The sequence below is a fragment of the Tolypothrix campylonemoides VB511288_2 genome, assembly GCF_045999855.1.
Classification (GTDB): Bacteria; Cyanobacteriota; Cyanobacteriia; order Cyanobacteriales; family Nostocaceae; genus Scytonema; species Scytonema bouteillei_A.
Genome location: NZ_JBFPMW010000004.1, coordinates 767,162 through 824,832, shown reverse-complemented (window position 1 = coordinate 824,832; position 57,671 = coordinate 767,162). Strand labels below are relative to the sequence as shown.

Sequence of the window (57,671 nt, the reverse complement as noted above, 5' to 3'; positions counted from 1 at the left end):
TAAGATAGGGTCTTTTTGGGGATGAAGCCGACCGGCAAATAACACAAAACGCGTCTGCTCAGCCAAACCAAGTTGAGAAGCTAGTTCCCGCCTTTTAGCTTCACGCTGCTCTCCAGTCAAAGAATAAAAAATTTCGTTGTCAAAAGAATTTTTTATATATTTAACACGGTCTTGGAGGGTGGGGTATTGCTGTTTGTACAGCTTGGTTGCATCAGTATTGCAAGAGAGAATTTGATCGAATTGACGAACTAATAAGCTCTCTAGGGTATAGTACGCTGCAGGAAATCGTCGCCAGAGAATGGCTTTTTTGTCACCACTTGCCTGCATTTGTGTCCTAATATCGTTGTGGATAAAAAGTGTTTTTTCTCCCTTCCAAGAAAAACTAGCTAGTGTTGGCTCAATCCTGTGAAAGTGCATAAAGTCTGACTCAAAACACTTTCCTAAAAGATTCGCCGTATATTTTAGTGTTGTTGGTATCAAGTTCCTAACATTATCATTTTGCAATGTGAATAACGGTAGAAAACTAATTTCTTTGCCAGCAAATTCTGCTTGCTGCCATACACCAACAGGTTTTTCCGGACAATCCCCTGTTCCTACAAGTCTTACTTCAAACTCGATTGGAGCATACTTAATAAAGGTCTTTATAAGTGTCTGAATTCCTCCGATTGTTGTGTTCCAAGGATTGAACTGGTAAAAAATCGTGAGAACAGGCTTACGCATTATGACCACCCTGCACAGTTAGGTGCAATCGCTCTAATGTTTTTTATTTTTAAAAAAAACTTTAAAAAACTTTAACGATTTCCTCCTACAAACTAAATAAATTTATGAGTTTTTGCATTCCCCCAATAGTAGTATTCTCGATAATTGAATTGTAAAAATCCTTCGTGCCTCCCTGTATACTTCACTGATGCTCAAACTTTTCTTTACGTAAAATACGTAGAGAAATCTTTTACTTAACTAAGGGACGCGATCGCAGACTGCGATTGATTCAATAAATTTGATGACGGTCTTCAAATAATCTAGTATTTTCTACCATTAAATTTAGTGACAAGGTTAAATCTTCACAAAATCTTCACAACTCTTGTCTTAATTTTTACATCGCCTTTCTGAAAAATAAGCTATATTAATATATTTTATATAAATAATCCGACACAGAATTTAATGTTTAATAGGAAAAAATTATCATAAGACTGAGGGCAGGGATCGGGAGATCCGTTGCCTTCATCTGCAGTTGCCAATACTGCCATACAGAATTGGGGCATATAGAAAGACGCGCCGTGGCGCGTCTGTACAAAAAAGATATAGCTGGGCAGATTGCCTTACTTAGATTTCGCTTCTAAGTTCTCTAAACGACTTCTCAGTTCCTGATTTTGTTGCCTGAGTTGATCGACTTCAGAACGCAGCTGACGCAACGCATTATCGGAACCAACACTCTTTTGAACCCGAGAAATTTCTTCTTCAGCATAGCGACGCACTCGCCCATCTGGTGTTTGATCTGCTATGGCTTGCAGTGGCGCGATCGCTTTTGGTGTTTCCATTTGCCCCAAGGCTGTCACCACTGCTAGTTCAGTCAAAAAGAACGTTTCCCGTGATATCTCTGTCAATCGTTCCAAAATCTTTTCTAAATGTGTCGTTTTTTGACCTACAGAAATCTTTCCTAAAGCACGGATTGCAGCTAAACGAAGCGGTTGCGGGACACCCTGCTTTGTATACTCCATCACCAACTCTAATGCATCTTCCGAGGTTTTGAGTTGTGATAAACCTGCGATCGCGCCACTTCGCACGACTTCATTCCAACCACCCTTGTCTTCCAGAACAGATTTCAGCAACTTAATAACCTTGTCTTCCTTTATTTTCAAAGACGCGGATGCTGTTGCAATTGTACCGACAGCACGAGCCGTTGCTGACTCCACATAATAACTAGGATCGCCTTTCTCAAGCAAATCCTTCAACGCCTTGTAACTGTTAGAAGTTTTAATTTCACTCAGTGAGTCTACAACAGCACGACGCACTTGAGCATTCTTGTCTTGCAACCCAACAACTAAAGCATCAAAAGCTTGATCTAATTTAATTTCTGCAATCTGTTTTGCCACCTCAGTACGGACGCCCCAGAAAGGTTCCTTAACGAGTGCTGCAGACAGTCCCTTCAATGCTTCCAAACCACCTTTCTTTGCCAAAGCCTCAGCCGCATAAATACGAGAAATGGGGTCGGGGTCAAATTCCAACTGTGCTTTCAACTCTGGGATCGGGTACTCCAAAGACACCGTTTTCAACCAATGATTCCCTACATCAAAGGTAACAAATTGGGGTTTTTCTTCTAACGGGAAATAAAAACTTTGTTCCCGTTCATAGACGCGCACGGTGAAAGTCTTTAAGTAAGGAGATAAGAAAGAAATGTCTCCCTTGTCTCCCTTGTCTCCCTTATCCTCTTCCTTAACGTATCCAAAAGCGATAGGAATTCTCAGGTCAAACAAACTGTTATTGCTACCATTGTTATCCAATTCTGCCTGAGTTTGAGTGACTGTCACCTTAGCTAATTTGGAATCTCCATCCCAGGAGTAAACCACTTTAAAATCTGGATGACCGCCACGATAAACGTACTGGTCAAATAGGAACAGGAGATTGCGCCCGGTTGCTTTCTCAATCGCCCGCAGCAAATCCACTGTTTCTACGGTATTGTGAGCGTTATCCCGCACAAATGTTTGGATTGCTTTCCAGAACAACTCTTCTCCCAATTCCGCCCGAATCATGTGATAAACACACGATCCTTTCTCGTAGATATGGCGATCGTAAAGTTCAATTGCTTCTCGATAAACGTGAGTTACCATCGGGCGGCGGTAACGCCCGCGATCTTCCGCCAGATAACTCCGAGCTTCTAACAATCGATAATATGCTGCTTCTTCTGCACCATATTCTCGTTCCGTCCACATAACCTCTGAATAAGAAGCCATACCTTCCTTAATCCAAGCATGAGACCAATGCTTGATCACCACCAAATCGCCAAACCACTGGTGCGCCAATTCATGGACTACCAAGCTTTCCGTATTGCGGTTATCGAGTGCGGCGCGTGCATCCAGCAAACACCTATCTGTCAACAGTGTCGTTGATGTGTTTTCCATTCCGCCAAAAATGAAATCATCAACACACACTTGAGCATACTTGGGATAGGGGTAGGGATAACCGTACTTCTCACTCAAAAACTCTATCATTTGCGGAGTTTTGCCCATACTCCGCTTGGCGTCTTCCTCGCGCCCTTTTTCTACATAGTATGTTACGGGAATGCCATTCCATTCATCGCGAATTTCCGTAAAATCACCAACAGCAAGAGTCATCAAGTAAGTTGGATGAACCTGCTTTTGCAACCAATGATAAATTTTGTCATCGCCGTCTTCATCTGTAGCGATAAGTTCGCCATTGGAAATTGCAATTAGAGGTTTGGGAACGCGAAGGCGAATTTCTGAAGTTGATAGCTGTCCGGGATAGTCAAAACACGGGAACCAAAAACGAGAATCTTCGTCTTCCCCTTGAGTCCAAACTTGAGTGGGTTTGTTGGGGTAGTGTTTGTCTGCTTCTATAAAGTAAAGACCCCGTTGTGGTTTTTCTGCTGAGTAGGCAATCGCGATCGCAAGCTGCTTGTTAATCTCAGTTGGTACATTGAGGTAGATCGACAACTGCTTTCCGTCGTATTCAAACTGTTGTGAGTTGCCATCCACTTGAACCGACTTAATATTGAGATTAACGGCATCCAGAACCAAGCGCTCCAGACCATTACGGATAGGTGTTAAAGTAATGCTACAAGTACCGTGGTAACTTTTGTTAGGAATATCTAAGCTGAGGTCAAGAAAAATATGCTCTACCTGTCCGGGTTTATCTGGATTGTAGTGCGGTTTCGCCCCCGGTAACTCAAAAGACTTGTATCGGTTACTTTCTGTATCAAAATAAGACTGCGACATCGATGTTTACTGACCTTAGAAACCCTGAAAACTCTTAAATTCAAACATTGAGGCGACAACACGATCGTTTCGTGCTGTTCCCCAATTCATCCCATACACCCTAATACTTTGCACCCTGTTATCTCTGTACGGGCATTTTGTACCAAGAAAGTTTAACATTCTGTAAAAATATCCTAAATCTATATAGCTTAGAATAGCTTGCCACTATCTTAAGGAATATATTTTTCAGATAAAGAACTTTCTTTTGCGGATTGGCATTTCAAACTGGTGTAGTCACTCTAGAATCACTAGAAGACCTGCCCTGTATAGAAGTATTCATTTTATCAGTAATTACCGAAAAGTTAACAGCAAATGAATTAACGATTCCGAAAACTCCACAATGACGTTTTTACTAACCTCTAAGACAATTTGAAGAAAATAGGACACTTTAACAATGCCTGAAAGTAAATCTAAGAATAATTTTTTAATTCCTGCTATAGGGACTGCCACAGTTATAGTAGGAGGTATAGCTGCCTACATGTACTTTAAAGGTGGTCCTCAAGGAAATGTCTCCGATGCTCTCAATGCTGCCAAAATCGTTCCAGATGAAGCATTAATGGCAACTTATATTTCTACCGATCCAGCAGTTTGGGCAAAGTTAGAACAGTTTGGGACACCAGAAGCACAGAAGATAGTTGCCAAAGGGCTAGAAGACTTAAACAAAAGCCTCTCAACTGACAACAGTATTTCTTATGAAAAAGATTTAAAACCTTGGGTAGGTGGCGTAATGATTGCCGTACTCCCGCCTAAGACAGTCAAGCCCGCGCAGAATAGCCCGCAAGCTTCCCAACAATCCAACGTCCTCATGGTGGTAGGGATCAAAGACAAAATTGAAGCTTTGAACTTTGCTACGAAATTAAAAGGACAAAAAGACTTAAAAATCAAAGAAACTGACTATAAAGGCGAAAAAATTATAGAAACTTCTGGGAAAAGCTCACCTACGTACACCGCTATTTTAAATAATACATATGTAATATCGGCAACAGAAAAGCCAGCAATAGAAAGTGCGATCGATACATTTAAAGGACAGCCTTCCTTTGCTAATAAGGAAGGTGCAAGTAGCTTGCTAACTCAAGGTGTCAACGTTGAAAATACTGTTGCCCAAATCTACGTACCAGATTACGCTAGCATGGTACAGCAACTGATCGCTACCAACCCACAAACAACACAATTACCTCCACAGACATTGTCACAATTGAAACAAGTGAAATCTATGGTGGCAGGTATCGGTATTGACAATGCAGGTGTACGGATGAAAGCAACTGCTAAATTAGATCCCCAACTTGTAAAATTCCAATACCAAAATACTGACTCTAAAGTTGTATCGGTATTTCCCTCAGAGACAATGGCAATTGTGAGCGGACAGGGAATCAGTAGTTGGTGGACAACAGTTGTCGAACAATCAAAAGAGGTTCCTGAGTTAAAACAAACCCTTGAAACAGCCCGTCAACAACTGAAGTTTGTTAATATTGACCTCGATAAAGACGTTTTTAGCTGGATGGATAGGGAATTTGGAATTGCTGCTATCCCATCTAATCAAGGCGTGTTGGCACAAATTGGCTTTGGCGGAGCATTTGTCTTTCAAACAGGCGATCGCAAAACGGCAGAAGGTACCCTTAGCAAATTAGACACACTTGTCAAAGGACAATCATTAAATGTTGGCAAAAGAAATGTCGGCGGTAAAGAAATCACGGAATGGCAAATTCCCAAACAAGGAGCATTATTATCACACGGTTGGCTCGATAGCAATACCTTATTTGTAGCGATCGGCGGTCCAATCGCAGAAATGATAGCAGATCGTAAAGGTCCAAGCTTAGATAATAGTGCAAACTTCCAAGCAGTCACCAACACCTTGCAAAAACCCAACGGCGGCTACTTTTATATAGATATGGATAAAACTGCATCCTTAGTCAATCGCTTTGCCACCGCACAAAAACAACCCATTTCCCCAGAAGCCAGTGCGATCGTGAGTTCCATTCGTGGTTTGGGCGTAACGGCTACTAGCCCAGACAAATCAACCTCTCAAGTCGAGATGTTATTAGCATTAAAACCCAAATCTGGCAATTAAAATTTGTAGATGCCCCCCAGGTCTTTCCCAGGCGGAGCTTGGGAATGCCTTCTTAATCTTGTATTCACGCCAATAAGATTTTTCACATACTCTCGTTTCCAAGCTACAGCTAGGGAACGAGAGAATCACCAATCGTCGCTGACCAGTCACTAGTCTCTGTTAAGAAGTTGATTCGAGAGTGAAGATTGCATCGCGTTGAGCTTTATCATATTTGATAGACAAGCGCATTCCTCATTCCAAAGGTAGATCGAGATTAGTGATGAACACGGCTGTCAAAAATACTTCAGGATTAGCTTCACGCTTCATAAATGGAGTCCTTGCCATCAAGCCTCTCGCCAACCTAGCCAAACATCAAGCTAGGCAAATGATGATCGAACGTGCTGAGAAAATTGGTGTCAATTGGACACAAGAAGTACGCACGCTACAAACACGAGATTGGACAAAGGATTTTGCCAAAGTACAAAACACACAAATAACTTACCCAGATTACTATTTGCAGTCTTTCCACGCTTACGACAAAGGAGACCTCTGTTGGGAAGCAGCGTTAGAGGTAGAGGTTGCTGCTCAAACCGTTCATGCAACTTTGTGGGGCAATGCTACAGCAAAAGGAGATGCTCTACTACGCCAAAGTTATCATAATATCGTGGCAAGGCAACTCCCCAAGGCACCACAAGCTATTTTAGATATTGGGTGTAGTGTAGGTATGAGTACATTTGCACTGCAAAAAAATTATCCTCATGCCAAAATTACTGGCTTAGACTTGTCTCCTTACTTTCTCGCTGTTGCCCACTACCGCAGTCAACAACGCAATGCCAATATCGACTGGGTTCACGCCGCAGCTGAATCAACAGGGCTGCCAAGTGCTTCTTTTGATTTTATATCCATGTTCTTGATTTGTCACGAGTTACCTCAACTAGCAACCAGACAAATTTTTGCGGAAGCCAAGCGTCTGCTGCGTCCGGGGGGACACATAGGAATCATGGATATGAATCCCAAATCGGAAGTGTATCAGAAAATGCCTCCCTACGTTATGACTTTGCTCAAAAGTACGGAACCTCTGATGGATGAGTATTTCTCATTCAACATCGAGCAAGCGTTAGTGGATGCTGGCTTCGAGACTCCCACCATCACTCCCAACAGTCCGCGTCATCGCACAGTCATAGCTCAAGTGCGTGGTTGATGTACTGCTAGTCTTGTTGGCAGTGCTACCACCACTGCTTCTTTTGGTGTACTACTACAGCCGCATTCCCACAACTATCTCTTTAATGCGGCTGCTGTTATTCTTTGCTCTTGGGGCAATATCTGGGTTTATTGCCCTTTACTTGGAACTGGTTTTTGAAACAGTAGTCCAGTGGGTTGTGAATTGGCGTATCATTCAGCGATCGCTATTTGGTGTTGTCCTGCGACAATTGATTGAAGTGGGTCCAATTGAAGAAGGTTGTAAGTTAGTTACGGTCATTGCTTTAACTAAATATTTTCAACATCGGTATCGCTTACGCAGCAGCACGGTTTTCCTTTTTTGTCTGGCTGTGTCATTGGGTTTCACGGCTGAAGAAAACTGGGTTTATCTTTTTCACGGCTTTCAAGGTATACCATCAGTTGTAGAACGCTTGATAAGTACACCCGTACACGCCATGTTTTCTGCACCTTGGGGATACGCTTTGGCGATGCTTGTAAACGCCAGTATTTACTCAAGCCGACATAACGGTCGAGTTTCTCAAGCATGGTTAAACTCTGTTATTTGCCATGCTTTAGTCAACGTTTTATCAATCGGCGGTCGCTACTCTTTTCCCTGGAGCTTGCTCAGTTACGGATTATTTCCGTTCTTGCTATGGATGTTTTTGCGACTAGAAAAGTACTTACAAAAGCTGCAAGGTCAAGATCCAAGGACTCTTATCTCTGGTTTGACATCCAAACAACACCTGTGGAGAGAATTTTTGATGCTATTAACCTTGATGCTTGGTGGAAATGCCATCTTTGTGCTATTCACCTTAACCAGAAATTTGAGCGTCCTGAATAGATTGCAACTTTTTGACATTGACGTAGCACTGTTTGTTCTGAGTCGCTTATCACTCAGCTTGATTCTCGGGCTTTCAGCGTGGGCTATCTACCGCTACTTGCGTCGCTTAGCTAGCCGCCGCCGATATTTTTAATTTTATCTATATAGCTAGAAATTTACGTGCTAAAGGACGAGGAACGAGCGACAGGGCGAATGCTGCGACTGTTCTGAGGTTAAACTTTTGCCACCGTAGCGCGTGCAAAAGATAAGGTCTTGCTTCTTGAGTTTGTTCGGCTTTCAGTAAACCTATAGCCAAGGTTGTGTGTGCTTGCAACCATTTTTCTTGGAAGTAATCCTTGAACTCTTGCAAGCGTTCATCCTCCATAAATTGTCGGTAGCAGTAAATCCCTGCTTTTCCTGCACGAATTTTTGACTGAATACTTGAAGCGCCGCTAACAAAGGTTTCTGATTGAGTGTGTACGCGGTACCTGCTGAGCCTTTCAGGAGAGTAATATGCTCCTCGTCCAGTACGACATGCAAGGTAAGTTAAATATAAATCCCAATAAGAGCCCATTTGGGGTGGAAAATCATCCCAGTCAATGGCATCTTTGCGAATTATAGTAGCCACCGCACTCGGAACAGCTTGATGAACGAGTCCAATTTCATAAAAAGGTTGGTAGACTCCTTCTTGTAACTGGTCTCGCTTCCAACGTAGGGTATTTTCCTCTGTAGCCGCAGTATCAATCTTACCTTTTGAATCTATTATGTAGTGGTCGCTGAATGCGATCGCTAAATTCGCATCTGCTTCTAAATGTGGAACTAGCTTTGCCAAAAAGTCTTGATTCCAAACATCGTCATCATTCAAGCTGGCAACATATTTTCCTCGTGCTTCCTTGAAGGCACCAATCACGTTTAAGGCTATGCCTAAATTCTTGGTATTGCGTTGGAACCGAATACGCGAGTCTTGAAAAGAATCCACAATATCTTGTGGGTTCTCTACACTACCATCATCAGACACAACAATCTCTAAATTTTTATAGGTCTGGTTGACAGCACTTTCTATGGCTTCTCTAAGATATTGAGGGCGATTGTAAGTAGGAATAACGACAGTAACTAGTGGTTCTCGTAATTGGTTCTGTGCTTGTAGCATTTTTACTCCTTTCGATTAACTTACCTTTTGCCAGCAGACGCAACTTTTTTTTCTTTTCTTAGATCTGCATTTCAGAAAAATCAAAAATCAACAAACCTTGCTTTAAATGATAGCATTCACTCGTTTAATATAGACGTTTTATTGAATTTTTGTGGTCTCTATATCCTTTAATTGTCATTTTGCTACAAGAAAATAAATTATATTTGCAGATGAAATGATAAATATTTCACGACCTAAAAGCCTTTATTTTCAAGCCTTTATAAATTTTTTCAATCTCCTATTGTGTTAGCGTCTAAAGAACTCGTTTATTTTTTTGTTATTTTTATTTCAACTCTATTTGTAATTCAAATTACAAAAATTAGAATATGTTTTTTCTACAACAGTACTGGTGCTAGCAAAGTATAAATCTAAACTTATTATATTTGACTCAATCCTTACAATATCCGTCTTAGGGAAGAATTCTCTCAAGATTTTATTAACTGAAGGTTAATAGATTCATGACGAACTTCACTTAAAAAAAGTTGCACAATTTAGATTTTTTAAAGAAAAAAGTATCTTCCCTTTAGCTAAATATTGTTTTAACAAATAAATTTACAGGCATAACATTTTAAAAATAAAGGGAGATATAATCAATAAAAATTCCTGCTATATTAATTAGAAAACAAGGCAACAGAGTCAGCTAATGTCAGCAGGCTTGCTCAAGCAAAATTGTTAGCTAATATTCTATGTAAGTGCAGAATTTAGATGATTGCCAAAAGCTTATAAAATTACAAAAGCCTATCGCAATGAAAAATCTTTGGATAGGCTTGATAATTCTTTTGTTGTTCTTTGTATGAACGCTAAACTCGTACTAAAACAGACTCGTTCTGTAAGGTGTTGGCATTCGAGTCAGAGTCATTGCAGTAGATTTCACAAGAATTGTTAGGGCTTTCGATTAATTTAACTTTATAGAGCTTTGCACCTAATTCTTGAATAGGCGATCGCAATAATTGACTGATGTGAAGTGCAATATTCTCAGCAGTGGGAACCACTTCAGCAAAATAAGGTATGTCTTTATTGAGGAAGGTATGGTCAAACGGCTCAACCACGTAATCTTCAATGATTTGATTGAGTTCTCCCAAATCCACAATCATGCCAGTGCGGGGATTAATTTCCCCTTTCACAGTCACTTCAAGATGGTAGTTATGCCCGTGTCCGTTGGGACGAGCGCATTTGCCATAAATCTCGAAGTTAGCTTCATTGCTGATATCGGGATGAGCAAGCCGATGAGCGGCGCTAAAGTGAGTGCTAAGAGTGAGGTAAGCTTCCATTGCGTTTCCTAAATAATCAGCCCAAAGTTCAGGATGTTCGTAAAGCTGCACGCGAGCAACAGGCAGATAAGGTGCCAATTTGTGCCAAATGACCCGTGCAATATTTTCTGTAGTAGGCAGAGTTTGTTGAAATTCTGACCACACATCGTTAAGATAGGAAAAATCCAACTGACTGGTGACTTCGCGCTTGATAACTTGTTTCACATCAGACAGGTTTAGTACCATGCCATATTTGTCTAGTTCCCCAAAGAGAGAGACATATAAAACATAGTTATGCCCGTGTCCGGGAAATTTAGAGCAAGCACCAAATTGCTTGATATTTTCTGCATCGCTCAGTTCTGGTAACCAATAGCGATGGCTTGCCGAAAATTGAGCGCGGCGATTTACAATGCATTGCATGAGTATGTGGAAGCAAAACTTAATATTTCTTAAATTTTTCTGCTTCCAGCATAAACTAATTTTGACTTAAATTACACCACTTTAGGGGGCAAGGAAGAATAATCGATTGACAAATAAAAACAATACCTTAATGTCCCGTTCTAAGCGTATGCACGCATAGATTCCTGGGCTTCACGATACAAACGATTTGCAATGCGGAACATTTCTTGTCCCGTATGGAGATAATTCTCGTCATAATTTAGAGGGTAGTATTTTAACTCATCAAGTCCATCGCCAATTTGATTGAGGCAATAGTAGAGATGGGCAGCGGTTCTTGCTAAGCTTGGAGGATTGGGTAAAGAACGAAATTTAGTTTGCGCTTGCTTGAGATCGTCACGACAAGCGTCCAAGTAATCTTGAAATTCATCTAGAAGAACGTCATCAAAGGGATCGGCAGAAAGTTTCTCTATTTGCTCTTTTAAAGAATAAAGAATACGGTAAACCAAACGGTTCACAGGCTGATAAACAAAGTGCAACCACTCTTCGATTTGCTCATCTGCTTCTTTTCCTGTTTGCCGAGTTGTTTGGTATTGCTTTTGCGCTGAGGCTGTACGCTGTTGGCGACTTCGACTTGCTTTGTCGGAACGCTGGCGCAGTTTTTGGTCGTAATTTTGGCGATTTTGAACATCTCCCAAAACCTCATAAGCTGCATTAATGCGTATGATAGCGTCTGAGTCCGAGGTTTCCTGGTTGCTGTCTGGATGAAACACTTTTACCAAGCGACGGTAAGCTTGTTTAATTTCGGCTTGGCTAGCGTCAGGACGAACTTTAAGTGTTTCGTAGTGATTGTTGTAATTGTTAGTCTCTGCCATTACTCAAATTTAACTGGTCACTGTTTACCAGTCACCAATCACTAGTCACTGGTCACTGGTTACTGGTTACTCATGAGACCAGTGTGCTCCCTTGTGCGTGACATGCTCATTGCCATAGGAGGGTTATCCTCTACAGGACTTCTCCTGTTGGGGGTTCCCACACCGTAGTGACTGGCGTATAGCCCTTGCGGGCAAACAAACACAGCACGCAGCATCACCTGCATCCGCACATTGCGTCTCCGATAGGAGATAGGGTCACTGGTCAAGTCTTAACTTATGCTAGCGGCTATTTTGGGTTCCAAGTCTTGGAACAATGGTGTACTTAAATACCTTTCACCAAAGCTGGGCTGAACCATAACAATCAAGCGCCCTTCGTTTTCTTTGCGTTGAGCAACCTGAATGGCCGCACACAACGCAGCACCACTAGATATTCCTGAAAGAAGCCCTTCTTCTCTTGCCAAACGACGACCGTAGGCAATAGCTTCATCATCTGTAACAGAAATCACTTCATCTATAATGTTTACATTCAGAACTTGAGGCACAAATCCCGCCCCAATTCCCTGAATTTTGTGAGGACCCGGTCTTCCCCCAGCCAAAACTTGGCTGTTAGCTGGTTCAACTGCGATCGCTTGAAAACTGGGCTTGCGGGCTTTAATCACCTCTGCCACACCTGTAATAGTACCGCCAGTACCCACTCCAGCTACAATTATATCAACCTGTCCTTCCGTATCTTCCCAAATTTCTTCAGCTGTAGTTTCCCGGTGTATTTTAGAGTTAGCCGGGTTGCGGAACTGCTGCAACATATAAGCATTCGTTGTTGTTTCAACAATTTCCTGTGCTCGCCGAATGGCACCACTCATGCCCTCAATTCCCGGTGTGAGTTCAAGTTCAGCGCCAAAAGCCCGCAGCATAGCCCTTCTTTCAGAACTCATGGTTTCAGGCATAGTTAAAACCAAGCGGTAACCCCTAGCCGCCGCTACCATTGCCAAAGCAATCCCCGTATTGCCAGAAGTCGGTTCCACCAATACCGTCTTCCCTGGAGAAATTAAACCTTCTTCCTCGGCATTCTTAATCATGCTCACGCCAATACGGTCTTTCACTGATGCAGCTGGGTTCATGCTTTCCAACTTCACGACAATTCGAGCAACACAACCTTCTGCTTGAGGAATGCGATTAAGTTGTACTAAAGGAGTTCGCCCAACAAGTTCTGTAATGTCGCGTGCTATTCGCATATTTTTTTCCTTGGTTAGTAGTTAGTAGTGAGTGGTTAGTAGTGAGTGGTCAACGACTAACCACTCACTACTAACCGTTAACAATTAATTAAATGTAGTACATAATGTCCAACTGCCGACGAGAATCTCGCTTTTCACATAAATCAGCAAGTGTATACTTTTGCAAAACTGCATTTGCTGCTTCCATTGCTTCAAGCCAAACATCTTCGACAACAGCGTTATCTACAGTTTTAGGGTTAACGTCCTCCTCAGCAGTTCGCACGTCCAACCCTTCCAAACAACCTAAAATCTCAAACAGAGTTATTTTCCAGGGGTCTCGCGCTAGCAAGTACCCACCTTTAGAGCCGCGCTGGCTTTTGACTAAACCGCCACGTCTTAAAGTTGCTAGTAGTTGTTCTAAATAGCGATCGGGTATATTTTGCTGTGCTGCAATTTGTCGGATTTGTAGCGGTTCCCCGCTTTGGTGGTGAATTGCGAGCTCCAGTAAAGCAAGAATTGCGTATTCTGACTTACACGATAGTTCCACAGGCAACAAATAAAGGATGAAGGATCTAGGATGAAGAATAAAGATTTTTTATACTTTATTACTTTATCCTTCATCTTATTCCCATTATACTCCGGTTATCCACTAGGGTTTGTTCTTTTTAAAGGTAAATTTCCAATAAAAAACCCCACCACAAGGTGGGGTTTTTTGCTAATGGCTAATTGTTAATTTACGATTAGCCATTACCAACTAGCAATTAGCCTAGAACGTAAATGTTGTTCTCAAAGTACCGACGAAAGCATCGTCATTGTCGCTGTTTTGACCGGGTGCTGTCAGCCAGATAACACCAGGAGTGATGGAAATGTTTTCGTTGACTTGATACTTGTAGAAACCTTCAACATGGTACGGTGTATCGTTACCAGTAAAACCAGTACGGTTGCGGGAATAGGGCTCTGCACCAGCAAAAATACCTAAAACGTTACCTCTCTTACCAAAGTCAGGTAGGGCGACGCCTACTCCGTAACTCCAAGCCTCAAAGTCATCATTGGAACCGAAGCCTGTTACATCATGGTAGGAAATAAAGCCACTGATGGAGAATTTGTCGCTTGGTCTGATGGCTGCGGATAAACCGTAGGAGTTACTTGAAGATGCAGTGCTCAATCCATTGGCTTGTGCAGTACCTACCACAGGAAGGTTTGTGTTACCAGCGGTACCTGCTAGTCCACCTGCATCAAATAGATTGCTACCAGAACCGTGATAACCGTGAACGTAGGTTGCAGCTAATGCAATTCTTTGACCCAGGTTAAAGTTCAATTGTCCTAAAGCAGCATAGTTACCGTTGAACACACCTGAACCCAAACCGGGGTTATTTGGCTCTGATGCCAAGTAACCTACAGTTAAAGAACTGGGTCTGAGGATACCGCCACCTTTACCAAAGTTAATATTTAGCGCTCCACCTGCACCCCCACCAATCCGGTAGATGGGGTTTTCAGAAGCGAAGGTAGACAATGCACCATTACCACCGTCGTAGTCTTCAAAATAGGGGTTATTGGTGGCTGCATAGTCACTGTGAATACCGCCAGTGGCTGCTACGTAAAGTTGAGCAGGTCCAATGGGAACGTAGTAAGCCAACCAATCTAGCTGGACATCATTACCGTTGTTGTTGAGGTTGAAGGTCTGCAAACCTTCAGCACTGGTGTTATTGTTAATACCACCAACGTTAAACCTATTGGCATTACCAGCCGCAAGACGAGTGTGCAAAACGTCTTTACCTGTGAAGCTAGTTTGTAAGTCCAAACGAACTCTATTTTGGAAGACAGTGTTGTTGTTGTCACCCGTGGTATCTCCAAAAGCATCAGTGAGAGCGAAGATTGCTTCACCAACGAGTTTGGTTGTGGTTGAGAACTGGTTAGCTTCCAATTCTGCAGCCCGTGCTTCTAATGCATCAACTCGACCGCGTAGAGTAGCCAGTTCTGCTGCAAATTCTTCTTGCAACCTTTGTAAGGTAGCTAAATCTTCTTTTCTTACCAAGTCAGCTGTTGCTGTTGCAATCAGTTCATTGACTCTATCCAAACAAGCGTTTAAACCAGCCGCAAATTCATAACGGGTTAAAGCCCTGTTACCGCGATAGGTTCCGTTAGGATAACCAGCAATACAACCGTAACGTTCTACCAAAGACTGCAATGCTTGGAATGCCCAATCTGTTGGTTGTACATCAGAAAATTGAGAAACAGATGTTACCTGAGCTTGGTTTTGACCTCTGCCCTCGTTGGTGTACTGATTGACTTGGTCTAACACGTTGTTTTGTGTTGCAGGCTGCGCTTGAGCCACTACTTCTGGCTTTTTGGCAACTTCAGCAACACCTGAAGCTGTTGATGGGGATGTGAAAGCCTCTTGAGTCCCTACTTGTGCGACTCCTGCTGTCACAAATTCACTCTCTGTGGGATTTTGAGCAGCCATTGCAGTTGCGGACATCAACAATGTTGCGCCTAAAACTGCAGGACTTACCACTAAAGATTTCCACAAGATATTAGCCATTTTTCCTCTTCTCCTCACACCTTATATAGATAACTTTGTTTGTTACAACTATTCCGGATTCGCCAGTTTTTGTTGATACTTGTGGACTAGGCATATACGCCCTCTACACACCATTTTAGTTTTTGCCAAGCTAACGATTAGTTAATTTTAGGTAAAGAATTAATGTAATTAACTTATGCAAAAACATAGCTGCATAGTTTGTAATTATAGTTCACTTGAACCGGATGACAAGATATCAGCGTTCGCCTTCTGAACTGTCACATAACTTGCATTCACTTACGCAGATACAACTCAATGACATTTTGTAAAAAATACTCTCCAAACGTTATCTAAAATAGATAACGCCTTTGACAAAACAAGTAACATTCGCAGCACTTATTAGATTTGAGAAATCACTTTTGCCAAGTCAAAATCTTTTTGTGTCAATCCACCCGCATCATGGGTAGTCAGTGAAATTTTGACTCGGTTGTAAGAAATTTCTATGTCAGGATGGTGTCCTGCTGTTTCAGCAGGTTCAACAAGCTTGTTTACGAAATCAATCGCTTCAACAAAGCCCTGAAACTTGCGGGTACACTCCAATTGTGACCCCGACACCGTCCAACTTTTCAAATAGGTTGCCTGTTCTTGAATTTCAGTCTGAGAGAGTAGCTGCGCCATATCACATCATCCCAACGACTCCGACTAGATCCTTTGTAACACTTTGTACTGAAAATGTCTTGTTATTTTCCTCACGTACTTGTGCCTCCCCTACTACGGAATACGCTCAAAAAAGATTTAAGTATAGAGGATAAAAGAAATACACGCTCTTAAAACTTACGCAACCCCAAGGATGTTTTGAGGATTTTAAACTTTGCAGCTCCCCCAACCCCCTTAAGGTGATTTCCTAAAAATAAATCACCGAGGAAACAATCGGTAACTTATCGTAGGAGGCAAAGAATTGCCCTCTTATAGAGGAACAATCTTTCTCAGAAATCGCCTCACAAGGGCGCTGTGTGTAAGTCCTATCCTTTTTCTGTAGGTACTAGCTACAGGTTAAACCCGAGCTACCTCTCTTTATCCTTGATACTTCACACCTTATCCCTTAGACATGGTTCCCTGGTATGACTTTTTTTTATCAAGATGCACTGGTTCTCTGGATTTGAGACATCAGTGTTAATTTTAGTTTGTCAGAGATTACGACGTTATCTGTCTTAAGACGTTCCCACTCAAGAAGAGTGAATTTGAGCTTTTTCTGGATCGACTATTAACCGTGTACGGGCGCAAGACGTTGCGCTTCTACTAACCCTTCATAAAACTATCCGCTCTAACTTAGATTAAGGAATCTAACTTAGAGCGGTCTAGCGGGTCTTCAGGTTGCAACCAGACTGCCGGAAGGAACTCCAACTAGTCTAGCTGCTTAGCTTTTAGCAATGCTAAAAAGCTAAGGCTAGCTCTTAGAGAACAGCCCCGGCACACAGCCGATATTCAGCAACCTGATGACCCATGCATTTACTACTTTCTATCATGGGCATCACCTCCTTGTTGCCTGAACGGTCTTAATCTCAAATAAAGAGGATTGAACCTCTGGTTTATTCACTTCAACCAATATAACACAAGTTTTTGGAAATGAGGGTGGAGATTGAGGATAAGCGATCGCTATTTTTCCCTTGTTTCCGCTATCCCCCTTGTCCCCCCAACCTCTAAATAAAAAGCCCCGCTGGAGGGCAGGGCTTTTTTATCTACAAAAGGTGTTGAAATAGAGAGCTATTACAACGCATTACCACGAGGTAGAACTTCTTCAGGGAAGACAAATTTCTCGTGAGGCTGGTCTTGAGGAGCCATCCAAGCGCGGATACCCTCGTTCAGCAAAATGTTTTTGGTATAGAATGTTTCAAATTCTGGGTCTTCTGCCGCACGCAATTCTTGCGACACGAAGTCATATGCTCGCAGGTTGAGTGCCAAACCGACAATCCCAACAGCACTCATCCACAGACCTGTCACTGGTACAAACAACATGAAGAAGTGCAACCAGCGCTTGTTGGAGAACGCAATCCCGAAAATCTGTGACCAGAAACGGTTTGCTGTCACCATGGAGTAGGTTTCTTCTGCTTGGGTGGGGTTGAAGGCGCGGAATGTGTTCGAGCCTTCGCCGTCTTCAAACAGAGTATTTTCTACTGTTGCTCCGTGGATCGCACACAGCAGCGCTCCACCGAGTACACCAGCCACTCCCATCATGTGGAATGGGTTGAGTGTCCAGTTGTGGAACCCTTGCAAGAACAGCAAGAAGCGGAAGATCGCTGCGACGCCAAAGCTTGGTGCAAAGAACCAGGATGATTGTCCCAAGGGGTACATCAAGAATACGCTCACGAACACTGCTATCGGCGCGGAAAACGCGATCGCATTGTATGGACGAATCCCTACGAGTCTGGCGATTTCAAACTGTCTGAGCATGAACCCGATCAGACCGAAGGCTCCGTGTAGCGCTACGAAGGGCCACAACCCCCCAAGCTGACACCAACGGGTGAAATCTCCTTGTGCTTCTGGTCCCCACAGCAGTAACAACGAATGTCCCATGCTGTCTGCTGGTGTGGATACTGCTACTGTCAGGAAGTTACATCCTTCCAAGTAGGAGGACGCCAAGCCGTGTGTATACCAGCTTGTTACGAATGTTGTACCGGTCAGCCAACCGCCGAGGGCGAGGAATGCACAGGGAAACAACAGTATCCCCGACCAACCTACGAATACGAAACGGTCGCGCTTCAACCAGTCGTCTAGAACGTCAAACCACCCTCTTGTACTGGGGGCACGTCCAACTGCGATGGTCATTGCAACAAATCTCCAAACTTTTATGATTACAGGTTTGCTATCCCTGCCTGCCGATAAACGGTTAAGCGCCCCCGACAAGCAGAAATTTAACAGGTTTGTCAGTCAAGTTTACAATTTTTAACTGACACTAATTTAAATTCTATGTATAAATCGTGAAATTTTCCAGTGTATTTTCAAAAAAATTTAACTTCTTAATCTAATGTATAATTCCGTCAACTCTTGAGATCCCCCTCATGTCCTACTTTTTCCATCTCCGCTTTGCTAACGCTAGAATGAGACCTGAGCCTGAAGTTTGACGAGTAATAGATGTATACCATTGACTTAACAGTAAGAAACACAGCCTTCCCCATATCGGTGGAACGTAAGTCAGCTGAAGACGCTGAACAACTGTATCAACTTATTTTGACAGCCATGAGATCGGGTAATCCTGATATTGTGGAATTGCAAAGTGAGGGGAAAACCGAAAAGAAAATTGCAGTCAGAGCCAGTGAAATTGCAGGGGTACAAGTGATTCAGAAAGATGGCTCAGCAGCGGGAACTGGCAGACCGCCCGGTTTCTTTGCCCTCGCATCTGAGTAGCGATCGGGGATTGGTGATCGATGACCTTGGGGACAAGGGGGACAAGGCAGACAAGGGAGAATAGCTCAATTCCTATCCCCCTAACCCCTACCCCCTATCCCCCTACCACCACCACCTATCTCAGAACAAATGACAGAACTTGGTATTGAGGTCAAAGATTTAAACTTTAGCTGGTCATCGGGAAGCAATATTATAAAAGGTTGTTCCCTGGAAGTGCCTAAGGGAGAATTTTGGATGCTCTTGGGTACGAATGGCAGCGGTAAATCCACCTTACTCAGACTCTTAGCAGGAACGTTAAGTCCTCAGTCAGGGGAAGTTAAACTTTCGCACCCTGTCGGCTTTGTTTTCCAAAACCCAGATCACCAACTGGTCATGCCAACTGTTGGCGCTGATGTTGCTTTTGGGCTAGTGGAAGAAAAACTTCCTCTAACTGCTGTTAGGGCAAGGGTTGAAGAAGCTTTAGACGCTGTAAATTTACTCTCACTGCAAAAGCGCCCCATCTATGCCTTGAGTGGAGGACAAAAACAGCGAATTGCGATCGCGGGTGCTTTAGCTCGTCGGTGTGAAGTCCTTTTATTGGATGAACCTACTGCCTTACTCGATCCAGATAGCCAATTGGAATTGGTAGATGGGGTTCGCAGTTTGGTAAAAAACCGTGGGATTACTGCTCTTTGGGTAACCCATCGTCTGGAAGAATTAAATTATTGTGATGGTGCTTTTTTATTAGAAAAAGGTTCTTTAGTAGATCGAGGTGAACCCGATCGCTTGAAACAGCGTTTAATGGAATTGCATGAAGAAAAGGACGAAGGCTGAACTGGCATCCTTCACACTTCATCCTTTGCCTTTAGCTTAATACTTTGTTACAGCCTGTCAGAGCCGATTTGGAATAGCTGAAGCATTTTTTTGATTTTGTAACATAATGTTACAAGGCATGATTGAAGTACTATAAAAGTTATGAATGAATTTGGTTAACTTTTGAAGACTGTGAATAAAAATCATGCCGCGTTCCTCACCCCAAGCCGTCTTATTAGTAGACGGCTACAACATAATAGGCGCTTGGCCTTGTTTAAGGAAAACCCGTGACAAAGCAGGCTTGGAACCTGCACGCTGGGAACTTATAGAAGCTTTAACCAGTTATAGTGCTTTCCAAGGCTACGATACCCAGATCGTTTTTGATGCTCAATACCAAAACAGTTGTAGCAACAGAGAAACGATTACCGAGCTTCTATCGGTTTATTATACTGATTTTGGGCAAACTGCAGACACATATATTGAAAAACTCTGTGCGTCTTTAAGACACCAAGTAGCCCAATCCATTATATCTCGCGTGATTGTTGCCACATCAGACAGAGCACAGCAGTTAACAATTATGGGATATGGGGCAGAATGGCTCTCAGCACAGCAGTTGTGTTATGAGGTAGAAGCTAGCGTTTGTCGAGCGCGGCAGAAGTACCAATCCCGAAAACAATCTCACAAAAGATTTTTAGCAAACTCTATTGATGATAAAGCACGTCAACGATTGGCTGAATTGCGAATGGGGGTGACGAAATCTTGAGATCTCGCGCTCAATCCCAAAAGCCATAACTATAGAGGTTGCTTCAATCCAAAATATGTTTGAGCCTTTTGAGGCTAAAAAGGTCTAGAGCCAAGCGCATCTAAGCCAAAAGTGTTATTGTGCTTTTGACCTCTGGTATGCTGCGTACACAGCAGGCGCTACGTGTTGCCGTAGGCTATGCCCGAATGGTTATACGCGAACGCAAGTTCAAAAGAATTTCCGAGAAATTTTGCAAAAGTACTTGCCATTTCTATTTTTCTACTTTACTATAAGTAATTGTGACTGACGTTCCTCAGTAGCTCAGTGGTAGAGCGATCGGCTGTTAACCGATTGGTCGCAGGTTCGAATCCTGCCTGGGGAGTTTAAAATTTCTAATAATATTTTTCTTTAACTTCTGCTAGAACGGTTTTGATGAGATGGTCTGGGTTAAAGCTTAAATTAAAAGCTTTTGCACCTTCTGCCCCAGTCGCGAGCGTTCGGCGTTGCTTTCACGTACTCGGGCGGATACTATCACCCGTTCTTTACTGTCTGTCCCTACAGCTATACATTAGATGGCAAGCATACAGGCAAGAAAAAACTCCAAAATTTCGTTCTTGTGGTAGAGGCTTTTAGCTCGTCACATTTAAAAAATGGGAAAATATACCCCTTATTAAAGATAAGGATTGATAGTGAGGCTTTTAGCTCGTCACATTTAAAAAATGGGAAAATATACCCCTTATTAAAGATAAGGATTGATAGTTGGCAAAGTTGAAAAGCTTTACTAACTATCAATAACTAAGCTGTTGTGCCTAAAATTTAAGAGATTTCAGTATTTTTTATATTTAGAGTAAAAATTGTTGTCATTGTACGAATAAATGCTGAAAGGCTTCTAAATCATGCATATAAAGCAGGATTAATTAACAACAATTTGTAAAAAATAAATTAAGAATATGTATAACTAATAAAATTGTATTTCTCTGTTTAGAATTTCTCATCAAAAAAACTTCATAATATCTTTCTATTGAGCACCGAAAGTGGGAACCATACTTTTTCAGAGGGTGTCACTCTCGGTAACTATACAGCAGTCATATAAAGCAAACTGTCTGTAATGAATTGCTATTTGACCCCTAGAACTTTTATTTCAGTCTGTCAACAACAGCACTATAGGTTTTATTAAGTAATGGTTTACCTCTCGAATCAAACTACCCAAAACGAGCAACAGCTCGTTGACTCTGATGGTTGGAACGTTATTGAAACTGAGTTCAACCCCGCTCAACTGCACCACAAAGAAACAGTCTTCACAACTGGGAACGGTTACTTGGGAACGCGGGGTACTTTTGAGGAAGGATATTCCAACGAATTAAGCGCAACATTCATACATGGTATTTATGATGACGTTGCGATCGCGACTACAGAACTGGTGAACTGTCCCAACTGGCTAACCCTAGTTGTGAATGTGGGAGGAGAACGCTTCCGACTCGATGCTGGTGAAATTATGTATTACGAGCGTCGGTTGGATATGCGTTTGGGTATAGTCAATCGTGAAGTGCGGTGGCGTTCCCCAAAAGGTCACACCATAGACTTTCACTTTGAGCGATTTGCCAGTCTTGCAGATCGACACGTTTTAGCTATCAGATGTCAAATCACATCACAAGATTTCGAGGGAGAAGTTTCTGTAGAAATTGAATTCGATCCCAATCCCCACAACCACGGGGTCAAACACTGGAAAACCCTCGATGGAGGAAGTGCGGACAATACAATTTGGCTGCACAGCCAAACCCTCCATTCAAAAATGCAGCTTGGGATCGCCGCTAAGCTTTTAGTAGAAGGGAATTTTGAAGACAAGGGGGACAAGGTAGAATTGTCCTCACACCCTCACACCTCCATCTCCTTCCACTGTTTGCCAAAACAAACAGTGACAGTAGAAAAAATTATCACCGTCTTTACGTCACGGGAAACAGAAACTCCCATGACCACTGCTTTAAATAGATTGGCGGAAGTACCCAGCTATAGCACTTTGTTAGCCGCTCACATTGCTGCTTGGGAGAAAGTGTGGCAAGACAGCGATATTGTTATTGAAGGTGATATCAAAGCTCAAATTGCCGTTCGCTACAATCTCTTCCAGTTAATTGTTGCTGCGCCCCTCCATGACGATCGCGTCAGCATTCCTCCAAAAACACTTTCTGGATTTCCCTATAGCGGTCATATTTTTTGGGACACAGATATTTTTATCCTTCCCTTCATGACTTTGACTCAACCAGCACTGGCGCGGAACTTGCTGACATATCGCCACCACACCATTGAAGGAGCAAGACGCAAGGCAAAAGAAGCCGGATATGCAGGTGCAATGTATGCTTGGGAAAGTGCTGCAACGGGTGATGAAGTCACTCCCCGTTGGGTACCCGGTTTAAACGGTGAGTCCATCCGTATTTGGTGCGGCGATATTGAAGTGCATATCAGCACTGACGTAGCTTATGCTGCTTGGCACTACTGGTTGTACACGGGTGATGATGAATGGATGCGCGATCGCGGTGCTGAAATTATTCTAGATACAGCTAAGTTTTGGGAAAGTCGGGTTGAGTGGAACCCAGAGCGCAATAGTTATGACATTCGTGATGTCATCGGACCTGATGAAAATCACGATCGCGTAGACAATAACGCCTTTACCAATTTGATGGTACAGTGGCATTTACAATCGGCTCTAATGTTGTGGGACTGGTTGTGCCAAGCTTACCCTGACACCTCAGCACAATTGAAAACAAAACTAAATTTGGAAGCAGAAAGGTTTGAAAAGTGGGCGTTGATTGCCAACAAGCTCTACGTTAACCAAGATCCAAATACTGGTTTAATGGAACAATTTGAGGGATTCTTCCAACTAGAAGATGTCAACCTAGCTGAATACGAACCTCGGACAAAATCAATGCAAGGTCTTTTGGGAATTGAAGCCACAAATCAAAAGCAAATTCTCAAGCAGCCAGATGTGTTGATGCTGATGTATTTGTTGCGGGATCGCTACGATCGAAAAACCCTAGAAACCAATTGGAATTACTACAGCCCCCGTACCGATCACAGCTACGGTTCCTCACTAGGTCCCGCCATTCACGCTATTCTCGCTTGCGACATCAACCAAACAACGGAAGCTTACAGTCATTTTATGCGAGCCGCGTTAGTTGATTTAGAAGATGTACGCTGTAACGCAGCCGAAGGAGTTCATGCTGCTAGTGCGGGTGGAGTTTGGCAAGCAGTCGTTTTTGGGTTTGGAGGAGTCCGCATGACTCAGTTTGGTCCTATTGCGTGTCCCAATCTTCCCCAAGGTTGGACTCGCCTTAAGTTCCGCTTGAACTGGCGCAATGAATGGTACGAGTTTGATTTGACTGGTAATCATACGGTTGAGAAGAAAACAGAACAAGAAGAACAAGAAATGGTCTTTGTTGAGGCTGTAGCTTAACAACTCAATCAGTTACTGACCCTTTAGGAACAGGGAGTGTCAAGGCGAGAGAATGTGGATAGCACTGCTCGTTCAGTACTGTTTCGTTCTCAGCCAGAGGCGAACACAGTCAGTAAGGCTCTGCCTCACTATACCTACGGTGGTGTACAGATCTCTAGAAAAGAGATAAAACATCGTGAAAAGGAAGAATTGGAATGAATTTCCCCCCTTTTTTAAGGGGGGTGAGGGGGGATCGAAACCGCAATGAATGCACTATATAAGACTTGTGTACACCACCGTAGCTCACTATACAGTGAGGCAGAGCCCAATACTGCTTGGGTTTTAAAAATTTTCGAGTGAGACAAGCAGCTTTGTGCAGCTGACAAGCCCAACTTGTTCATCATCAAAGACCCATGTTTGATGATGTCGATAAGGAAAAATGACCGCGATTGAATTAGCCATAAGCTGTATTTAAACTTCTGAGCATTTTGAACAAATTTAAAGTAACGTTGATATAATGTTAATTTATATTAAGTTTTTTCATAAAATTTTTTTATTATGCAATAAAAGCAAGCTCCAGGGCAAATTGCACTGTAAATTTATTGGAAATTCAGGAAATTCTCAGCAAATCAACTTAATTTCAAATTGTGGAGAACAAATTCCCCGCTTATGTGCCGATTACTTGCTTATCTTGGTTCCCCCACTTCTCTCGAACCTCTCTTATATCAACCCGACCATTCACTCATAGTTCAAAGCTATAAACCACGTGAAATGCTTTCAGGAGTGGTAAACGCTGATGGTTTTGGTGTTGGTTGGTATCATTCTTATCAAGAGACAGAACCATTTATCTACAAAAATACACTCCCCATTTGGAATGATATTAATCTACCAAGCCTCAGTCGTTATGTAGAGTCGGGATGTGCGATCGCCTATGTCCGCAGTGCTACCCCCGGTCAAGCTTTAGATTTTAGCAACTCTCAGCCATTCCAGTATCAGAATCTGTTATTTATACACAATGGTAGAATTGACAAATTCCGGCAAACTCTCTACAGACCCATACGCAATCAATTAAGTGATGAAGTTTATAAATGGATTGGTGGAAATACAGACTCAGAACATATTTTTGCTTTAGTGCTCAACCAGTGGTTAGCTAATCCAGGGAAAAGTTTGGAGCAAGCTTTACACGCAACATTGCTCCACCTTGCAGAGTTAGCACAAAGCCATCAAACCTATGTCCTTGCCAATATCGTTATCAGTGATGGAAAACGTCTCATAGCTTCTCGCTTTGGGACGAAATCACCTGCGCCATCTCTTTACTGGTTGTGTAACGATCCAACTTTTCCCAACTCTACGATTGTTGCATCCGAACCACTATTTACTGGTAACTGGATTCCTTTTGAAGAAAATAGCATCCTCAGTTTTGGAGAAAATTGTGATATCAGAATTGAGCAAATCTAATTTAAAAGAAACCATTTGTAGTGCATACCATCAATGTCGCACTAAAACCCTCACTCTATTTGAAGAAATTGATGAAGTTAGCTTTTGTCAGCAAGCTCATGCTGACTTTAGCCCTGTTGGTTGGCATTTAGGGCATATAGCTTACACCGAGTCCTTATGGTTGTTAGAACGCACTGCAGGTTTTCCGTGCTTGTTTCCACAGTACCGAAAGTTGTTTGCTGCTGATGGCTTACCAAAAACAGAGCGAGTCAAATTACCCAGCTTGGAAGAAACTCGTTATTACTTAAATGTTGTTAGAGACAAAGTTTTACACTATTTGGAAGTAGCCCATTTAGAAAAACAAGATCGTCTTTGGCGTTTCATACTGCAACACGAAAGTCAACACTGCGAAATTGCTACCTTCTTGTTAGAAATCCTGAAGAGGGATAAGGGGGAGAAGGTGACACGGGGACAAGGTAAAATTTTTTCTCCCAACCCCCTCCTCTCCCCTGACACGATTGAGATTCCTGCAGGCGAGTTTGAGATGGGAAACAATTCAGTGGATGCGTTAGATAACGAACGTTCGGCGCATCGGGTGTACCTAGATACATATTGGATCGATCGCTATCCGGTAACTTGCGGCCAGTATAAAGTATTTATGGAGGCAGGCGGTTATCGGAATCCACAATGGTGGTCAAAAGCGGGTTGGGAATGGCTGCAAACAGCGCAAGTGACACAACCACTTTACTGGTCTAGCAATCGCGATCGGGAAAAACACCCTGTTTGTGGTGTCAGTTGGTACGAAGCAGAAGCTTATGCACGGTTTGTAGGGAAACGATTGCCTACAGAGGCGGAGTGGGAAAAAGCAGCTAGTTGGGATGCTCAATTGAAGCGTCGTCTATTATACTCTTGGGGAAACCAAGAACCCACGCGACAGGTTTGCAATCATAACAATTTCAACAAAGGAACAACCCCTGTCGATGCCTTTCCTAACGGACAGAGTGCATACGGTTTGTACGATACTCTAGGCAATGTTTGGGAATGGACAGCGACTTGGTTTGATAGTTACCCCGGTTTCCAAAGTTACCCCTATATAGGGTATTCTCAAGTTTATTTTGACCAACAGCATCGTGTTTTAAAAGGTGGTAGTTGGGCAACACGTCCTTGGGCATTGCGCTGTAGTTTTCGTAACTGGTATCATCCTCACGTGCGCCAAATCCTGGCAGGATTTCGCTGTGCTCGCGTGTAAGAAGCGCTAGGGCGGGGCAGCTGTGCAGAGCGTCAATCAAATATTGGGTGCATATAATAGGAAATGCGATCGCAATGGGACTTTGCTCCTCAAACATCCCATAGGTTAAAATTTCTGTGATTTTCGCTACACAAAGACAAGCAATCATGGTCGAAGCAAAGCTGGTTCAGCAGGAAAATGCACTAAGTCCCGTACAAAATAAAGTTGGGCATTGGGTGCTACTATCAACAATTCTTGCCTCAAGCATGGCTTTTATCGACGCTTCCGCCCTAAACGTCGCCCTCCCCGCTTTACAGAGCAATCTTGGAGCAACTGGTGTAGAACTGCTGTGGATTGTCAACGCCTACCTACTCATGCTCGCTGCTCTCATTTTAGTGGGCGGTTCGCTTGGCGATAAACTGGGGCGAAAAAAGGTGTTTGCAATTGGCATTTGCCTGTTTATTCTGGCTTCACTGGCTTGTGGTTTCGCCCCAACTACCAAATTTTTGATTGCAGCACGTATCTTGCAAGGTATTGGAGGTGCAATGATGATTCCCGGTAGTCTGGCTATCATCACCGCCTATTTTGAACCGGAACATCGTGGTGGAGCGATCGGAACGTGGTCGGCTGCAACTACAATTGTGACAGTTGCCGGACCTGTACTGGGGGGCTTGCTATCAGAGGCTGGATTTTGGCGTGGGGTCTTCCTAATCAACCTACCTATAGGAATCACAACGTTAATCATCCTCTACTTAAAAGTTCCAGAAAGCCGGAACGAAGAAGCTTCTGTAAAAATAGATTACCTGGGCGCAATTCTTGCAACCCTTGGATTGGCAGGTTTGACATACGGTTTTATTTCCCTACACGATTTTGGCATTCACGATCCCCGCATTTATGGAACACTAAGTGGTGGGGCGATCGCGCTATTGGCTTATATCTCAGTCGAAGCACGTTCTGCCCATCCAATGATGCCTTTGTACCTTTTTAAGTCACGTACCTTTAGTGGGACTAATTTGTTAACTTTATTTCTTTATGGAGCATTGAGTGTCGGTACTTTCTTCTTGTGTCTCAACTTAGTCCAAGCACAGGGTTACAGCCAGTCAATTGCTGGATTGGCAGATATGCCATTTGCCTTACTCTTAAGTGGATTGTCTCCTTGGGCTGGTCAGTTGGCAGATCGTTACGGTCCCCGCATACCACTGATTGTTGGTCCTTTTCTTGCTGGGCTTGGGTTTCTGTTGATGGCTTTTGTGGGGTTGACACGCGGAGCTTCCGAATATTGGACAACATTCTTTCCGGGAATTGTCGTCTTTGGCTTGGGTATGGCAATTACAGTGGCTCCGTTGACGACTGCTGTGATGGGTTCAGTGGGAACAGAGTATGCGGGAACTGCATCGGGAATTAATAACGCAGTCTCGCGAACGGCTGGGGTGCTGGCTATCGCAATAGTTGGTTCGCTAGCGCTGTCTACCTATTCGCTTTCGTTACAAGAGCATACAACCTGTATTCACTTATCCAATGCTGCACGGCTTCTACTACAATCTCAAGCCAGACAACTCGGTCAGATAGCACCAATTGTCGGGGTTGCACCGGAAAATGTGGATGCTGTGGAAACAGCTGTCAAATTGGCTTTCGTTGATACTTTTAGATTGGTAATGATAATTTGTACCGGATTGGCTTGGTTGAGTGCAATAATGGCAGCACTCTTGGTTGAGAATCCTCGCAAGCAACTACATGGTTGACATACTCCCCAGCCTAAAGGCGTGGGGATTCTAGGCTCAGACAGCGATTGCAGGCACAGCCCGTCTTACATCACCTAACCCAACAGTTGATGCCCCAACTGCACAAATATTTTTAGCTGCATTTTCGTCCCTCCCATTCACTAACTGACAGGACGGACAGCGCCACTCTCTGACGGACAAATCCAGCTTTTCTAGAACGTGTCCACAACTAGAACAAGTTTTAGTAGACGGATACCATCGATCTATAAATATGACAGAATTGCCTTTCTTTTTGGCAATCCACTCTAAAATTTGTAGAAATTCTCCAAAAGCTAGGTCTGATATTTTCCGCCCCCAAAGACGTTGCATTCCTTTGAGATTGAGCGTTTCAAAACACAACACATCAAACCTATTAGTTAGACTGTGAGCTAGTTGCCAAAACCAATCGCGTCTAGCGTTTAAAACATCCTCGTACTTGCGTACCAGATTTTTTCTGGCCCTTTCTCGGTTGGATGAGCCTTTTAGTTTTTTGGAATGCTGTTTGCTAGCTTTTTTAATTGTGCTGAGAGACTGTTTGAGAAATTGAGGAGATTCAATACTCGAACCATCAGAGCAAGTGAGAAACGTCTTTAAGCCAAAATCAAATCCCGCTATTCTACCAGTCGTGAATTTGATTTCTGGTTCAACTACACCGTCAACTACAACCACCATAAACAATTCACCCAAAGGTGTGCGCTTGATGGTTAGTGTTTTGACCGTTCCCTCCCAACTTCTAGACTTCCAAAATTGATAAACTCGATTTCCAATCTTGACTCTATTGCCACCTAAAAACTTGTACCCTGCTTGCTTTAGGGTGAACGATTTGTATTTCTTGACTTTCTTGAATCCCGGTGGACGAACCCCCTTCTTGTTGTGCTTAAAAAACAATTGGTATGCCTTCTCAATGCGCTGACAGATATCCTGTACTGCCTGAGAGCCTACCGACTGCCAAAACTCACTACGTTTCCGCAACTTGGCAATGTGTGATTGAAGTTTCGTGCAACTCAAGTGTTTACCCCACATACGATAGTATCGTTTGTGCAAGGCAATGCAATGATTGTAAATTACCCCAGAAGCGTTAATCATCCGCTTGAGGTACTTATTGCGCTTGTGTTCGTACAACTTAAACTTCAATGTTTTCATGCTACTATTATACCACCATCGACGGCAATATGACGGCATGAAAAAATTAACAGTGCGGTGTTCAGACGAAGAGTACGAGATACTAGTAGCGCATTGCAAAGAAACAAATCGCACTCAAAGCGATGTGATTCGCGAGTTAATTCGGAAATTGAAGAAAAGCCGTCCTAGAAGGACGGGGCTTTAAACCCAGATTTTTGGTAAAGTAAAAATTTTTTCTAGAATACCAGTCATTGTGTATAAGCGATCGCAGTTTCTTTATCCTACCATTAAATAGAAAAGGCAGCCTTTCTGCTTAAATTTTTGTAAAGACCACTCTCAACGCGAATTCAAGTTGAGAGTTCCAACCGCCCAAGTCAACGGAGGATAAATGACTACATCTCAGGCTGTCGGTAGCAAAGAGACTTCCCAAAATTCTCACGAAGAACGCTTGCAAATACAGCGTTTGCAGGAACAAACTTTGGTTATTTCTTCTAATGTAGGAAGTGATGTTGTCAAGGGATTAACTCAAAGAACTAAATCCTTACCCCCTCGTTACTTCTATGATGACCGAGGCTCTGAGCTATTTGAGCAAATTTGTGAATTACCAGAATATTACGTAACGCGAACAGAAACAGCAATTTTACAAGAATGCGCTGGTGAAATTGCTCAAATAACGGGTTCTTGTGAATTGGTAGAACTTGGCAGTGGTAGTTCTACCAAAACCCGTATTCTACTGGATGCCTATTATCAAGCTGGTTATAATTTGCACTACGTCCCAATTGATGTCAGCGCTGGAATGTTGGAAAGTACTGCCCTACAACTACTAGCAGAGTACCCCACACTGAAAATTCAAGCCCTAGCTGGAACCTATGAATTAGCGTTGGCACAGCTTGAACCCACCAAATTACCTACCAGAACAATCTGTTTTATCGGTAGTACGTTGGGTAATTTAAATTCTCAAGAATGCGATGAGTTTTTTAATCAAATCATTAATGCTTTACAAGAAGGAGAATATTTCCTCCTTGGTATAGATTTGCAAAAACCAAAACATTTGTTAGAAGCTGCTTATAACGATCGCCAAGGAGTCACCGCAGCATTTAACCTAAATATGCTGGCACATCTCAATCGGCTGTATCAAGGAAATTTTGACATAACACAATTTGAACATTGGGCTTTTTACAATGAAACGCAAAATCAGATAGAAATGCATTTACGCAGTTTGCGATCGCAAACCATTGAACTACAAGCTTTAAACCTCACAGTTTCTTTTGACCAAGACGAAACCATTCTCACTGAAATTTCTCGCAAATTCGACCTCAATAATATTCAGCAAGAATTGAAAGCAAAAGGTTTAGTCCCGCAAAAGGTATGGACTGATAAAAATCAGTGGTTTGGATTGATATTGTGTCAAAAGAATTGGTAATACCACTGGGAGTGAATCTGTCCGCGTTTCCATACTCTTGTTGACCTCGTTCCCAGGCTCCGCCTGGGAATGCCTGCTTAGAGGCTCCGCCTCCTGTATTGAATGTACGGGCGAATGGAATTCGCAGCTACACAGGCAAAACCCGCCTTCGCGGGTTCTCATCTCGATCCGGTGGCTCCGCCTCCTGCACTCAGATAGAAAACAATCCAAAAGTCAAGCATGACAATTCCATCTGAAAATGTTCGCACACTTCAACAAGAAGCCATTGACGAAAACACATCACGCGATCGCCTGCAAGAACTCGCTGCCTGTAATCTTGAATTAGCACAACTTGTAGCTAGCAATTCAAATGCTCCTGCAGAATTACTCGCAAAAATAGCAACGAGTAGCGATATAACGATTTGTCGCCATGTCACAGCTAATCCTAATACGCCAACAGAAATATTATTGGAATTAGGAAAAAAGTTTCCCAAAGAGCTGCTCAACAACCCTGTCTTTTCTCTGCTAATGCTTGAAATTCCTAATTTCCTTAATAATATGCCTGTAGAAACTCTAGCAAGTCTGCTTAACTATCATATCAGTAGCACAACTTTTATTCCTGAGGATTGGCTTGAGCAATTGGTGAACCATCAAAGCTCCTTCACCCGTGCCAGAATTGCCGAACAGCCTAACCTTTCTCTTCATCTTTTAGAAAAGTTAGCCCTACAAAGCAACTTAGTAGTTCATATGAGTGTTGCCGAAAACCCCAACATTTCTGTTTCTCTTTTAGAAAAGTGGGCATTAGACGACAATTGGGAACTGCGTGCCAGTGCTGCTTACAGTTCCAAAACTCCTCCACACCTATTGGAAAAGTTAGCACAAGATGATGATATCAATGTCACGATCGCTGTTGCCACAAATCAAAATACACCATTACATTGTGCCAAACTGGCGGTGTCAAGATGCGATCCAACGAGCCGTTACAAAATTGCTTGTATGCCGAGAACCCCTATTCCTATATTGGAATATTTAGCAGAAGATAAGGCTGAAAAAGCTCGTGAAGGTGTTGCTTGGAACCGAAATACTCCAGTCTATCTTTTTGAAAAGCTAGCACAAGATGACAATTGGTCTGTTCGCTATGCAGTTGCCCGTAATCCCAGCGCTCCTGTTCGCGTGCTGCAAAAGTTAATGCTTGATAAAGATGCTTCCGTTCGTCAAAGTGCTGAAACTACCCTAACATCTGGTTAAGAAATACTGATTTTTTAAAGATAATGACCTTAGTTAAATACTACATAAATTCCTGAGTAGCATGTTCAAATACAAATGCTCCAGGAAGCTCGCTTAACTGCTCAACAACTAAAATGTAATCGTTGAAATGAGCCATACTTGGGTCTGAATCAGAACTAATTTCAAAACGGGACTTACAAGTAGCAATGACTGCTCGATCGGGATGGTTGTGAGCAAAAGTACTTGCTATTTCCTGTGATTCTTTGAGAACCTCCGGTTCGGAGTTTAAATAAATGTATAACGACCAATTATCAAAGGTGACTGCTAATCTATTCTCAAAGAATAGGGTACTTACTGAGCGCTCCGCAAGTTTATGAGTGAAGAAGCGCACAAGTTTCATCTCAGCATCTTGAAGCGATCGGCGATCGCCAAGTGCTAGGAGAACAGAAGCTTTATAGAACACAATATTTCTTTCTCTCAATCTTAATTGAGATGGTTTTACCACATCAAATTTAGAATTATTGCAAAATATTAATAAATTTTAAAATTTATTAATATTTATTTTTCTCATTCTGCTGGTAGATAACTTTAACTATAGTTATAGAGTTTAATCAGAATTACTCAGACTAGCGAATGAAATTGTATTGATTGTACTGAAAGTAATCCTTGTAATTGCAGTATGTTTTTGTCAAACAACCTACTAAAGCTTACTATGGCTTTACTTGCTAATCAAACTATATAGAAGTGTTTAGGCGTATGGAGAACGTACAAGTCCTAGACGGTTTGAGAGTATTGGCAGTAGATGACAATGCCGATACTCTAGACTTGCTCAAATTCACTTTTGAAGAATTTAATGCACAAGTCACAACAGCAACGTCAGTGAGTGTTGCTTTAGAAGAAGTTGAGCGTTACAAACCAAATATTCTAATTAGCGATCTTGCTATGCCTGTTGAAGATGGCTATTCACTTATTCGTAAAGTGAGAAGTTTAACTAAACCAACAAGACAAATTCCAGCGATAGCTTTAACAGCAATGGCAACTGAAGAATCGCGTACACTTGCTCTCAATGCTGGGTTTAATTCCCACATAGTCAAACCTTTCGATCCCGAAGAGTTAATTGCAGTTACTTCCAATCTTGCTCTAGTTGCTTTGTATGATACCTGTCCGGCTTGTGGCATAACAAAATTATCGTTCATTGAGTACGAGTCAAAGAACAAAATTTGGTTTCAATGCCCCAGTTGTAAGTGGAACAGGTTTTATAAACTGAATACAGTTAAAGATGCTGGATTTGTGAATCCCTATCATTAATTGCACTTAGTTATGCAATCTTGACCAAAACCTCAACTTACAAGCAAAGCTTGTTGTTTTAGTTTTGGCATAATACCACGCATCACCTCCGATTCGCTCGATCGCTTCACGGACTTTTGTGCTTCTACAATTAACCAATGGGAAGATTTCCCGAATTAACCGCATGAATGTACTCGCTACCTGAAGTGGGAAATCCTCGCTTATAAGAAGCTTCTTCTGGCTTACCCCATCCTAGTTGTAAAATTATTTCCAAAAAATTAGAATTTTCCCACTTCCATAGACTTGCCCATTCTGTTCTTTGAGTCATTCTATCTACGTCAGATATCATTATTTGTCTGTATTCTTTACTATTATTAATGCTTAAGTACAAATCCAAGCCTAAAGAAACATTTCTCCAAAACTCTAATACAGAATTCTTTGCAGCTTTTAGAATTTCGATATCATTGGGTAAAGCTATAAGCTGTGCATCGACTTCTGGATAGCGTAATGTCTTTTCTCGAATAGTTATTTCACGCCACACAATACCTGAAACTTGATGTTCTCTTTGGTATTCGTGGATAGCGGCTTTGAAATCTTGATAAGCAGTAAACTTTTGCAATCCGTCTGTTTTGATAAATTGGTCTATAAGAGGATTACCGGAGACGGTGACTGCTAACTTTAGACGCTTTCCTTCGAGACAAGCTTGGCGTTCGGAACGCAGAATTTGGATGAGATCTTCTGTAGTGTAAACCTTTGACATATAAATTATGAATTATGAATTATGAATTATGAATTGAAGGTTTCATCATTCAGCATTCATCACTTAGGATTCTCTTATATATTATCCCTGAACTCATATTTTTAGATGTATTTAATATTACTAAAAGATAGGGCAGACTATTTTGCCTGCCCCAAAAGTCATTGACTGGTTAGCTCGCTGTTTAACTCATTAAAGGAGCGTCTCTTTAATTGCACTGATTCGGAACGAGGTAATAAATCAAACACAACCCTAAATTTGTCATCTATTTCTTCATAAGGGACTTGACCCTTCTTGTTAAGAAGGACTTGACCCGAGCGATCGAAGACCACGACTTGAGGAACACCTCCAGAATAGTAATAACCTGCTTCTGTAGGGTCATAAGTTGCTTTAATTGGTAAGGCGTCCACATTGACAGGGATGATCTCTGTTACCCGACCGTAAAATTCCTGTACTCTTGAAACAATTAGGGCATATTGCTTGCAATCACTGCTGTCCTCTACGTAGAAAAATAGCAGGGCAGGTTTATGCTCTGATATAGCTTGGGAGAGTGTTGCTTTAGGGGGAACTAATGAGCCGTTACCGGCATAAACCACAAAAATGTTGCCATCGTATCTGTCGTCTTTTAGACCTGCAAATGCCGATTGTGTATGAATAAATAACAAGCAGGAAAGGAGTAAGAACACTGACAAAACCCGCCGCCAGTCTGGAATGAGATTGTGTAAAAATTGCCACTTGATGCCATTCATTCAAAAGAACCTTTTTATGTTTGTTTTTCCTAAGTTTGTGCTGAATATCGCAAACTGGGGTGGAATTATAATGACACCTGCCACCAAGTTTTAGGATAACGTCTTTTGGGGATTGGGGAATGGTCAAGACAAGGAAGAAGGGAACAGACATGGTAGACGAGGGAGAAAATTCTACTTTGTCTCCCTCGTCTCCCACTCCCTACTCCCTACTCCCCCTCATGGGTTATAAGTTATTAACTGCCAAAAAATTAGGATACTGATGTGGGAAACAAAATTCAACTTATAGATAGACTGCGGCTGGGTTTGGCTGTCTCAGTTGCAAAAAGTGTAACGTTTGTGGTGCGATCGCTGCGACTGGGTGCGGCGAGTGTTTTACCGGGTTCCATCGCCCGTCGCATTGAACCGCGCCTCTTGCAATTATTGAGCAAGCAAGTAAAAAATGGAGTGATTCTCATTGCTGGAACCAACGGCAAAACTACGACATCGCTGCTTCTACGCACAATACTGGAACGCAAAGGATATCGAGTTGCTCATAACTCCACAGGCGCTAATTTGGAAAATGGTCTGATGACTGCGATGTTGGAATCTACCAACATAGTAGGTGAATTGGACGTTGATTACGCAATATTAGAAGTAGACGAGAATATCATACCGAAGGTGTTAGCACCGATTCAGCCTCGGATCGTTCTTTGCTTGAATCTATTTCGCGACCAATTGGATAGATATGGGGAAGTCGATGTCATTAGCAAGCGCTGGACAAAAGTGATTTCTACCTTACCGCGAGAAACAGTCGTTATTCCCAACGCTGACGATCCCACACTATCGCTTCTCGGTCAGCAATTACCCCAAAAAGTGTTATTCTTTGGCTTGAATGAACCGGAGAATTATTTAGAAGAAATCCCTCACGCTGTCGATTCCATCTTTTGTCCTAGCTGCGGACATTCCCTCAACTACAAAGGAGTGTATCTGTCGCACTTAGGAGATTTTCTCTGTCCCAAATGCGGTTTTCAAAGAAGCCAACCGAAACTAAATAGTAATGAATGGTCGCAAATTCTTGTTGGTTTGTACAACAAATACAATACATTAGCTGCTGCTACTGCTGCCATTGAATTAGGTGTAGATGAGGCAACTATTCGCGATACAATTAATAACTTTCAAGCTGCATTTGGTCGTGCAGAAGAATTAGAAATTAACGGGAAGCGAGTCCGAATTCTACTATCAAAAAATCCTGTAGGAACAAATGAAACAATTCGAGTAGTGACTCAAAGCAGTGACAAAACAACATTGCTTGTCTTAAACGATCGAATACCAGATGGAACAGATGTGTCTTGGATTTGGGATGTCGATACAGAAAAATTAGTAGAGCGAGGAGGGACTTTAGTTGTCAGTGGCGATCGCGTTTACGATATGGCACTGCGCCTCCGCTATAGCGAAAAGACACCTGAAAGCCATTTTAAACTGATAGTAGAAGAAGATTTGCGCCAAGCGATCGCAACCGCACTGGAAAACACTCCAGATAATGAAACATTACACATCCTCCCCACCTATTCCGCCATGCTAGAAGTGAGAGAAGTTCTAACTGGCAGAAAAATATTATAAATATGCTAATAGCTAATAGCTAACAGCTAATAGTGTTTTGACCATTAGCAATTAGCAATTAGCAATTAGCAATTAGCAATTAGCAATTAACCAAAGGAATTTTATGAATAATCAACAATATGAATTAACAATTGGTTGGCTTTATCCAAAACTGATGAGTACTTACGGCGATCGCGGTAATGTTATTTGTATAGAACGCCGGAGTCAGTGGCGGGGGTATAGTGTCCGCGTATTACCTCTCGATCAAAGTTCTACTGCAGAGGATATTCGTTCGGTGGATGTTATTGTGGGTGGTGGCGCACAGGATCGTCAACAAGAAATTGTCATGCGCGATTTACAAGGTGCGAAAGCAGAAGCTATGCGGGAGAAAATAGAAAATGGGACTCCTGGAGTGTTTACTTGTGGTTCGCCCCAGTTGTTGGGACATTATTATGAACCTGGGTTTGGACAACGAATTGAAGGCTTGGGCATATTAGATATGGTGTCCGTACATCCAGGCGAAAATGTGCGGCGTTGTATCGGTAATTTGGTTATAGAAGTCAGTGCAACTCGTTTAGCACGGGACTTGGAGGAGATGACGGGTAGCAAGCCCTATTTGATTGGTTTTGAAAATCATGGGGGACGCACCAAGCTAGGAAAAGTGGAAGCCCTCGGGCGTGTTGTTTGTGGATTGGGTAACAACGGTGAAGATGGAACAGAAGGGGCTTTTTATCAGAATGCGATCGCAACTTATTCCCACGGTCCTTTGTTACCAAAAAATCCCTTTGTTGCTGATTGGCTGATTCAAACTGCATTGCGGTTGAAGTATCAACAGCCCATTACCCTGTCACCTCTAGATGATACCTTAGCTATGCAAGCGAGGGAGGCGATGTTTAAGCGGTTAAAGGTAAATCCGCCAACTGTCGCTGCTGCTAGAGTTTAAATCTCTTTCTTGTAAAGCGGGCTGAAAAGCCCGCTTGAAGTATGATGGTAACTCTATACTCTTTCTTATTCAAACGGTTGTTAAACATTTAATTTTTCTTTTAAAATTTCTCGAAGTATACACTCGGCTCTTACTATAAAGTCTTCTTTAATCTCCCGTCTCTTTGGCTTACCTATCTTGTTACTTAAGGTAGATACAAGAGCGTAACTTGTTACGTAATTAGCCAATTCTTTACTAAATTGACCTGTTTTGACTTGTACATCATCATCTCCAAATAATGTAATGGCAATAGGTGAGATAATGTTTTGAATACCAATAGCTATGGAATTTTTTATAGCAGGTAGATTGAGAGATTTGTGTAAAATTGGTGATTTTCTCCAACTATCCTCAAGCCAAAAATCTTCAAGGTCTTCAATTTTTGTTAATTTAAATATTTTATGATGATATTTATAATACTCATAAAATATTTTAGCAAATTCAATATTAATTACTTGATTGATTTCTATTTTGAAATTAGGGGAAATGTTTTCCCATATATTAAATAAATGCCAGAAAACAATTGTATAAGAATCTAAAACTAGCTCGTACTCTATTTGAGTTTCATTTACATCTAACTTGGATAAAAAATCAAGCTTTTTCATTAATGTACTTCTTGTATGATGTCTGTTCATCAGACTTCTTGCATAAGTTTTTTTTCCACGCAAAGCTGCAACAAGTCAGAAAAAAATTAACTTTTTTAAGAAATCCATTGAAATTAATATACAAAATTGTCCTTAAGCTCGACTATGGGATTTTTACGGAAATTCTCACTTGTGAGATTTTTTCTCTAATTTTTTTTAGAAGAAAATTCACAGGACAAATATTATGTTTTCTACTAAAATATCCTCTAAGCTGTGCGCCCTTAAATTTTCTCATGTTGACTGACAGAGAGAGGGGGAGGGTGTTGATTAATTTTTCCCCAGTTTGAGAATCTACAAATTATATGGACCAAAGCTTACTTACCCTATTTTCCATGTTCTTCTCGATTGACTATTCGGTAACGCTCGTACCTTCTAATTGCCATAACTAAACTCAACTTCATACGTGTAAAAGCTTCTATCAAGCTACCTATTTCATCATTTGCTACCTTCTCAAACTCAACATCAAAATTACCAGTACTGACTGCTTCTGTTACCCGAACAACCTGTTTAATAGGTCTAACAACATAACGTTTCAGCCAAAAATTAGCTATATAAATAGCACTGGCAAAAATCAGAGTAACAATTCCCATGACTATAACCAGCGACTGTCGAGCTTTTTGTAAAACTTCATTAGCGGGAATAGAAACAATTTGAGCACCATTGACCATATTTAATTTCCAACCAAACCCATTGCGATCGCCATACATATCAATCATTGTTTTAGGAGCAACATCAGGTGTGCTGTGACACTGCAAGCAACTAGATTCAGTGATAGATAGAGGGAGCGCAATGTAAAAAAAGTTTTTTCCCAAAAGAGAACGAAACCCTGACAAGTTTTTCAGATTTTTATTCTTTTGAAATTCTTTAACAATTGTCGCTTCAAAAGTATCGGCTTTATCTCGAATATTTGTAGGATTTAGCATTGCTTCTTTATAAAGAAAGTCTTTGAATCTTTCATTTTTCTTTTGTAAATCTTCCAAGACTTTTCGTGAGGAATAAGCTGGAATTGCCTGCTGTAAAAACTCACTATTATCCAAACGAGGTTGTAATTGAGGAACGACTTCAGTTGTTGTATAAGAGCGAACAGAGTTGATAGTCTGAAGCAATAACCAGGCGCTTGAGCTAATTTCGTCTTGAGTTTTGTAATTTAAAACGCCAGCTAAAGCTATTCCGCTTAGAGCAATTCCTTCAATAAATACAAGTAACAGGAGTGCAGTCAGTTTTTTAGCTAAAGTTAAATTGTTAAAAATTAATAAGCTTTTTTTTAAGAGATACATAGAATTTATTTGTTATGAATCATTTCTGGTTTATTAAGTAGGGGGGAAACGATCCACCCCTGTCTGACTTTTGGTTGACCTACATAATTATTCATTTACCCGATGTAATGCTCACCTTTCCGGCTCAACTCAGGTTTGTGTACTGTTCCTACTAGGAAAGAATTCAGCACTATGAATGTAACCAGGGAAAAAATAGCGCTAGCATATAAAGCTCCTTGAACTCCTATAAATCCAAAGGCAATACCGACTAAAGCGGGACCAAGCGCCCTTCCCAAAGATTGGAGAGTCACATTCATTGCCATAAATCCAGCACGATTATCCTCTGGTGCAAGACGTGCAAAGACTGTTTGGATAGATGGTAGTGCAATACCAAGACCTGCACCAAAGATAAGCACGGGGATAAAAAGCAACCACACATTACTTATTAAGGGAGCAATGAATAGTGCTACAGCACAGATGACGAACGAGATTTTAATAAGTGTAACTTCCGAGAACTTCTGAGCAAAGCGCCCCAATTGAGAAGCAAACAAAGCAAGAGTTATTTCCATACTGGCAAGGATAATACCAATGACTGCACCAGATGCACCGAGATGATTCGCCGCTAAAAGTGGAATGCAGATAAAACAAGCACCAAATTCTAAGATAAATAAAGACAATACCGCAAACAACAGCACTAATACAGAACGGTTGTTAATACTTTGCCAAGTACTGCTCACATAAGCTTTGATATTGAAATCTTCAACAGACCTTTGGCTTTGCGTTTTTGGTAGTTTTAGCTTTGTCAACGCTAATAACGCAATTGGGAGAGCAAGAAATGAGAGTAAAAATGGGTATTGCCAACTAAGTTGCGCCAATCCACCCCCAACGAGAGGATAAACTGTTGCACTAATGCCAATCATACTGGCGTTAAATGCCATAGCAGCAGTCAACATCTTCCCAGAGTAAACATCCGCAATGACAGTAAGAGACAAAGACTCCAAACTAGCAGCGCCAACGCCTTGCAAAAATCTCCACTCTAATAAACTGCGAAAATCCCGTGCAAAAGCACTTAAAATTCCGCCAAGTGCAAACAGCAGTAAAGAAGGAATAAGGATTTTCTTTCTACCAATACGGTCAGCCAAAATGCCAAAGATTGGAGTTCCAATTGCAATTGGGATCAGAAAGCTTGCCATCACCAATCCAATTTGTTCATCTGGAACCTTAAAAGCTTCCCCAATGGCTGGTAGTGCTGGATTGATAGCCATCACACCCATAACTGATATCAGTGTTATACTGATGATGATATAGAGATTGTTATCTTTATAGATAGGATTTGATTTATCTTGTTGAAATTTCATAGTAGTTAGTAGTTGTTGGTGATACTTTTCAGTGATTGTCTTCTGTATTTAACCAACATCCAGAATTGAAGCATTTTCGCAAATTAAATAGCTCTGGAGCTTAAGTTCAGACCTTTTCAGACCTTTTCTGTCTTTTTATGACTCTTGTCTACAATTGAGTAGCTAGGTCAATTTATTTATATATCTCTAGAACCTAGAATCACGATTACACAGGTATTTCAGGCAACATGAAGAGAAAATTAATTTTCACGGGTACTGACTTTCTACAAAATTCCCGGCTTCTTCAAGAAGTCGGGAATCGATAGGAATTTATACATTGCTAGGATTGTGGATTATCCATTGTTAGTCTAATTTCATGAATAATTGCCTGCTAACCACTAACCACTAATACCAGGTTCGCCTAAGTAATGACGATAAGAATGACGCGGAGATTGGGATACGCGGCGACATGCTTAATTTTTAATCGTAAGCCATTATCCGAACACGATATAACTCATTAAGCAATTTGAAATTTAAAAGAGACTGCATCTCGCCTACCGATACTGAAGGTCAAACCGGGCTTTAACTTATACCAAATTCCGGGTAATAGAGGATATTTATTAATGTAAGTTCCATTAGAACTGCCCATATCTTGAATGTAGTATTCTCCTCCCTCAAATTTAATTTCTGCATGAATCCGAGAAACAATATCAGAATTGGGTAATCCAGATAAATCGATATCAGGAAAGCTGCGTTTGTTAGGTTTTCCTATGCGAATGAGAGAGAAATTATCGGGTAATTCAATAACTTTATTGCTTTGAACATGGAATAATCTGGCAACAGGTTTTTCTGCAACTGTGGGAACTTCAACAAAGCTAGGCTCGAAACTAACTTGTTCTGCATTCACAAAGCTGAGAGCAACCGAAGGACTATCCGACGAAGGACTGGGGCTTGGTTTTTTAGTTGCTAGCAGAGCATTGAAAATGACTAATGCGATTAATGAAATAACCGCACTAGTTGCAAAAACCGCCCGCGTTCCTAAAATCATATCAACAATGCTTCCAAGCAAAGGACCAAGTGTTTGTCCCCAGGATTGTACTGTTGAATTTACTGCCATAAAACCGGCTCGAGATTCTTGTGCAGCAAGCCCTGCTAGCAACGCTTGCGTGGATGGAAACGCAAGACCTTGGGCTGCACCAATTAACACAATCGGGATAAATAGCAGCCATACGTTATGAACAAAGGGAACAATCAGGAATGCAATAGCAGCAAGAATAAAAGAAAATTTGATAAGCTTAATTTCAGAAAATTTCTGTGTCAGCCGTCCTAGTTGAGAAGCAACAACAGCAACAGCAAGCGATATAGCAGTCAGCAGAAAACCATTAAAAGCTTCAGATGCCCCTAACTCATTTCCTGCCAAAATTGGAATGTAAGTTAAGCAAGCTCCTACTTGCAGCATGAATTGTACCATCACTGCAAACATCAGCCCTACAACTTGGCGGTTGTTAATGCTACTCCAGGTACTTTGGAGATAAGGTTTTAGTTGAAAATTTTGCTGGTTGGTTTGTTGCTTTGGCAGTTTGAGTGTGAATAATACCAACAGAGCAATCGGAATGGCAAGCAATGATACTATGAATGGATACCGCCAGCTAAAACCAGCTAAAAGTCCACCAATGAGAGGAAAAAGTGCGGAACTTATGCCGATTAATCCAGCATTAAACGCCATAACAGAGCCCAGCTGTTTTCCTCTGTAGAGATCGCCAATTATAGTCAGTTGTAAAGATTCTAAGCTTGCAGTACCAATACCTTGTATAAGTCTCCATTCTAAAAGACTGCGAAAGCTTTGGGCAAAGCCGCTTAAAGTTCCACCCAAAGCAAATATAAGTAGGGAAGGTACTAAGATTTGCTTTCTACCAAAAGTGTCAGCTAAAACTCCAAAGATTGGAGTTACAATCGCACCAGGGAATTGAAAGAGCGTTGCAACCAATGACACCTGTTCGCTGGAAACACTAAAAACTTTTGATATAGTTGGTAGTGCTGGATTAAAAATTGTTCCACCCAAAATTGCTATAAGTGTTATCGCATTAATAATGTAAAAGTTTTTATCCTGGTATATCTTACTTGCAGGTTTGATTTTGGTTGGACTTATAGAAGAACTCATCCGTTTTCTTCCTTAATTTGCAAAGATTTTCTAAAAAATGTGAGTTGGAAGGAAAATCAAAAATACGATTTTGTGCTTGTGAGATGAAGAATCTCAAAAAAATCAATATATTTATTATAGAGAAATATATTCCTCAAATTGTTTGGCAAATATTTCTAGTTGCCAATTAGCAAAATCTATTGATTCAATAGAACTTTTGTCTTAGTTATAAGGAGTTATTAACAAAGACAAAAGTTATAGTAGTACGAAACTTTGTATGGAGTAACAACACTTTAGTAAAAGTTATCAATCGCTGTGAGATAAAAGTGAAGAGTTGGCTTAACTTGCGATCGCACAATGCTCAAGTCCGGTACTCCACTCATTAAGCCCTGTCCCACTCCAAATAGAGTTGTGCGTAACCTCGGTTAAGCAATGCAGGAATATGTGTTAGTTGTTGGTTCGGACGAAGCCGGAGATTTGGCAGGCGTGAAGACAAAACTTCTAGAGCAATCCGTCCTTCCCGACGAGCCAAATTAGAACCCGTGCAGTGATGAACTCCATGACTAAATGCGAGATGGTTAACAGGTGTCTGTTTGAAACGTTCAATGTTGAAGCGATCGCTATCAGGATACTGATTTTCATCACGATTGGCAGAACCATACAGCAAAAGGATGCGCGTGTCCTTAGGTAATGTGGCTCCGGCGAGGGAAACCTCTTGTGTAGTAACCCGAATCATTGATGCAGCTGGAGTATCGTACCTCAATACCTCTTCTAGTGCAATAGGAATAAGAGATGGTTCATCACAGAGGCTTTGCCACAACTCAGGCTGTTCTAACAAAAGTTTTAAAGCTTTGCCAATTAAATTAGCAGTTGTTTTATGTCCTGCTACAATCATCTCACATAAAAGCAGCACTATCTCTGGTACAGTTAAGTCACTAGTTAATAGATCGCTAATCATGTCGCCGTTAGGTGAAATGTGTCGTTCTTCAACTAAACGTGCCATAAAATGCTGTAAATCAACATAGCTGCGAGCACACTCAACTTGTCGTTCTGGCGTTAAAGGTGTAGAAAACAAAGCTGTAACTTCACTACCCCAATGCTTCACTTCTGCCATCTTATTTAAAGGAACACCGTACATATTGAAGATAACTTCAAGGGGCAGAGGATAAGCAAACTTTGATAAGATTTCTACCTGACCATCATTGATAAAATTGTCTACCAATCTGTTAGCGATCGCACGAGTTGAGCCTTCCATAGCGACTAGTTTTTCTGTGGCGAAAGCTTTCAAAAAAGGAGCACGGAAGCGCCTGTGTTGTTCGCCATCACTACCAATAAGTGAAACAACGGGAAAGCCTTGACGCAACACTTCAATTGTCTCAGGAGCAAAGTCGCCAACAGATTGGAGACTTTGTGCAGAAGAAAATCGTACTGGATCTTTCAGTACTGTTAAAACATCTTCATATCGCGTCAGAACATAAGCATTCAATAGTGAACTGAAAAAGATTGGTTCTTCATTTCTAGCATGCTTATAGAAGGGATAAGGGTTATCCAGTAATGGATTAACAAAGGGGTGAAACTCTTTTCCAAGATGAGGGCAAGTCTTTTGCTGTTTTTCTATTCCTTTCTCCTCACTCAATTGTTCATCTTGTTGGTCATTGAACGCTAGATTGTGTGCTTGCAGGGTATCAACGTTATCCATTTTTTCGTCTCTTAAACTTACAAAAAATCTAGAAAGAAATATTTCCACCAAGGATGAAGCAACCTTGTGAATCATCTATTGTTAATTAACAGCTATGGCTGAGTGCTTTTCGCAAACGGAATCGCTTTATAGCTTGAGTTCAGACCTTTTCTGACTTTTTCTGTCTTTTTATGACTCTTGATAGTAAATCGAGAAAGGGTTACCTTCTGGGTCAAAACCATCCGCTACTTTTAACCCAGGTCTGCGGGAACGAATATCACTTAATTTTGCACCGCGCTCAGTCAACATCTTGTGAGCAGTTTCCATGTCATTGACGCTAAATGCGAGCTTTGGTCTATCCTGACCGAGTGGCTTCTCTTTGTCTAGATGGAGCACTAGGCTGCATTCCCCTGTGGCAAACTCTACCCAAATTACATCCTTGTAGTCATCCACATTCGTCGGGTCGATCGCTGTCAAGTTCAGTACATCGCGATAAAAGCGGGCTTGGGTATTCATATCCTTTACATAAATGATAATTTTTGTCAAGCCTTTTACAATACTCATTTGATTAACTCCTTATGATGTGATATTTATTTGAAGTAAGAAACGTTTGAAAGAGATATATGTAATGGGTTTCACCTTTGTTGAGGGATATCCCACTCCACTTCGAGACGTGTAAAACCACGGAAGATCATTGTTGGCACGTGGGTAAATTTTTGGTTTGGGCGCAGTCGCAGATTTGGCAATCTCGAAGACAAGATTTCCAGAGCGATTCTTGCTTCGCGACGAGCTAAATTTGAACCAATACAGTGATGGACTCCGTGACCAAATGCGAGATGGTGAGCTTGTGGTTGTTTAAAACGTTCAATCTCAAAGCGATCGCTATTACTGTACTTAGTTTCATCGCGGTTAGCGGAAGCATACATCAAAAAGATACGAGTCCCTTTGGGTAGTTCAACTCCCGCGAGTTCCACATCTTGGGTAGTTGTGCGACTCATTGTTGGGACTGGAGCATCGTACCTGAGTACTTCTTCCAAAGCAGCAGGAATGAGCGATAAATCGTTACAAATAGCCTGCCACGATTGGGGACGTTCCAGTAGGAGTTTTAAGGCATTCCCAATCAAATGGGAGCTCGTCTTATGTCCTGCTTGTATTAAGCCCATTAAAATTCTCACCAACTCCGGCATATTCAGGTTAGAGGTAAGTACATTGCTAATTAAGTCGTTGCAAGGTGCATTCCGTCGTTCCTCGATTAAACCTGCAACGAAATGCTGCATCGCCACCATACTGCGAGCGCATTGCACCTGTTCTTCTGGCGTTAGAAAAGACGATATCAAAGCATTCATGTCATAGCACCACTGCTTGAGTTCTGCCATCCTATCTAATGGGATACCGTACATAGTGAGGATAGCCTCAAGAGGCAGAGGATAAGCAAATTGCGATATGATGTCTGCCTGACCATCATTGACAAAACTATCTACCAGCCTATTAGCAATAGCGCGAATAGAATCTTCCATAGCCTCAAGGCGCTCTGGTGCAAACACTTTCATCAAAGGAGCGCGTAAGCGTTTGTGTTCTTCGCCATCGCTATCAACCAAATCGCGTACCAAGGGAAAGCCTTGACGCAGTACTTCAAACACCTGAGGCGTAAATTCGACAATCGGGCTGAGAGTATCTGTCGAAGAAAAGCGTGCTGGGTCTTTCAATACAGTTAGGATCTCATCATAACGAGTAAGAACATAGCCGTTTAACAACGGGCTGTAAAATAGTGGCTCCTCAACTCTTGCATGTTTATAAAATGAATAAGGTTCCTCCAATTGTGGATTAGCAAAGGGTTGGTAAGCTTCTCCAAGATGGGGGCAAGTTTTCTTCTCAGGCTTTGTTGAAAGTTGTTCAATCATTTCGATCCTTATATGTATTACAATATTGCCAACAATAGTTCTATTGCCTTTGAGAATCAGTTCTGGCTGGGAGCGTAACATCTCAAGTGAATCTCATCTATGTTTAATTACCATCAAGAACTAAAGAGTTTTCGGAAACCAAATAGCTCTCCAGCGTGAGTTCAGACCTTTTCTGACTTTTTATGACCTCATGCAAAATTCCCGACTTCTTCAAGAAGTCGGGAATCTATGAGTGAAAAATGCTCTTTTGCAATAACTATTTAACCCGATACGTCCTTAAGCTACAGGTTTATTAAAAGCAACCCTGAGATGATTGGGACCGTGAAACACGATATTGTTAGCCCACTGAATCTTCTCGTCTAGCAAACGAAGTTCTGGTAAACGGTTGAGCAGGACATTTATAGCAATTTGACCCTCAGCGCGGGCTAACGACGAACCAAGACAGTAATGGATACCGCCGCCATAAGCACTGTGTTTGTTGTCTTGACGCTGTATATCTAGAACATCGGGATTCTTGAATTGAGCGGGATCTCGGTTAGCAGAGCCAAGCATGACGCCTACACTGTCCCCGCGCCGGATTAACTTCCCACCAACCTCAACATCTGCATAAGCCCAACGTGTTACCATCTGGATGGGGGTGTCGTAGCGGACGAACTCTTCTACTGCCGCAGGGATAAATTCGGGGTGGGAGCGTAACTTTTTGAGTGCTTCTGGATGGTGAAGTAACGCCAGTGTCCCCTTAGCAATCAGATTGATTGTAGTTTCATGTCCCGCCGTCAACAAGTGAGTACAAGTAGCAACGATTTCAAAGTCACTCAATTTGTCGCCTTCATCAGCAGCCTTAACCAAAGCTGAGATCAGATCTTCCCGTGGATTGGCACGTCGCTCTGCAATTAGAGGAGTAAAATAGTCGATAAATGATTGAGCACCACGGTTTGCCTGTTCGTAAACTTCTGGTGGTGGTTTCAAACGGGAAGCACTGGCATGCTGCATAGCAAGAGCCCATTCACGAAACAATGGTAGGTCTTCTGGGTCAGCACCCAGCATAATAGCAACTACCTTGGTTGGCAGAGGGAAAGCGAAATCCTCAACCAAATCCAATTCTCCACGGTTTTGAACTTTATCCAGCAGATTGTCTGCAATTTGGTAGATGGCTGGACGAATGTTTTCGACAATTTTTGGGGTGAATGCCTTGCTAGCTAGAGATTTTAGCCGTGTATGATTGGGTGGTTCCCGGAAAACTATCCAGTTACTTACCAGAGAGAGGAACGCATTATATGCCGTTGGTACTGGCGTAGTTTCAACATCCTCTCGTTCGTTCAAAGTTTCGCGACCAAATCTGCGGTCTTCCATCACTTGCATAACATCGTCATAACGGAAGATATACCAAGCACCAGGCAATTGAGGATTTGCAGAAATTCCCCAATGCACGGGGTCTTCTTCTCTGTAGCGCCGATAGACTGCATAGGGATCTGCGATGACTTCAGGTATAAATGGGTTAAGTCTTTCAATTGTAGAAACGGTCATTTTTGGCTCCGTTAGTTGTTAATTGTTAATTGCTAATTGTTAATTGCTAATTGCTAATTGCTAATTGCTAATTGTTAATTACCATTAGCCATTAGCCCTTCGGGTTCGCCCTTCGGGTTCGCCCTTCGGGTTCGCCCTTCGGGTTCGCCAGTCCCCTACGGCGGGAAACCCGCCTGCAGGGCTGGTCTCACCAGTCCCCTACGGCGGGAAACCCGCCTTCAGGGCTGGACTCACCATTAGCCATTAGCCATTATCCAATGGCATTAATTCAAGAGGGTTTTTTAACGCAGACAGCATTTGTATCATTTGCTCTCGTCCGGAGTTTTGAACTTTTGCCACAGATGGTCTGGATTCCAAACGCCGAACGTAATTTGTTAATTGAGGGAAATGCTTGTAGCTGTAAACCATACGCAGGTAACTTAAGGTGGGTGCAGCCGCACAGTCTGCAAGGGAAAACTCTTCCCCAGCCAACCAAGTTCTATCAGACAATCGTTCTTCTAGTTGCAAGCACGCTGTCTCTAGTAATCGATGTGCTTTTTTTATCTCACTACTGCCTTGTTCTTCCACCGGACGCTGAGTGTCGGAAAATAACGCTTCACGTCCTCGGTTGATGTACGCGTCAACGATCCGTTCGAGCATTCGTACCTCTAAAGCTAGCTTTGGCTCTTGTGGGATGAGATGGGGTTTGTTCTGAAACTTTTGGTCGAGATACTCGATAATGATGCAAGCTTCAAATAGTATTTGACCGGATTCGGTTACTAACGTGGGGATTTTGGCAAAAGGATTAATTTTTGTATATTGCGATCGCTCTTCTTTGTCAAAAAGATTAACTTCTATAGGTGTAAAAGCTGCGTCTTTTTCATAAAGAGCGATGAGGACTCGCTGGGAGTAGGATGAGGCTGGGGCATAGTAGAGTTTCATCATGAAAAGTAGCCTCGGACGCGATCGATAAGAGTACCTGGATCGCTCGGTAAAGTATCGCTTCTCCAAGCAACATGTCCGTCTGGTCGCACGAGTACATAAGCTTTTTCATAAAGTTGGGCAATTTCCGGTTTTTCGATAAAGGTGATTGTCAGTGGAACGCGTCTGTCGTAGCAAGCTTTGGCAAAAGCTTCGGTTCCTTGTTGTTCTTGGAAGCACAGCAGCACATACCCTTGACCAAAAAGATCCAATATAGATTTGTCAGGTGCTAACCATGCATGGGGTGCTCGCGATCCGGGATAACTATTTTGAGTCCATTGGAAAGGATCGCTGTTAGGAGGCGTACCATCAGGGATAACGATCGCTGACTCGTAACGGAATCCAAAATGAACCCCTGGTGCGTCGAATTCGCGCTTAACGTTACTGCGCTCTAAACCTTCAGCCATGGATCTCCGAATTGCTTCGCCTTCGGGAGAATCGCTTGTAATTGCTGGGGGAACAGCACGTTTTTGACCGCGTTGGAGGTTAGCATTTGCTTCTTCGAGGTTTCGGACTGCAATAGGACGTCTTTCCATCTCATAGGTATCGAGCAATTTTTCTCCGCCCCAACCTTTGAGGGTAGCAGCTAGTTTCCAACCCAGGTCGAGTGCATCACATATCCCCGTGTTCATGCCAAAACCACCAGAAGGTGAGAGTGTATGAGCAGAATCGCCTGCAAAGAACACGCGCCCTTGGCGGAATTTGTCAGCAACGCGATGGGTGAGATACCATTTGAGATTGGAAACAATTTCAATGGGGGTATCGATCGCGATCGCTTCTCGAACAGCTTCTTCTGGGTCGCGCAACTCACCGTTTTCTTTTGGTTTCAGAATGAGACGGTACGATCCCCGTCCATCGACAGAGCGGAGTGGTTCTTGTAACTTGGGGTTAACCAGGAAGAAAACCATAGCATTGCGCGAGCCCAATTGACTTGCTAGCTCTGGTGCGTTAAAGACAACGCTTTGAAACAGTTGAGTGGGATGGAATGATGGAGTTTCAACGTTACAAGCTTTACGGACTATACTGCGAGCACCATCGCAAGCCACCATATACTTAGCACGAATGATTTCCGTGTTTCCTGAATCTATGTTTGTCACCTTAGCGACAACTTCTTCATCCGTTTGTTCAAAGCTTTCCAAACGACAAAGAAGTTTAATAACTCCTGATGGATATTGTCCCAAAGCATCCATCAGAACGGGTGCGACCAAATTTTGAGGGCAAACTTGCTCTGGTTCTGGCGTGTATTCAGGTAGGCTTCTCTCAGCATAAGATGGAAAAGGTACGCGGTATATTTCATAACCTCCTACTGCCGTTACCCATGCAACATCTAAAGTATGATCGACAGGCCATCCAGCATTGCGTATGTGCTGAGAGATACTCCATCGTCGGTAAAGCTCCATAGAGCGGGGTCCTACCGTGCTAACTTTAGGGTCAGTGACAACTCCATCGGATTGCTCTATGAGGATACAATTGATACCTTGGTAACGCAATTCAAGTGCTGTTGATAACCCGACTGGTCCGCCGCCAACAATAAGAACATCTGTTTCAATATTATTCATAACTTTTCCCTAAGTTTATTAACCGAATATGTGCTGGGGATTTTTTGCAAAATCCTCAAAATATCTCGCGTAGAAATCAAACATTTCGTAAACCATGCTGGGGATGACTTCGCATTCTCTTGCTTGATGACTCAGGCGTTCAAATCGACTTGCGATCGCTTGATATGCAATCTCTGGTGTGGGAATGTATGTAGGTGGGTGGGCAATCTCAAAAGAAGGACCAGCTGTTTTCCCGCGTTTCCCAGAAGGCATAGTCATCAGCAGTTCACCCAAGGGACGCATCATACCTGTCATCACATCAATAGCTGGATTCATCAGCTTCGATCGCCGCATACTACCATGAGGCATTAACCCGAAGTGCTGCACCATCAGTTGCATCATTAAATAGTAAGACTCGTTAAAAATTTGCATCACGGCCCTGGTTTGGGGAACAGTCACAACAGTAGAACTGTAATCTTTGTGATGGAGCGTGGGGTTACGCAACGCGGGATATGCTGGAGTCCAAGGTAATTTATGCCCGGTAGTCGCATCAATGGTTTGTTCGCGAGCCAGTGCATCTGCAATGCGCCGGAATTTTTGGTAATGAGATTCTTCAAACTTAGGTGAATCCACCTCACAACCTTCTCCCTGTTCGACAATTAAGTCAATGGCAAAGAGAGCACTGTTGACGTCGTCTACTTGGAACTGATAATCGGGATGAGATTTATTAGTATCTTTTCGTAAGAATAGGTGGTGTTCGCCACCAACGCAACCCTTTTTAACAACAATTAAATCTGGAATATTTTCGATCGCAGTACGAATTTGGCGATACAGTTCGCTCAACGAACCATAACTATGCAGCTGATCAACGCTAGGATCGTTGGGTTCAGTTTCATGAGCTAAATCTTCAACTAAAAAGTCAGGCAATTCAAATTGTAAGAATCGTTGCAAGCTAGATGGACCAAAGGGTTCTAGAGCAAAGTCCACTTCAATTGGGAAGCGTCGATTCGCTTCATTCCAATTGGGTATAGCTGGATAAAAAGGTTCGCCAATCGCCATTAATATATTGTTAACCATCAAGAAATGAACCATTTCTTCACGGGAGATATCCAACAACACGCCCCGCATTCCATAGTCGTGTCCCTCCTGACCGTCACCGCAAGCCAGACGCAGTTGTTCGGGAGTCCACAAGCCCCGACGCACGTACTCTTGACCCGTGACATAGTTGGGAATGGAGTATGCTGCGTAGACATACTGCAACATCACTGCAACCTCAAGTTCTGCAGCGTGTCGCAGGGCGGCTACGAGTTCATCGCGAGTTTGAATGGTGCGTTGAGTGCTCTTTGGTGTTGGCTTGGTTTCGGGAACATAGCCCACTCGCTGTTGGTTTTGCAAATATTTACGCAAAAGCATTGCTTGAGGTTGGGACATATCTCGTGTGGGTGGCATATAATAAGTTTTGTTTTTGTTGCAAGGGTCGCACATTTGCCACATGAGGCGAGCGTAAGTTTCGACCTTGCATTTGTCCGCTAAACTGAAGACCTCGGCTTTCATGAAGGAAAAGGAAAGTTCGTAGAAAGCTAGGATATGTTTGTAAATGAGGTTGAAGTCTACTGACTCATCTGGAATGTCTTCTAAGTGCCAATCGTTAGTCAAGACTCGAACGGCGAAGGAACCAGCCCCAGACCAGAAGCCAAGGCGATCTTCGTTATCGTAGCTAACGATCGCTCGGTCTGTAAGTGAAGGATCGCCCGGTATTTCGTCAGCCCGTGTTGATAGCAGTACCCTTGCAGTCCCCGATTGAACTCCCCGCACAGTCACCCAACCGCGTCCTTGTTCATCAGTTGCGATAGTACTTTTAGCAGTAAAATCGCCCATTTCCTCACGCTTACCGGGTTTGAAATGTACGATGTCTAGACTTTGGGGAAAGTGGAAAGTTTTCCCGACATTCTCTGGATTGCGATCGAAGTCATAGCGTAACTGCGGCAAACCTTTAGGATTGTAAAATTGGTGCAAGTAGACTGTTTCCACAGGTGCGGGACGACCCCGGACAAAAGACCTCACCTCTAATTCTACAGAGTAGTCTAACCCACGCTTTTCATCTGGAAATTCAACAAACAAGCAAGCATCATTAACTTGGAGATTAATTTCCTCTTCCCGAACTAAAATCTGTCGCTGACCGTTGGGATGTGTTCCAACAATACACAAGCCCTGATGTTCGATCTCATCACACAGATTTTCAAAGGGTTCTGCTAAAGGTACGTCTACAATTCCACTTGTCAGTTGATGTGCTGGTTGTTGGTATGCTTCCTTGGGAATGCGTGCTACCAATCGCTGGCTTTTTACTGTACGCAGTTCCAACTCACCCAAGTCAAGCTTGGAAGCGATCGCATGAGTAGGTCCCGGTCCTGCTTGAATTGCACGTCCGTTGCAAGGGACTGCTGTCACCATATTCAAGCTAGCGCCTTGAGGGGTAATAGCAACTGTCAGGTTAGACAGCGTTCTGTCTTCCGGATTTTGAAAGATATGACGGGGAGTTAACAACCGACCTTGTGGGTAAGTCTTCAGTTCACCTTCACACCACAAACCGATAGTTCCATGTAAATGCCAAAAAACTGGTGAGTCGGGTTGTAACGGAGCCGACATATTGCTTAAGCTAAACTGTACAACCACTCCCAACACATCTTCTCGCTCCATTGCAGAACGTAATAGGGAAACGGTTGGTGAAAGTGCTGTTTCTTCACCCCAAAGCACATCTTTGGCGTCTTTGGGTATGACGAATTGATAGACTTCTGCACGCTTAAACTCACCGTTCAAGGGATGTTCTGGCAATTCTCGAATGTAGTTAAAGTTTTGCCAGCGAGCGGGTTGCATCCCTTCAACAGGAGCAGAGAGCATATATGGGACTTCATGGGATACACCCTGTCTTCCAAAAGTCAGTTGACCGACCATAATTGTGGTTGTCCAATTGGAAGCAGGATCGCAATCAAAGATCCGGGCGCGATTGAAAGTTGTGGCTAAGTAATCATTGAAGTGTCCCCACATATCAATGCTGCGTCCGACCGCTGGATCTTGCTGGTCAACTTGTCCTGCTTCGCGTTGGGTACTGACAATTTTTGCTTCGATCGCAAAGTGACCGTTTCCGCCAAAATCCCATCCCTTTGCCATACTGAAAGAACCGTTTTCATCCCATTGTCCTTCAGCATTAAACCGAGGTCCCAAGCTTTGAAGATATTCGTGGTATTCAGATAAAGGACGGTTGCGATCGAAACGTTCGCCATTCATATAAACTGTGTTGGTACTCAGATCTACCAAACCGTTTTTATGTCCCGTGGGGGCGTGGGTGCGGGCAAAGCCTTGAAAGTGCAAGCGTGGAAAGTCTAAGATGCTCATAATAACCTTTTCTTTGATTCTTCCGCGAAGGTTCAGGGGTTAGGGGCAAAGGAAAGAAATCTTTTCATTCCCTGGTTTGTCTTACCAATCCCGCTCAATCTAAAAATTTAAAAGATTTGAATTTTGATAAACTTTGGCAAATTGTTAATAGAAGCCTCAAAATTGTTACTGTTTGTTATATTCTTGAGATAAATTTTGTTTTCAATCGTTTCAGTCATTTTAAAATTAGGTTTAAAAAATAGGTGATGTTGACTGATTAACATAAATTAATATTTCCTTTTGGTAGATAAGGTATTATTTACCGTTTGCTTGCAGTCAATTGGTTACCATGGGGGAGAACAGAGTCTCTCGTTGTTTTTCTATAACTTGTCATCAAGAGTTGTTTCCCGTGTTCCGCAAATGTTGCAGCCCCTGCAAGCATCTTAAGACTATTTCCTACCTTTTCTGACTTTTTCTGACCTTATGACAAAATTTCACAGTTACTCGGTTGCGATCGCTTGGACTGGTAATCTTGGGGAAGGAACAGCAAATTACCGAGCATACAGCCGCAACCACGAGATTCAAAGTCAAGACAAACCTATAATTTATGGCTCGTCTGACCCATCTTTTCGTGGTGACCCAACACGGTATAATCCAGAGGAACTGCTGTTGGCATCAATTTCTGCTTGTCACATGCTCTGGTATCTTCATTTGTGTGCTAGTGCAAAAATCGTTGTCATGGATTACGTCGATCGTCCAGTTGGTGTCATGGAAGAGACAAATAATGGAAGCGGACGATTTACTGAGGTTACACTCAAACCTCGTGTGGCGATCGCTAACAGCGCAAACATCGAAACAGCAACCCGTTTGCACGAAGAAGCTCATAAAATGTGCTTTATTGCTAATTCTGTCAATTTCCCAATACGTCACTCTGCTGAAACTGTTGCAGTTGATAACTAGTCGTCCATCGTATTAATGGTGAATGGGTTGGAGCAAGCTCGCAGTTAAGAGAATAAGTTTTGTAACGGGAATGGAGCGATCGCAGTTTATCCAATTCAATAAACTAATACCAATTCTATGTGAAGTTGCACATTATTGCCCTCATTCTAGAAGGGTGGGGCTATACAAACAAAGGGGGCGCTTCGCAGGCTAATTGTATGCATCTTCATAGAAAATTGGTATAAGTCTCAAATTACTTTTTTTCCCAATTTTCTTAAATTCATGCCAGAATCTTATTAATTGAGGCAGTAAACCAAGCTCCTAGTTCAGTTAAGAACTTCTTTTGGCATAGCTATCGTTTTTTAAGATATGAGAATTACGTAAATTTTTAGTAAATTTTATATATTTTATCAGTATGTAGCATACAATTCATATTCACTGTTTAACATTCTTGATTTTATAAAACATAACTTTTTATTTTTCAGGATACAGAAATGGCGATAATTGAATCTCGTGACTATACTTTGGGAGAACTCTTTAAAGATTTTTATGTAGTTAAAGCTTATCAGCGGGAGTATGTTTGGGAAGAAAAACAAGTTGGAGAGCTTCTTGAAGATATTTATCAAGAATTTGAGAGAAACAAATCCGGTACAGGATGGGAGTATTTTATAGGCAGTATTATTGTGTGCAGTTCAGATAGAGCTTATGAATTAATTGATGGACAGCAGCGAATGACAACTGCATACTTAATTCTCTGTTCTATAAGAGATTATCGAGAAAAGCTCAAACCACAAGAAACTGTTGGTTCGGTGAAAGAGTTAATTGCCTCTTCATTTGTGGATCAAAATGGAAATGAAGTATTTCGAGATAGAGTGGAACTTCAATATGATAGTTGTGATGTTTTGAAAAAAATTGCAATGAAAGAAGATTTTGATGAAGTTCCAGATTCTAGTTCTATCAAAAAAATTAAAAAAGCTTATAAATTTATTCTAGATTTTTTTAAAGAAAAATTTGACGAAGATATCCAAGAAATTAAACAGTTTTATGCTCGCTTCACTCAAAATGTAAAGGTTGTTCGTGTAGAAACAAAAAGTGTATCCCATGCACTTACAGTTTTTGAAACAATTAACAACCGTGGAATAGGTTTGGATGCAATGGATTTGCTAAAAAACCAAATGTTTATGCACTTAAATAGTAAGGATTTTGAGAAATTAAAAAGTAAATGGAAAAAAATGATTAGCTTACTATTTAAAGCTGATGAAAAGCCTTTACGCTTTCTTCGTTACTTTATAACTGCAAAATATGAGTCAGGCGAACGGCTTAGAGAAGATAGAATATATGATTGGTTTGTTGAAAATAAAGATATATGCGGGTATACAGAAAACCCTTTGGAATTCGTTGATAGCCTTGTTAATTCTGCTCAAGCTTTTTTATACTTTAAAAATGGACAAGATAAATATGGTCATCTAAATCGTTATTTGTTAAATATATCTTACCTTTCTACCAAACAACATTTGACATTACTATTAGCATCTCAGCATTTATCAATAGAACTTTTTACAGAATTATGTCAAGAAATAGAAAATTTTTTATTTGTTCATATAGTTACACGAGAGGGTACTAGCAGGCTCGAAACCTTATTCACTCAGTGGACTGGAAAGCTACGTAAGGTCTCTAATAAAATAGAGCTAGAAAAATTTATACTCAACGAGCTTCAACCTGCTAAACAAAAACTATCTAAACAGTTTGAGCTAGCCTTCCGTCAGTTCAGTAAATCTTCTATTAGAAAGAAAATGTTGCAATACGTTTTAGCAAAATTAACGCAGTATATTGATGAAGAAGCATACGGAAGTATTGGAGCTTATACTGATTTAAAGAATTATATTAATGATACAGTAGAAATAGAACATATTTTATCTCAAACAGTTAATAAGGATAAATCTTTATTTGATAAACCTGCTGAAATTGAAAAATATATTCAAAAACTTGGAAATCTTACATTACTTGAAGGATCAATTAATCGCTCAATAAAAAATAAATCATTTACAGAAAAAAAGAAAGCTTACCCTAAATCGAAGTTTTTAATTACCAAATCTATAGCAGAGAAAGTAAACATTGGTGTTAATACAGCTGTCGATCGTGCGGTAAGAGATTTAGAGCCATTTAGTGACTGGAATACTGAATCTATTGAAAAACGCCAGGAATTACTAACTCAATTGGCGAAAAAAGTTTGGCGCATTGTGTAAATGAAATAATTTCTTTCAAGTCCTTGTTCAAGTCGCCCTCTTCCTTAGCTTGTTCTCTATTGGGCTGATAAACTAGTTCTAATTGCATACAGCAATTCGCGATTGTCTTTATTTGTATCTTGATTGATTCTCAAATTTTCTGACAGGTTGTCAACTCAGTTACCCGCTTGAAGAAAGCGGAGGTCTAAGGGTTTGTATTCTTAAGATTGATTTAACCAAGTTTGTAAATCAGCCACTTCAGAAAAGTCTAATAAGACTTCTCCCAATGCTTCAAGTTGTTCTATAGATAATTTTCTAATTTGTTGAGTTAATGATGCATCGATTTCACCAAAAAGGCGATTTAGCTGACACATAACCAGACGTTGCTCTCCTTCAAGCCGTCCCTCCTGTCGTCCTTCAAGCCGTCCCTCTTCCTTGGCTTGTTCTCGATGGCGTTGATAAAGCGGCTCTAATCGCATAATTAACTCCCTGTCGTCTTTATCTATATCTTGATTGATTCTCAAATTTTCTGACAGGTTGTCAACTCAGACCCCCGCTTGAAGAAAGCGGAAGATCTAAGGGTTTGTATTCTTAAGATTGATTTAACCAAGTTTGTAAATCAGCCACTTCAGAAAAGTCTAATAAGACTTCTCCCAATGCTTCAAGTTGTTCTATAGATAATTTTCTAATTTGTTGAGTTAATGATGCATCGATTTCACCAAAAAGGCGATTTAGCTGACGCATAACCAGACGTTGCTCTC

45 protein-coding genes, 1 tRNA gene and 1 pseudogene (1 of these 47 cut by a window edge) are annotated in these 57,671 nt (G+C 41.9%); 20 read left to right on the top strand and 27 right to left on the bottom strand.

Going from position 1 to position 57,671, the window contains the following annotated elements; translation table 11 throughout:
- Together AB0756_RS16140 and AB0756_RS16135 are read right to left on the bottom strand one after the other, a co-directional pair.
- Positions 1 to 720: the 5' portion of a glycosyltransferase gene (locus AB0756_RS16140; protein WP_038087126.1), read on the bottom strand. 498 nt of this gene lie to the left of the window's left edge; 720 of the gene's 1,218 nt are visible here — the first part of the coding sequence; its start codon is at positions 718 to 720; the stop codon falls past the left edge of the window.
- 599 nt (positions 721 to 1,319) lie between these two features.
- Positions 1,320 to 3,953, bottom strand: coding sequence for a M1 family metallopeptidase (locus AB0756_RS16135; RefSeq protein WP_038087074.1), 2,634 nt, complete (start codon positions 3,951 to 3,953; stop codon positions 1,320 to 1,322).
- A 433-nt stretch (positions 3,954 to 4,386) separates the two neighbouring features.
- Here AB0756_RS16135 and AB0756_RS16130 point away from each other — a divergent pair, with 433 nt between their 5' ends.
- From AB0756_RS16130 to AB0756_RS16120, 3 genes are all read left to right on the top strand, one after another.
- Positions 4,387 to 6,060, top strand: a complete 1,674-nt coding sequence (locus tag AB0756_RS16130; protein WP_038087077.1) for a DUF3352 domain-containing protein — start codon at positions 4,387 to 4,389, stop codon at positions 6,058 to 6,060.
- 259 nt (positions 6,061 to 6,319) lie between these two features.
- Complete coding sequence (locus AB0756_RS16125) at positions 6,320 to 7,240, top strand: class I SAM-dependent methyltransferase (RefSeq protein ID WP_038087080.1); 921 nt, start codon at positions 6,320 to 6,322, stop codon at positions 7,238 to 7,240.
- Positions 7,233 to 8,213 carry a PrsW family glutamic-type intramembrane protease gene (locus AB0756_RS16120; RefSeq protein ID WP_038087082.1) on the top strand — a complete coding sequence of 327 codons (981 nt, stop codon included), beginning with the start codon at positions 7,233 to 7,235 and terminating at the stop codon, positions 8,211 to 8,213. The genes AB0756_RS16125 and AB0756_RS16120 overlap by 8 nt, the downstream gene beginning before the upstream one ends.
- Positions 8,214 to 8,219: 6 nt before the next feature.
- Here the strand turns inward: AB0756_RS16120 and AB0756_RS16115 are convergent, their stop codons facing one another.
- From AB0756_RS16115 to psbD, 8 genes are all read right to left on the bottom strand, one after another.
- A complete protein-coding gene (locus AB0756_RS16115) occupies positions 8,220 to 9,209 on the bottom strand; it encodes a glycosyltransferase (RefSeq protein ID WP_038087085.1) in 990 nt (329 codons plus the stop codon).
- Positions 9,210 to 10,048: 839 nt separating this feature from the next.
- Positions 10,049 to 10,918, bottom strand: coding sequence for a 6-carboxytetrahydropterin synthase (locus tag AB0756_RS16110; protein ID WP_038087087.1), 870 nt, complete (start codon positions 10,916 to 10,918; stop codon positions 10,049 to 10,051).
- Between the two features lie 140 nt (positions 10,919 to 11,058).
- Complete coding sequence (locus AB0756_RS16105; RefSeq protein WP_038087088.1) at positions 11,059 to 11,769, bottom strand: J domain-containing protein; 711 nt, start codon at positions 11,767 to 11,769, stop codon at positions 11,059 to 11,061.
- A 269-nt stretch (positions 11,770 to 12,038) separates the two neighbouring features.
- On the bottom strand, positions 12,039 to 13,001 hold the full coding sequence (cysK, locus tag AB0756_RS16100) for a cysteine synthase A (RefSeq protein WP_038087090.1): 963 nt from the start codon (positions 12,999 to 13,001) through the stop codon (positions 12,039 to 12,041).
- Between the two features lie 88 nt (positions 13,002 to 13,089).
- Positions 13,090 to 13,527, bottom strand: a complete 438-nt coding sequence (locus tag AB0756_RS16095) for an RrF2 family transcriptional regulator (RefSeq protein ID WP_038087130.1) — start codon at positions 13,525 to 13,527, stop codon at positions 13,090 to 13,092.
- 219 nt (positions 13,528 to 13,746) lie between these two features.
- Positions 13,747 to 15,522 (bottom strand): iron uptake porin, encoded by a 1,776-nt coding sequence (locus AB0756_RS16090; protein WP_038087092.1) that lies wholly within the window; start codon positions 15,520 to 15,522, stop codon positions 13,747 to 13,749.
- Between the two features lie 378 nt (positions 15,523 to 15,900).
- Entirely contained in the window at positions 15,901 to 16,179 is a 279-nt protein-coding gene (locus tag AB0756_RS16085; protein WP_038087096.1) for a 4a-hydroxytetrahydrobiopterin dehydratase, read from the bottom strand.
- Between the two features lie 1,089 nt (positions 16,180 to 17,268).
- Entirely contained in the window at positions 17,269 to 18,327 is a 1,059-nt protein-coding gene (gene psbD / locus AB0756_RS16080) for a photosystem II D2 protein (photosystem q(a) protein) (protein WP_038080114.1), read from the bottom strand.
- 306 nt (positions 18,328 to 18,633) lie between these two features.
- Here psbD and AB0756_RS16075 point away from each other — a divergent pair, with 306 nt between their 5' ends.
- From AB0756_RS16075 to AB0756_RS16035, 9 genes are all read left to right on the top strand, one after another.
- Positions 18,634 to 18,906 carry a hypothetical protein gene (locus AB0756_RS16075; RefSeq protein ID WP_038081872.1) on the top strand — a complete coding sequence of 91 codons (273 nt, stop codon included), beginning with the start codon at positions 18,634 to 18,636 and terminating at the stop codon, positions 18,904 to 18,906.
- 129 nt (positions 18,907 to 19,035) lie between these two features.
- Complete coding sequence (locus AB0756_RS16070) at positions 19,036 to 19,719, top strand: energy-coupling factor ABC transporter ATP-binding protein (RefSeq protein ID WP_038081873.1); 684 nt, start codon at positions 19,036 to 19,038, stop codon at positions 19,717 to 19,719.
- A gap of 184 nt (positions 19,720 to 19,903) precedes the next feature.
- The gene (locus tag AB0756_RS16065; RefSeq protein WP_038081874.1) at positions 19,904 to 20,461 is read left to right on the top strand and encodes an NYN domain-containing protein; all 558 of its coding nucleotides are present in this window, start codon (positions 19,904 to 19,906) and stop codon (positions 20,459 to 20,461) included.
- A gap of 289 nt (positions 20,462 to 20,750) precedes the next feature.
- Positions 20,751 to 20,822 (top strand) — tRNA-Asn (locus AB0756_RS16060).
- Positions 20,823 to 21,620: 798 nt separating this feature from the next.
- Positions 21,621 to 23,888, top strand: coding sequence for a glycoside hydrolase family 65 protein (locus tag AB0756_RS16055; RefSeq protein ID WP_038081875.1), 2,268 nt, complete (start codon positions 21,621 to 21,623; stop codon positions 23,886 to 23,888).
- A 36-nt stretch (positions 23,889 to 23,924) separates the two neighbouring features.
- A complete protein-coding gene (locus AB0756_RS16050; protein WP_153021509.1) occupies positions 23,925 to 24,086 on the top strand; it encodes a hypothetical protein in 162 nt (53 codons plus the stop codon).
- Between the two features lie 450 nt (positions 24,087 to 24,536).
- Positions 24,537 to 25,325 (top strand): ergothioneine biosynthesis protein EgtC, encoded by a 789-nt coding sequence (egtC, locus tag AB0756_RS16045; RefSeq protein WP_038081877.1) that lies wholly within the window; start codon positions 24,537 to 24,539, stop codon positions 25,323 to 25,325.
- Entirely contained in the window at positions 25,300 to 26,553 is a 1,254-nt protein-coding gene (gene egtB / locus AB0756_RS16040; protein WP_038081923.1) for an ergothioneine biosynthesis protein EgtB, read from the top strand. Before egtC ends, egtB begins: the two co-directional genes overlap by 26 nt.
- Positions 26,554 to 26,699: 146 nt before the next feature.
- On the top strand, positions 26,700 to 28,274 hold the full coding sequence (locus AB0756_RS16035; protein ID WP_038081924.1) for an MFS transporter: 1,575 nt from the start codon (positions 26,700 to 26,702) through the stop codon (positions 28,272 to 28,274).
- Between the two features lie 36 nt (positions 28,275 to 28,310).
- On the opposite strand, the gene AB0756_RS16030 is transcribed toward AB0756_RS16035, so the two are convergent.
- Positions 28,311 to 29,435, bottom strand: a complete 1,125-nt coding sequence (locus AB0756_RS16030) for an RNA-guided endonuclease InsQ/TnpB family protein (protein WP_038081879.1) — start codon at positions 29,433 to 29,435, stop codon at positions 28,311 to 28,313.
- Here AB0756_RS16030 and AB0756_RS16025 point away from each other — a divergent pair.
- The 3 genes from AB0756_RS16025 to AB0756_RS16015 all read left to right on the top strand — a co-directional run bounded on the left by AB0756_RS16025 (position 29,434) and on the right by AB0756_RS16015 (position 32,064).
- On the top strand, positions 29,434 to 29,619 hold the full coding sequence (locus AB0756_RS16025) for a ribbon-helix-helix domain-containing protein (protein WP_237265861.1): 186 nt from the start codon (positions 29,434 to 29,436) through the stop codon (positions 29,617 to 29,619). The two genes, AB0756_RS16030 and AB0756_RS16025, sit on opposite strands and share 2 nt — an antisense overlap.
- Positions 29,620 to 29,802: 183 nt before the next feature.
- The gene (gene egtD / locus AB0756_RS16020; RefSeq protein WP_038081880.1) at positions 29,803 to 30,837 is read left to right on the top strand and encodes an L-histidine N(alpha)-methyltransferase; all 1,035 of its coding nucleotides are present in this window, start codon (positions 29,803 to 29,805) and stop codon (positions 30,835 to 30,837) included.
- Between the two features lie 219 nt (positions 30,838 to 31,056).
- The gene (locus AB0756_RS16015) at positions 31,057 to 32,064 is read left to right on the top strand and encodes a hypothetical protein (protein ID WP_038081881.1); all 1,008 of its coding nucleotides are present in this window, start codon (positions 31,057 to 31,059) and stop codon (positions 32,062 to 32,064) included.
- A gap of 40 nt (positions 32,065 to 32,104) precedes the next feature.
- Here the strand turns inward: AB0756_RS16015 and AB0756_RS16010 are convergent, their stop codons facing one another.
- Positions 32,105 to 32,548: a hypothetical protein gene (locus AB0756_RS16010; protein WP_137986435.1), complete on the bottom strand. Its 444-nt coding sequence runs from the start codon at positions 32,546 to 32,548 to the stop codon at positions 32,105 to 32,107.
- A 251-nt stretch (positions 32,549 to 32,799) separates the two neighbouring features.
- Between AB0756_RS16010 and AB0756_RS16005 the strand changes: the two genes are divergently transcribed.
- Complete coding sequence (locus tag AB0756_RS16005; protein WP_063779532.1) at positions 32,800 to 33,351, top strand: response regulator; 552 nt, start codon at positions 32,800 to 32,802, stop codon at positions 33,349 to 33,351.
- A 130-nt stretch (positions 33,352 to 33,481) separates the two neighbouring features.
- Here the strand turns inward: AB0756_RS16005 and AB0756_RS16000 are convergent, their stop codons facing one another.
- Complete coding sequence (locus AB0756_RS16000) at positions 33,482 to 34,090, bottom strand: hypothetical protein (RefSeq protein ID WP_038081883.1); 609 nt, start codon at positions 34,088 to 34,090, stop codon at positions 33,482 to 33,484.
- A 158-nt stretch (positions 34,091 to 34,248) separates the two neighbouring features.
- Positions 34,249 to 34,836: a thylakoid membrane photosystem I accumulation factor gene (locus AB0756_RS15995; protein ID WP_038081884.1), complete on the bottom strand. Its 588-nt coding sequence runs from the start codon at positions 34,834 to 34,836 to the stop codon at positions 34,249 to 34,251.
- Between the two features lie 261 nt (positions 34,837 to 35,097).
- On the opposite strand from AB0756_RS15995, the gene AB0756_RS15990 reads away from it, so the two are divergent.
- Both AB0756_RS15990 and AB0756_RS15985 read left to right on the top strand, forming a co-directional pair.
- Entirely contained in the window at positions 35,098 to 36,435 is a 1,338-nt protein-coding gene (locus AB0756_RS15990; protein ID WP_038081885.1) for a Mur ligase family protein, read from the top strand.
- 103 nt (positions 36,436 to 36,538) lie between these two features.
- Entirely contained in the window at positions 36,539 to 37,357 is an 819-nt protein-coding gene (locus tag AB0756_RS15985) for a type 1 glutamine amidotransferase (protein ID WP_038084552.1), read from the top strand.
- A gap of 80 nt (positions 37,358 to 37,437) precedes the next feature.
- Here the strand turns inward: AB0756_RS15985 and AB0756_RS15980 are convergent, their stop codons facing one another.
- The 11 genes from AB0756_RS15980 to AB0756_RS15930 form a co-directional block, all read right to left on the bottom strand.
- Positions 37,438 to 37,998 carry a hypothetical protein gene (locus AB0756_RS15980; RefSeq protein WP_050046166.1) on the bottom strand — a complete coding sequence of 187 codons (561 nt, stop codon included), beginning with the start codon at positions 37,996 to 37,998 and terminating at the stop codon, positions 37,438 to 37,440.
- 362 nt (positions 37,999 to 38,360) lie between these two features.
- Positions 38,361 to 39,314 carry a c-type heme family protein gene (locus AB0756_RS15975; RefSeq protein WP_050046167.1) on the bottom strand — a complete coding sequence of 318 codons (954 nt, stop codon included), beginning with the start codon at positions 39,312 to 39,314 and terminating at the stop codon, positions 38,361 to 38,363.
- Between the two features lie 95 nt (positions 39,315 to 39,409).
- Complete coding sequence (locus AB0756_RS15970; RefSeq protein WP_038084546.1) at positions 39,410 to 40,651, bottom strand: MFS transporter; 1,242 nt, start codon at positions 40,649 to 40,651, stop codon at positions 39,410 to 39,412.
- Positions 40,652 to 41,147: 496 nt separating this feature from the next.
- Positions 41,148 to 42,791 carry an MFS transporter gene (locus tag AB0756_RS15965; protein ID WP_038084543.1) on the bottom strand — a complete coding sequence of 548 codons (1,644 nt, stop codon included), beginning with the start codon at positions 42,789 to 42,791 and terminating at the stop codon, positions 41,148 to 41,150.
- 361 nt (positions 42,792 to 43,152) lie between these two features.
- The gene (locus tag AB0756_RS15960; RefSeq protein WP_082051774.1) at positions 43,153 to 44,469 is read right to left on the bottom strand and encodes a cytochrome P450; all 1,317 of its coding nucleotides are present in this window, start codon (positions 44,467 to 44,469) and stop codon (positions 43,153 to 43,155) included.
- A 168-nt stretch (positions 44,470 to 44,637) separates the two neighbouring features.
- Positions 44,638 to 45,012, bottom strand: coding sequence for a VOC family protein (locus tag AB0756_RS15955; RefSeq protein ID WP_038084540.1), 375 nt, complete (start codon positions 45,010 to 45,012; stop codon positions 44,638 to 44,640).
- A 71-nt stretch (positions 45,013 to 45,083) separates the two neighbouring features.
- On the bottom strand, positions 45,084 to 46,349 hold the full coding sequence (locus AB0756_RS15950) for a cytochrome P450 (RefSeq protein WP_038084555.1): 1,266 nt from the start codon (positions 46,347 to 46,349) through the stop codon (positions 45,084 to 45,086).
- Between the two features lie 276 nt (positions 46,350 to 46,625).
- Positions 46,626 to 47,876: a cytochrome P450 gene (locus AB0756_RS15945; RefSeq protein WP_038084538.1), complete on the bottom strand. Its 1,251-nt coding sequence runs from the start codon at positions 47,874 to 47,876 to the stop codon at positions 46,626 to 46,628.
- 243 nt (positions 47,877 to 48,119) lie between these two features.
- Positions 48,120 to 48,797 carry a glutathione S-transferase family protein gene (locus AB0756_RS15940; protein WP_038076099.1) on the bottom strand — a complete coding sequence of 226 codons (678 nt, stop codon included), beginning with the start codon at positions 48,795 to 48,797 and terminating at the stop codon, positions 48,120 to 48,122.
- A complete protein-coding gene (locus AB0756_RS15935) occupies positions 48,797 to 50,395 on the bottom strand; it encodes an FAD-dependent monooxygenase (protein ID WP_038075840.1) in 1,599 nt (532 codons plus the stop codon). The genes AB0756_RS15940 and AB0756_RS15935 overlap by 1 nt, the downstream gene beginning before the upstream one ends.
- A gap of 18 nt (positions 50,396 to 50,413) precedes the next feature.
- Positions 50,414 to 53,767, bottom strand: coding sequence for a ferritin-like domain-containing protein (locus AB0756_RS15930; RefSeq protein WP_038075831.1), 3,354 nt, complete (start codon positions 53,765 to 53,767; stop codon positions 50,414 to 50,416).
- Positions 53,768 to 54,229: 462 nt separating this feature from the next.
- On the opposite strand from AB0756_RS15930, the gene AB0756_RS15925 reads away from it, so the two are divergent.
- Together AB0756_RS15925 and AB0756_RS15920 are read left to right on the top strand one after the other, a co-directional pair.
- Positions 54,230 to 54,706, top strand: a complete 477-nt coding sequence (locus AB0756_RS15925; RefSeq protein ID WP_038075828.1) for an OsmC family protein — start codon at positions 54,230 to 54,232, stop codon at positions 54,704 to 54,706.
- Positions 54,707 to 55,179: 473 nt separating this feature from the next.
- Positions 55,180 to 56,931 (top strand): DUF262 domain-containing protein, encoded by a 1,752-nt coding sequence (locus tag AB0756_RS15920; RefSeq protein ID WP_038075826.1) that lies wholly within the window; start codon positions 55,180 to 55,182, stop codon positions 56,929 to 56,931.
- A gap of 200 nt (positions 56,932 to 57,131) precedes the next feature.
- On the opposite strand, the pseudogene AB0756_RS15915 reads toward AB0756_RS15920, so the two are convergent.
- Positions 57,132 to 57,455, bottom strand: a pseudogene (locus tag AB0756_RS15915) (DUF4351 domain-containing protein); the annotation flags it as partial.
- Positions 57,456 to 57,501: 46 nt separating this feature from the next.
- A partial coding sequence (locus AB0756_RS15910) for a DUF4351 domain-containing protein (RefSeq protein WP_408019890.1) occupies positions 57,502 to 57,671 on the bottom strand: 170 nt, incomplete at its 5' end.

Excerpts from the sequence above, each read along its gene's own strand:
- AB0756_RS16135 (WP_038087074.1), bottom strand. The coding sequence starts at position 3,953 with ATGTCGCAGTCTTATTTTGATACAGAAAGTAACCGATACAAGTCTTTT.
- AB0756_RS16130 (WP_038087077.1), top strand. The coding sequence starts at position 4,387 with ATGCCTGAAAGTAAATCTAAGAATAATTTTTTAATTCCTGCTATAGGG.
- AB0756_RS16125 (WP_038087080.1), top strand. The coding sequence starts at position 6,320 with ATGAACACGGCTGTCAAAAATACTTCAGGATTAGCTTCACGCTTCATA.
- AB0756_RS16115 (WP_038087085.1), bottom strand. The coding sequence starts at position 9,209 with ATGCTACAAGCACAGAACCAATTACGAGAACCACTAGTTACTGTCGTT.
- AB0756_RS16110 (WP_038087087.1), bottom strand. The coding sequence starts at position 10,918 with ATGCAATGCATTGTAAATCGCCGCGCTCAATTTTCGGCAAGCCATCGC.
- AB0756_RS16105 (WP_038087088.1), bottom strand. The coding sequence starts at position 11,769 with ATGGCAGAGACTAACAATTACAACAATCACTACGAAACACTTAAAGTT.
- cysK (WP_038087090.1), bottom strand. The coding sequence starts at position 13,001 with ATGCGAATAGCACGCGACATTACAGAACTTGTTGGGCGAACTCCTTTA.
- AB0756_RS16090 (WP_038087092.1), bottom strand. The coding sequence starts at position 15,522 with ATGGCTAATATCTTGTGGAAATCTTTAGTGGTAAGTCCTGCAGTTTTA.
- AB0756_RS16085 (WP_038087096.1), bottom strand. The coding sequence starts at position 16,179 with ATGGCGCAGCTACTCTCTCAGACTGAAATTCAAGAACAGGCAACCTAT.
- psbD (WP_038080114.1), bottom strand. The coding sequence starts at position 18,327 with ATGACCATCGCAGTTGGACGTGCCCCCAGTACAAGAGGGTGGTTTGAC.
- AB0756_RS16075 (WP_038081872.1), top strand. The coding sequence starts at position 18,634 with ATGTATACCATTGACTTAACAGTAAGAAACACAGCCTTCCCCATATCG.
- AB0756_RS16070 (WP_038081873.1), top strand. The coding sequence starts at position 19,036 with ATGACAGAACTTGGTATTGAGGTCAAAGATTTAAACTTTAGCTGGTCA.
- AB0756_RS16065 (WP_038081874.1), top strand. The coding sequence starts at position 19,904 with ATGCCGCGTTCCTCACCCCAAGCCGTCTTATTAGTAGACGGCTACAAC.
- AB0756_RS16055 (WP_038081875.1), top strand. The coding sequence starts at position 21,621 with ATGGTTTACCTCTCGAATCAAACTACCCAAAACGAGCAACAGCTCGTT.
- egtC (WP_038081877.1), top strand. The coding sequence starts at position 24,537 with ATGTGCCGATTACTTGCTTATCTTGGTTCCCCCACTTCTCTCGAACCT.
- AB0756_RS16035 (WP_038081924.1), top strand. The coding sequence starts at position 26,700 with ATGGTCGAAGCAAAGCTGGTTCAGCAGGAAAATGCACTAAGTCCCGTA.
- AB0756_RS16025 (WP_237265861.1), top strand. The coding sequence starts at position 29,434 with ATGCTACTATTATACCACCATCGACGGCAATATGACGGCATGAAAAAA.
- AB0756_RS16030 (WP_038081879.1), bottom strand. The coding sequence starts at position 29,435 with ATGAAAACATTGAAGTTTAAGTTGTACGAACACAAGCGCAATAAGTAC.
- egtD (WP_038081880.1), top strand. The coding sequence starts at position 29,803 with ATGACTACATCTCAGGCTGTCGGTAGCAAAGAGACTTCCCAAAATTCT.
- AB0756_RS16015 (WP_038081881.1), top strand. The coding sequence starts at position 31,057 with ATGACAATTCCATCTGAAAATGTTCGCACACTTCAACAAGAAGCCATT.
- AB0756_RS16005 (WP_063779532.1), top strand. The coding sequence starts at position 32,800 with ATGGAGAACGTACAAGTCCTAGACGGTTTGAGAGTATTGGCAGTAGAT.
- AB0756_RS16000 (WP_038081883.1), bottom strand. The coding sequence starts at position 34,090 with ATGTCAAAGGTTTACACTACAGAAGATCTCATCCAAATTCTGCGTTCC.
- AB0756_RS15995 (WP_038081884.1), bottom strand. The coding sequence starts at position 34,836 with ATGAATGGCATCAAGTGGCAATTTTTACACAATCTCATTCCAGACTGG.
- AB0756_RS15985 (WP_038084552.1), top strand. The coding sequence starts at position 36,539 with ATGAATAATCAACAATATGAATTAACAATTGGTTGGCTTTATCCAAAA.
- AB0756_RS15980 (WP_050046166.1), bottom strand. The coding sequence starts at position 37,998 with ATGAAAAAGCTTGATTTTTTATCCAAGTTAGATGTAAATGAAACTCAA.
- AB0756_RS15975 (WP_050046167.1), bottom strand. The coding sequence starts at position 39,314 with ATGTATCTCTTAAAAAAAAGCTTATTAATTTTTAACAATTTAACTTTA.
- AB0756_RS15970 (WP_038084546.1), bottom strand. The coding sequence starts at position 40,651 with ATGAAATTTCAACAAGATAAATCAAATCCTATCTATAAAGATAACAAT.
- AB0756_RS15965 (WP_038084543.1), bottom strand. The coding sequence starts at position 42,791 with ATGAGTTCTTCTATAAGTCCAACCAAAATCAAACCTGCAAGTAAGATA.
- AB0756_RS15960 (WP_082051774.1), bottom strand. The coding sequence starts at position 44,469 with ATGGATAACGTTGATACCCTGCAAGCACACAATCTAGCGTTCAATGAC.
- AB0756_RS15955 (WP_038084540.1), bottom strand. The coding sequence starts at position 45,012 with ATGAGTATTGTAAAAGGCTTGACAAAAATTATCATTTATGTAAAGGAT.
- AB0756_RS15950 (WP_038084555.1), bottom strand. The coding sequence starts at position 46,349 with ATGATTGAACAACTTTCAACAAAGCCTGAGAAGAAAACTTGCCCCCAT.
- AB0756_RS15945 (WP_038084538.1), bottom strand. The coding sequence starts at position 47,876 with ATGACCGTTTCTACAATTGAAAGACTTAACCCATTTATACCTGAAGTC.
- AB0756_RS15940 (WP_038076099.1), bottom strand. The coding sequence starts at position 48,797 with ATGAAACTCTACTATGCCCCAGCCTCATCCTACTCCCAGCGAGTCCTC.
- AB0756_RS15935 (WP_038075840.1), bottom strand. The coding sequence starts at position 50,395 with ATGAATAATATTGAAACAGATGTTCTTATTGTTGGCGGCGGACCAGTC.
- AB0756_RS15930 (WP_038075831.1), bottom strand. The coding sequence starts at position 53,767 with ATGAGCATCTTAGACTTTCCACGCTTGCACTTTCAAGGCTTTGCCCGC.
- AB0756_RS15925 (WP_038075828.1), top strand. The coding sequence starts at position 54,230 with ATGACAAAATTTCACAGTTACTCGGTTGCGATCGCTTGGACTGGTAAT.
- AB0756_RS15920 (WP_038075826.1), top strand. The coding sequence starts at position 55,180 with ATGGCGATAATTGAATCTCGTGACTATACTTTGGGAGAACTCTTTAAA.